Origin of the sequence: Bernardetia sp. Wsw4-3y2 (assembly GCF_037126295.1) — a bacterium.
GTDB lineage: Bacteria > Bacteroidota > Bacteroidia > Cytophagales > Bernardetiaceae > Bernardetia.
In genome coordinates this window covers 57,672-115,342 of sequence record NZ_CP147017.1, presented here as the reverse complement: position 1 = coordinate 115,342, position 57,671 = coordinate 57,672, and the positions used below count along the sequence as shown (strand labels likewise).

47 protein-coding genes (2 of these 47 cut by a window edge) are annotated in these 57,671 nt (G+C 31.1%); 23 read left to right on the top strand and 24 right to left on the bottom strand.

What is annotated here, in order from left to right:
* Positions 1–194, bottom strand: the 5' end (the start) of a protein-coding gene (locus V9L05_RS00470) for a cation diffusion facilitator family transporter (protein ID WP_338791376.1). It extends 781 nt beyond the left edge of the window; the window shows 194 of its 975 coding nt (coding positions 1–194); it begins with the start codon at positions 192–194; the stop codon falls past the left edge of the window.
* A gap of 224 nt (positions 195–418) precedes the next feature.
* Between V9L05_RS00470 and V9L05_RS00465 the strand changes: the two genes are divergently transcribed.
* Both V9L05_RS00465 and V9L05_RS00460 read left to right on the top strand, forming a co-directional pair.
* Positions 419–1,840, top strand: a complete 1,422-nt coding sequence (locus tag V9L05_RS00465) for a DUF1800 domain-containing protein (RefSeq protein ID WP_338813940.1) — start codon at positions 419–421, stop codon at positions 1,838–1,840.
* Between the two features lie 136 nt (positions 1,841–1,976).
* A complete protein-coding gene (locus V9L05_RS00460) occupies positions 1,977–3,218 on the top strand; it encodes a DUF1501 domain-containing protein (protein WP_338813939.1) in 1,242 nt (413 codons plus the stop codon).
* Between the two features lie 116 nt (positions 3,219–3,334).
* Here the strand turns inward: V9L05_RS00460 and V9L05_RS00455 are convergent, their stop codons facing one another.
* The gene (locus V9L05_RS00455; protein WP_338813938.1) at positions 3,335–4,054 is read right to left on the bottom strand and encodes an SDR family oxidoreductase; all 720 of its coding nucleotides are present in this window, start codon (positions 4,052–4,054) and stop codon (positions 3,335–3,337) included.
* Between the two features lie 111 nt (positions 4,055–4,165).
* Between V9L05_RS00455 and V9L05_RS00450 the strand changes: the two genes are divergently transcribed.
* The 5 genes from V9L05_RS00450 to V9L05_RS00430 all read left to right on the top strand — a co-directional run bounded on the left by V9L05_RS00450 (position 4,166) and on the right by V9L05_RS00430 (position 10,430).
* Positions 4,166–4,729 (top strand): hypothetical protein, encoded by a 564-nt coding sequence (locus V9L05_RS00450; protein WP_338813937.1) that lies wholly within the window; start codon positions 4,166–4,168, stop codon positions 4,727–4,729.
* A gap of 389 nt (positions 4,730–5,118) precedes the next feature.
* Positions 5,119–5,322: a DUF6132 family protein gene (locus V9L05_RS00445; RefSeq protein WP_338813936.1), complete on the top strand. Its 204-nt coding sequence runs from the start codon at positions 5,119–5,121 to the stop codon at positions 5,320–5,322.
* A gap of 228 nt (positions 5,323–5,550) precedes the next feature.
* Positions 5,551–6,078, top strand: coding sequence for a flavodoxin (locus tag V9L05_RS00440; RefSeq protein WP_338813935.1), 528 nt, complete (start codon positions 5,551–5,553; stop codon positions 6,076–6,078).
* A 400-nt stretch (positions 6,079–6,478) separates the two neighbouring features.
* Positions 6,479–9,760 carry a hypothetical protein gene (locus V9L05_RS00435; protein WP_338813934.1) on the top strand — a complete coding sequence of 1,094 codons (3,282 nt, stop codon included), beginning with the start codon at positions 6,479–6,481 and terminating at the stop codon, positions 9,758–9,760.
* Positions 9,761–9,935: 175 nt separating this feature from the next.
* Positions 9,936–10,430, top strand: coding sequence for a hypothetical protein (locus V9L05_RS00430; protein ID WP_338813933.1), 495 nt, complete (start codon positions 9,936–9,938; stop codon positions 10,428–10,430).
* Here the strand turns inward: V9L05_RS00430 and V9L05_RS00425 are convergent.
* A complete protein-coding gene (locus tag V9L05_RS00425) occupies positions 10,389–11,189 on the bottom strand; it encodes an IS5 family transposase (protein WP_338811837.1) in 801 nt (266 codons plus the stop codon). The genes V9L05_RS00430 and V9L05_RS00425 overlap by 42 nt on opposite strands.
* A gap of 502 nt (positions 11,190–11,691) precedes the next feature.
* On the opposite strand from V9L05_RS00425, the gene V9L05_RS00420 reads away from it, so the two are divergent.
* From V9L05_RS00420 to V9L05_RS00410, 3 genes are all read left to right on the top strand, one after another.
* A complete protein-coding gene (locus V9L05_RS00420; RefSeq protein ID WP_338813932.1) occupies positions 11,692–14,547 on the top strand; it encodes a 2-oxoglutarate dehydrogenase E1 component in 2,856 nt (951 codons plus the stop codon).
* A 177-nt stretch (positions 14,548–14,724) separates the two neighbouring features.
* Positions 14,725–15,210 carry a hypothetical protein gene (locus tag V9L05_RS00415; RefSeq protein ID WP_338813931.1) on the top strand — a complete coding sequence of 162 codons (486 nt, stop codon included), beginning with the start codon at positions 14,725–14,727 and terminating at the stop codon, positions 15,208–15,210.
* Between the two features lie 185 nt (positions 15,211–15,395).
* On the top strand, positions 15,396–16,673 hold the full coding sequence (locus tag V9L05_RS00410) for a TlpA disulfide reductase family protein (RefSeq protein ID WP_338813930.1): 1,278 nt from the start codon (positions 15,396–15,398) through the stop codon (positions 16,671–16,673).
* 169 nt (positions 16,674–16,842) lie between these two features.
* Here the strand turns inward: V9L05_RS00410 and V9L05_RS00405 are convergent, their stop codons facing one another.
* The gene (locus tag V9L05_RS00405; protein ID WP_338791388.1) at positions 16,843–17,304 is read right to left on the bottom strand and encodes a PA2169 family four-helix-bundle protein; all 462 of its coding nucleotides are present in this window, start codon (positions 17,302–17,304) and stop codon (positions 16,843–16,845) included.
* Positions 17,305–17,469: 165 nt separating this feature from the next.
* A complete protein-coding gene (locus V9L05_RS00400; RefSeq protein ID WP_338813929.1) occupies positions 17,470–18,234 on the bottom strand; it encodes a GDSL-type esterase/lipase family protein in 765 nt (254 codons plus the stop codon).
* A 218-nt stretch (positions 18,235–18,452) separates the two neighbouring features.
* Here V9L05_RS00400 and V9L05_RS00395 point away from each other — a divergent pair, with 218 nt between their 5' ends.
* The 4 genes from V9L05_RS00395 (at position 18,453) to V9L05_RS00380 (ending at position 25,131) form a co-directional block, all read left to right on the top strand.
* The gene (locus V9L05_RS00395) at positions 18,453–18,905 is read left to right on the top strand and encodes a hypothetical protein (RefSeq protein ID WP_338791390.1); all 453 of its coding nucleotides are present in this window, start codon (positions 18,453–18,455) and stop codon (positions 18,903–18,905) included.
* Between the two features lie 198 nt (positions 18,906–19,103).
* Positions 19,104–20,189 (top strand): efflux RND transporter periplasmic adaptor subunit, encoded by a 1,086-nt coding sequence (locus V9L05_RS00390; RefSeq protein WP_338813928.1) that lies wholly within the window; start codon positions 19,104–19,106, stop codon positions 20,187–20,189.
* 236 nt (positions 20,190–20,425) lie between these two features.
* Positions 20,426–23,602, top strand: coding sequence for an efflux RND transporter permease subunit (locus tag V9L05_RS00385; protein WP_338791392.1), 3,177 nt, complete (start codon positions 20,426–20,428; stop codon positions 23,600–23,602).
* Between the two features lie 86 nt (positions 23,603–23,688).
* Positions 23,689–25,131 carry a TolC family protein gene (locus V9L05_RS00380; protein WP_338813927.1) on the top strand — a complete coding sequence of 481 codons (1,443 nt, stop codon included), beginning with the start codon at positions 23,689–23,691 and terminating at the stop codon, positions 25,129–25,131.
* A 131-nt stretch (positions 25,132–25,262) separates the two neighbouring features.
* Here V9L05_RS00380 and recQ read toward each other — a convergent pair whose 3' ends face one another.
* The 9 genes from recQ to V9L05_RS00335 form a co-directional block, all read right to left on the bottom strand.
* A complete protein-coding gene (recQ, locus tag V9L05_RS00375) occupies positions 25,263–27,452 on the bottom strand; it encodes a DNA helicase RecQ (protein ID WP_338813926.1) in 2,190 nt (729 codons plus the stop codon).
* Positions 27,453–27,849: 397 nt separating this feature from the next.
* Entirely contained in the window at positions 27,850–28,788 is a 939-nt protein-coding gene (locus V9L05_RS00370; RefSeq protein WP_338813925.1) for a hypothetical protein, read from the bottom strand.
* A 15-nt stretch (positions 28,789–28,803) separates the two neighbouring features.
* Positions 28,804–29,436, bottom strand: coding sequence for a macro domain-containing protein (locus V9L05_RS00365; protein ID WP_338813924.1), 633 nt, complete (start codon positions 29,434–29,436; stop codon positions 28,804–28,806).
* A gap of 47 nt (positions 29,437–29,483) precedes the next feature.
* The gene (locus tag V9L05_RS00360) at positions 29,484–30,332 is read right to left on the bottom strand and encodes a Rossmann-like and DUF2520 domain-containing protein (RefSeq protein WP_338813923.1); all 849 of its coding nucleotides are present in this window, start codon (positions 30,330–30,332) and stop codon (positions 29,484–29,486) included.
* 200 nt (positions 30,333–30,532) lie between these two features.
* Positions 30,533–31,765, bottom strand: a complete 1,233-nt coding sequence (locus V9L05_RS00355; protein ID WP_338813922.1) for a ThiF family adenylyltransferase — start codon at positions 31,763–31,765, stop codon at positions 30,533–30,535.
* Between the two features lie 38 nt (positions 31,766–31,803).
* The gene (locus V9L05_RS00350; RefSeq protein ID WP_338791400.1) at positions 31,804–32,772 is read right to left on the bottom strand and encodes a site-specific DNA-methyltransferase; all 969 of its coding nucleotides are present in this window, start codon (positions 32,770–32,772) and stop codon (positions 31,804–31,806) included.
* 2 nt (positions 32,773–32,774) lie between these two features.
* Positions 32,775–33,626: a HindIII family type II restriction endonuclease gene (locus tag V9L05_RS00345; protein ID WP_338813921.1), complete on the bottom strand. Its 852-nt coding sequence runs from the start codon at positions 33,624–33,626 to the stop codon at positions 32,775–32,777.
* Between the two features lie 24 nt (positions 33,627–33,650).
* Positions 33,651–34,526, bottom strand: a complete 876-nt coding sequence (locus V9L05_RS00340) for a DUF3822 family protein (RefSeq protein WP_338813920.1) — start codon at positions 34,524–34,526, stop codon at positions 33,651–33,653.
* 401 nt (positions 34,527–34,927) lie between these two features.
* Positions 34,928–35,578, bottom strand: coding sequence for a histidine phosphatase family protein (locus V9L05_RS00335; RefSeq protein ID WP_338791403.1), 651 nt, complete (start codon positions 35,576–35,578; stop codon positions 34,928–34,930).
* A gap of 231 nt (positions 35,579–35,809) precedes the next feature.
* Here V9L05_RS00335 and V9L05_RS00330 point away from each other — a divergent pair, with 231 nt between their 5' ends.
* From V9L05_RS00330 to V9L05_RS00320, 3 genes are read left to right on the top strand one after another with little or no spacing between them, the layout of a single operon-like run.
* On the top strand, positions 35,810–36,865 hold the full coding sequence (locus tag V9L05_RS00330; protein WP_338813919.1) for a hypothetical protein: 1,056 nt from the start codon (positions 35,810–35,812) through the stop codon (positions 36,863–36,865).
* A 6-nt stretch (positions 36,866–36,871) separates the two neighbouring features.
* Positions 36,872–37,975, top strand: a complete 1,104-nt coding sequence (locus V9L05_RS00325) for a hypothetical protein (RefSeq protein WP_338813918.1) — start codon at positions 36,872–36,874, stop codon at positions 37,973–37,975.
* Positions 37,953–39,167 carry a hypothetical protein gene (locus V9L05_RS00320; protein WP_338813917.1) on the top strand — a complete coding sequence of 405 codons (1,215 nt, stop codon included), beginning with the start codon at positions 37,953–37,955 and terminating at the stop codon, positions 39,165–39,167. Before V9L05_RS00325 ends, V9L05_RS00320 begins: the two co-directional genes overlap by 23 nt.
* A gap of 13 nt (positions 39,168–39,180) precedes the next feature.
* Here the strand turns inward: V9L05_RS00320 and V9L05_RS00315 are convergent, their stop codons facing one another.
* From V9L05_RS00315 to proC, 3 genes are all read right to left on the bottom strand, one after another.
* A complete protein-coding gene (locus tag V9L05_RS00315; protein WP_338813916.1) occupies positions 39,181–42,477 on the bottom strand; it encodes a two-component regulator propeller domain-containing protein in 3,297 nt (1,098 codons plus the stop codon).
* A 249-nt stretch (positions 42,478–42,726) separates the two neighbouring features.
* Positions 42,727–43,650, bottom strand: coding sequence for a YihY/virulence factor BrkB family protein (locus V9L05_RS00310; protein ID WP_338791409.1), 924 nt, complete (start codon positions 43,648–43,650; stop codon positions 42,727–42,729).
* A gap of 130 nt (positions 43,651–43,780) precedes the next feature.
* Entirely contained in the window at positions 43,781–44,581 is an 801-nt protein-coding gene (gene proC / locus V9L05_RS00305; protein WP_338791410.1) for a pyrroline-5-carboxylate reductase, read from the bottom strand.
* Between the two features lie 314 nt (positions 44,582–44,895).
* Between proC and V9L05_RS00300 the strand changes: the two genes are divergently transcribed.
* The 6 genes from V9L05_RS00300 to V9L05_RS00275 all read left to right on the top strand — a co-directional run bounded on the left by V9L05_RS00300 (position 44,896) and on the right by V9L05_RS00275 (position 52,244).
* Positions 44,896–45,858: a hypothetical protein gene (locus V9L05_RS00300; protein WP_338791411.1), complete on the top strand. Its 963-nt coding sequence runs from the start codon at positions 44,896–44,898 to the stop codon at positions 45,856–45,858.
* Between the two features lie 116 nt (positions 45,859–45,974).
* Positions 45,975–47,096, top strand: a complete 1,122-nt coding sequence (locus tag V9L05_RS00295) for a hypothetical protein (protein WP_338813915.1) — start codon at positions 45,975–45,977, stop codon at positions 47,094–47,096.
* A 180-nt stretch (positions 47,097–47,276) separates the two neighbouring features.
* Positions 47,277–47,876 (top strand): ACP phosphodiesterase, encoded by a 600-nt coding sequence (locus V9L05_RS00290; protein ID WP_338791413.1) that lies wholly within the window; start codon positions 47,277–47,279, stop codon positions 47,874–47,876.
* Positions 47,877–48,102: 226 nt separating this feature from the next.
* A complete protein-coding gene (locus tag V9L05_RS00285) occupies positions 48,103–50,298 on the top strand; it encodes a tetratricopeptide repeat-containing sensor histidine kinase (RefSeq protein WP_338813914.1) in 2,196 nt (731 codons plus the stop codon).
* A gap of 6 nt (positions 50,299–50,304) precedes the next feature.
* Positions 50,305–51,162, top strand: a complete 858-nt coding sequence (locus tag V9L05_RS00280) for a hypothetical protein (protein WP_338791415.1) — start codon at positions 50,305–50,307, stop codon at positions 51,160–51,162.
* A gap of 206 nt (positions 51,163–51,368) precedes the next feature.
* Complete coding sequence (locus V9L05_RS00275) at positions 51,369–52,244, top strand: porin family protein (protein ID WP_338791416.1); 876 nt, start codon at positions 51,369–51,371, stop codon at positions 52,242–52,244.
* 84 nt (positions 52,245–52,328) lie between these two features.
* Here the strand turns inward: V9L05_RS00275 and V9L05_RS00270 are convergent, their stop codons facing one another.
* The 7 genes from V9L05_RS00270 to pseF form a co-directional block, all read right to left on the bottom strand.
* Positions 52,329–52,655 (bottom strand): iron-sulfur cluster assembly accessory protein, encoded by a 327-nt coding sequence (locus tag V9L05_RS00270; protein ID WP_338765439.1) that lies wholly within the window; start codon positions 52,653–52,655, stop codon positions 52,329–52,331.
* 191 nt (positions 52,656–52,846) lie between these two features.
* Positions 52,847–53,554: a PIG-L family deacetylase gene (locus V9L05_RS00265; RefSeq protein ID WP_338813913.1), complete on the bottom strand. Its 708-nt coding sequence runs from the start codon at positions 53,552–53,554 to the stop codon at positions 52,847–52,849.
* A gap of 35 nt (positions 53,555–53,589) precedes the next feature.
* The gene (locus V9L05_RS00260) at positions 53,590–54,573 is read right to left on the bottom strand and encodes a GNAT family N-acetyltransferase (protein ID WP_338813912.1); all 984 of its coding nucleotides are present in this window, start codon (positions 54,571–54,573) and stop codon (positions 53,590–53,592) included.
* A gap of 8 nt (positions 54,574–54,581) precedes the next feature.
* On the bottom strand, positions 54,582–55,631 hold the full coding sequence (gene pseI / locus V9L05_RS00255) for a pseudaminic acid synthase (protein WP_338813911.1): 1,050 nt from the start codon (positions 55,629–55,631) through the stop codon (positions 54,582–54,584).
* 3 nt (positions 55,632–55,634) lie between these two features.
* Complete coding sequence (locus tag V9L05_RS00250; protein ID WP_338791420.1) at positions 55,635–56,267, bottom strand: formyltransferase family protein; 633 nt, start codon at positions 56,265–56,267, stop codon at positions 55,635–55,637.
* Positions 56,264–57,304, bottom strand: a complete 1,041-nt coding sequence (pseG, locus tag V9L05_RS00245) for a UDP-2,4-diacetamido-2,4,6-trideoxy-beta-L-altropyranose hydrolase (RefSeq protein ID WP_338813910.1) — start codon at positions 57,302–57,304, stop codon at positions 56,264–56,266. The genes V9L05_RS00250 and pseG overlap by 4 nt, the downstream gene beginning before the upstream one ends.
* A protein-coding gene (gene pseF, locus V9L05_RS00240) for a pseudaminic acid cytidylyltransferase (protein ID WP_338791422.1) crosses the window boundary here: on the bottom strand, positions 57,283–57,671 show its 3' portion. The gene runs 307 nt beyond the window's last position; 389 of the gene's 696 nt are visible here — the last part of the coding sequence; the start codon falls outside the window, past its right edge; the stop codon is at positions 57,283–57,285. The genes pseG and pseF overlap by 22 nt, the downstream gene beginning before the upstream one ends.

The following is a 57,671-nucleotide window of genomic DNA, read 5'->3' as shown; positions in this document are numbered from 1 at the left end:
TCATCAGCTGGTTTCTGACTCCATTTCATTCCTAAGAGAATTAAAATTGCATTTCCAGAATCGACTACAGAATGAATTCCTTCTGAAATCATTGCCGAACTTGCTGTAAAATATGCAGCAATAAATTTTGTGATTGCAATTCCTAAATTAGCTGCTAAGGAAGCATAAACAGCCGTTTTTGATGATGAAGCCATAATTTTTGATAGAATAATAAAATGTATAACAGACTTCGTAGTCCGTTTGAAAAATAGACGTTTAATAAAAAATTCTTTCTAAGAATGTTCAAAGATAGACACAAACTCAAAAACATCAAAAGAGAAATTAAATTTTAAATTTTAATCAAATTAAACCATTCTCATAAAAAAATAGTCTAATAGTCAGAATTTTGTTTTATTCAGATAACAAAACGACTATTTTTATGAAATCAACTCCTCAAAAGATACAGCATTTATATTGGCGTGCCGAATTTGGTATTTTACCAAAAGATATAGAAATGCTAAATACTACAAAAAATATAGAATCTGCCGTCAAACAGATTTTTCAGCGTGCAAAATCTATTCATAAATTTTCTAATGATTTTGATATGCCTTCGCTTTCTGAAATGAAAGACATGGATAAAAAAGACAAAAAAGAACTTCGAAAAGCAGCAAGACAAGATGTAAGAGAACTTAATGTAGAATGGATAGAACAAATGGCAAATCCACAAAAAGGAACATTACGTGAAAAAATGACTTTCTTCTGGCACGGACATTTTGCTTGTGAACTCAAAAATCCACTTTTTGCTGTTCAGCAAATCAATACTATCAAAAAACATGCACTAGGAAACTTTAAAGACCTTGTTTTGGCAATCGCTAAAGATGCTGCTATGATTTTGTATTTGAATAATCAACAAAATAAAAAACAAAGCCCAAATGAAAATTTTGCTCGTGAACTTATGGAACTCTTTACCATTGGAAGAGGAAATTATACCGAAAATGATGTAAAAGAAGGTGCGAGAGCATTTACAGGTTGGTCTACAAATCGTCTGACAGGAGAATTCCAGTTTAGAGAGCGACAGCACGACGAAGGAAAGAAAACATTTATGGGAAAAACAGGGAATTTTGATGGAACTGATATTATCGATATTATTCTTTCCAAAAAAGAAACAGCTCATTTTATTGCAACCAAAATCTATCACTTTTTTGTCAATGAAAACAATATCAATTCTAAACAAGTAGATGAATTAACAGATGTTTTTTTCAATTCAGAATACGATATTGAAAAAACAATGAAGCATTTGTTTTCTCAAGATTGGTTTTATGATGATAAGCATATTGGCTCAAAAATAAAATCACCTGTTGAGTTTTTGGTAGGAATAATGAGAACTTTAGACCTTGATTTTAAGAATGAAGATGGAATTTTGTTTACTCAGAAAGCACTTGGACAAATTCTTTTCCGTCCTCCCAATGTAGCTGGTTGGCAAGGTGGAAAAGCATGGATTGACAATGCAACTTTGCTAGTTCGTCTCAACTATGCAGGTTACATTTTTAATCAAGCCGAAGTAGAAATTGATATAAAAGATGAACCTGAAACAAGAAAAATAAGGGTAGGAAGAAAAATTGATGTTTCGGCAAATCTAAATCCACTTATCAAATCATTTCAAAAAATAGATTCAAAAGATTTAGCAAAAGAACTCTCTGATTTTTTGATACAAATTCCTTCTGACTCCAAAAAGGAATTAGATAAAATATTACAAAAAACAGCTTTTGAAAAGTATGCGAATGCAGCAACTAATCAGAACGAAAAAATAAAAGCATGGACAGTTTCAATTCTTAGTTTACCAGAATATCAAATGTGTTAGAGTATTATCTAAACAGGGTTAAAACCCTATTCAATTGAAAAACTACTTTTCAATTTTTAGAAGAATATTTTTTCAAAATCCACTATGAATTATAAATTGGACAGGGTTTTAACCCTGTTTTTAATAGATTACAACAATGAAAACAACTAGAAGAAAATTTATCGGTCAAATGGGACTTGCTACGGCAGGAACTCTTTTTGTTCCTTTATTTTTAAAAGGATTTGATTCTGTGGCTGCAAATTCTATCAAAAATTCAAATAAAAAACTCATTATCATTCAATTTTCAGGAGGCAATGATGGACTCAATACAGTTGTTCCATTCAGGAATGATATTTATTACAAAAAACGTCCACAAATTGCCATTTCAAAAGATGAAGTTATTAAACTTTCTGATGAACAAGGACTCAATCCTGCCCTTTTGCCACTCAAAAAACTTTATGAAGAGGGAGAATTTACAATTATAAATAATGTAGGTTATCCAAACCCTGATCGTTCGCATTTTCGTTCTATGGATATTTGGCAGACAGGAAGTAGTTCGGATGAATATCTTTCAACAGGTTGGTTGGGGCGTTATTTGGATAAAATTTATACAGAAAATAAAAATGCTCATTTTGCTTTAGAAATGGATGACACACTTAGTTTAGCTCTTAAAGGAATCAAAAAGAGTGGTTTTGCTGCTCAAGATTTGAATAGACTCAAAAGAACTACAAGTACGCCTATTGTAAAAGCTCTTTTAGAAAATCAAAATAATATTCTAAAATCTAACCTCAAACCTCACCATGACCATTCTCATGACGAACAAGTAAGTTATTTATATCAAACACTTTCCAATACAGCAGCGAGTTCAGAGTATTTATTTGAGAAAAACAAAGTAGGAAAAGCTTCAGCTAATTATCCTAATGACCGTTTTGGAAAAGCTTTACAACAAGTTTCTAAACTCATTAGTGCAGGTTCAGATTCTCAAATTTATTATGTTTCTTTGAATGGTTTTGATACGCATGCCAATCAAAAAAATCAACAAGAAAGACTTTTTAAAAGTTATGCAGAAGGTATTGAAGCACTTCGTAAAGATTTAAAGAAAACTAATGATTGGAACGATACTTTAATTATGACTTTTTCAGAATTTGGAAGAAGAGTAGGTGAAAATGCAAGTCGTGGAACAGACCACGGAACAGCAAACGTAGTTTTTTTAGCAGGTGGAAACCTAAAAAAGAAACAATTTGTAGGACAAGCCCCAAATTTAACTGATTTGGATAATGGAGATTTGAAATTTAAAATAGATTTTCGCCAAATTTACAGTGATATTCTCAAAAATTGGCTCAAAACTGATTCTAGAAGTATCTTGAATGCAGATTTTGAAAATTTGGGGTTGGTTTAAATTGTAGAACGAGATTTTGTGCAAAATATTGTTGTTAGTCTTTTCTACTTTGATATGGGTAGAGGATAAAGTTTCCATAAAGGATGCTACACCTCTATTCCCAATTCATAACTTCATTAAACCAATTTTATTTTTCCCATTCCACCATCAACTCCTAGTATTTGTCCTGTTATCCAAGTGCTTTCATCGGATAATAAAAAAGCAGCAGCAGAAGCCAAATCTTCGGCTGTTCCTACTCTTCCTAATGGGTGGCGTTTGTTGGATGCTTCTTTTTTGTCTTCTGTAGATAATAAGGATTTTGCCAGTGGTGTATCCGTGAGCGAAGGAGCAAGCACGTTTACTCGTGTGTTTTGTGAAGCCAATTCGGCAGCTAATGACTGTGCCAAACCTTCGACAGCCGATTTTGCTGTGGCGATACTAGCGTGAAAATTCATTCCTACTTTCGAAGCAACGGTACTAAAAAGAACAATACTACTTGTATCAGCTTTCTTTAAAGCCTTTAAACTGTGCTGAATTACCTTTACTGCACCGAGTACATTTACCTGAAAATCATTTTCAAAATCCTTTATTTTCAGACGTGCAAAAGGCTTTAAATTTATACTTCCTGCACAATACACCAATCCATGAAGCTCATCAGGAATTTGTAAACTATCAATTTCTCCTGTTATGTCCAGTTCTGTATGTGTCGAATTTATTCCCTCTGGTTTGGTGCGTGAAGCTGTAAAAAGTGTAGCTCCTTGATTTTCAAGTTGTTTGGCAAGTGCATGTCCGATGCCAGAACTTGCTCCAATGATTAATATATTTTTGCCTTCAAAGTTAGAATTGCTTGTGTTCATTATCTATAAAAAAATAAGTTTGAAAAATGTATTTTTAATTTTCCTTTGTAATGAAATGTAGCAAGGAATTGTTTTTGAATTCGTATTTTTACAAAAAAAGAACATCAAAAAATGAAAATCAATCCTAATATACCACCTTTACTTTTTGTACTATTCTTTATTTCATCTTTTGTATTCTTAGTCAACACCTGTTCTAATAATTCTCGTAAAAAGAATTTAGAAGAGTATGCAAGAGTAGTAAGAGATGGAAAAAAAACTGTAGGAACAGTTATATCAGTATATAAAAACTGTACACTTTCATTCGAAGTAAACAGCATAAGATATACAACTTCACGACACAGTAAAAAATATATTAAAAGCCTAGAGCAATTTGAAGTTGTTTATGATTCTCTTGACCCCAATATTTCATATCCTTTATTCTATAGACCTATAACTTTATTTGAAAGTAATTTTGAAAAAACTAAAAGTATTGAAATAATAGATTTAAATCAATCATCTACTATTGAATTTTCTTACAAAGTAGAAGATGAAATTCTGTATCGTTATGCAGAAGTACCACCTGAATTGAGAAAACTAGATATATATGATAAAACAAAAAACTACTTAGTAAAATATTATAAAGATAGACCTAGTATAGCTTACATATATTTAGATAGTGTTGTTAATTCAAAATAATTTGTACAATATCTTGCCCTTGTCAGTATCCTCACCATAGCCGTAAAGGCATTAAGAAATTTTGTCTTCTACTCCTTTAGGAGTTGTATATTGGTCACATTTTGCTCTTTCTCTATTATTTTTTACTACCAATATAAAGTTCCTACGGAACAGAAAGACAAATAAATTTTTAACCTTACGTCTATGGTATCCTCATAGACGACTAATACATCAAAACCCTTTAATTTCTTAAAATAGAAACAATCAGAAAAGGAAAATAGTAATTTAGAAGGATTTTAAATAACTTTTCAATACCTTTGCAAAAACTCAAAAGAATAGAATTGTCAAGATATTTCAAGAAGTAGCACACAAATCAAAACTTTGAAAACAAATCAAATTAACATTCAATTATGAATATTCTAAAAAACCAAAAACTCATTATTATTGGTGCAACTCTAGGCGCAATTGTTGGCTTTTTCTATTGGAAAGAAGTCGGCTGCCTTACTGGAAGTTGTGCAATAAAATCAGTTTGGTATAACATGACAGCTTATGGACTCCTTTTAGGTGGACTTTTTGGCTCAATTATTCAAGGACAATTTCAAAAGAAAAAGTAAAATTTTTAATTGATTTAATCATTATATATAAAGAAGAAGAATTTTTAATTAAGAATGTAATTAGGGTGCATAACAAGTCTTTTTGACTTTGACAATGGTAATTTTTAGAAAGAAAAATAAGACCTTGGCTAAAAAGAAAATAGGCAATAGTTTATTATGTTCCCTATAATTAGAAATTGATTTATTCAATTCGTAATTCATAATTGATAATTCGTAATTAAATAAAGTATGGCAATTATAGGACTTTTTTACGGAACAGATACAGGAAATACCGAAACGGTATCGATGCAAATTAGAGAAATGCTAGGAGGGGAAGAAGTTGTCGATTTGTATAACTTCGGCGAACACGATGCACAAGCAGTTATTCCTTATGAATACTTAATTTTGGGCGCACCAACTTGGTATGATGGCGAACTTCAAAGCGACTGGGAAGAGATTTTGCCTGAATTTGAAAACATCGATTTTACAGGAAAAAAAGTAGCTATCTTTGGTCTTGGTGACCAATGGGGTTATGGCGAGTGGTTTTGTGATGCAATCGGAATGATTGGCGAAGTTATCGAAAGTAAAGGAGGCGAACTGGTGGGTTTTTGGTCTAAAGAAGGCTATGACTACGAAAACTCAAAAGGTGAAAGAGATGGAGTATTTATGGGACTTGCCATAGATGAAGATAATCAACCTGAAATGACTCAAGAACGTCTGAATACTTGGCTTCCACAAATTTTACAAGAATTTGGATTAGAAGTAGAAACAGAGTAAATAAAGTTAGAAGTATGATTTTAGAAGTTAGAACTGAAAGTCGGCGTAGCCAATTGAATTTCTATTAGCTCAATTTTTAAATTTACAGACTTTATGAAACGGTGTCAAAACTAAACCCACGAATTTATTCGTGGAAAAACTTGTTGGTGTTCCACCGATGACTTCCAAATTGTCAGATAACCATAAGCTACAACCATCTTTTAACAAAGATTTTTCTTCTAACGTTACTATTTTCATTATTTTTAGGCGAGAGTAATCTACTTTCGCCTATTTTTTTGCTATTTCGTATCAAGTTTTCACAACTTTTTGCAATGTTTAGCATTTATATAACGTAAAGACTTTTATACTAATTAAACCCTAAGGGTCTTCAAGACCCTTAGGGTTTGGAGAATAACATTTTATGAAAAAAAATATTTTTTTAGCTGCCTTATCATTTTTAGTAATTCTAACTTTAGAATTTTCTAATACAATTTTTGCACAACAGTTTCCAACCGAAGTAGATCAATTTGGTAAAAATCGTGTTCAATATCAAAACTTTGATTGGAAGTACGTCACCTCTGATAATTTTGAAATTTATTATTATGAAGGAGGATATGAAATGGCTCTTCTTACGGCTCGTTATGCTGAATCAGATTTTGGTAGAATGACGCAGTTTTTGGGTTTTGCTCCTTATAATAAGACTAAGATTTTTGTCTATCGCTCTATTGGCGAGCTTCAACAGAGTAATATTGGTATCAACGATCAAGATTTTAGTATTGGGGGACAAACCAATTTAGGAAAATCAGTGGTAGAGATTGCCTTTTCGGATTATAGAGAAGCCTATCGAAAAGAACTTTTAAGAGAAATTGCAGCTTCACTATTGTCTGAAATGATGTATGGAGGAAATTTGAAAGAAACATTACAAAGTTCATTTTTATTAAGTTTGCCAGACTGGTTGATGTCAGGTGCTGCTGCCTATACGGCTGAAGGTTGGAATACAGAAATGGATAACTTTGTAAGAAGTAATTTAATGGCAAAGAAGTTTCCTTATCCTGAGAGTTTTAGAGGTAAAAATGCACAACTTGTTGGGCAATCGCTATGGAACTTTATTGTAGAAGAGTACGGACAAACAACAGTTTCGAATATTTTAAATCTGACACGAATTGTGAGAAGTGAAAAACAAGGTATTCAAGGAACTTTAGGAATTGAATATGAAACTTTCTTAAAAAGATGGGAAGCCTTTTATCGCAATCAATACAAAGACATAAATAATTATTCCAATTTTGGAAAAACTAATTTGATAGCTACTTCAGCCGAATCGCAATATATTCATCACCCTCGTTTCAGCCCCGATGGAAATCTTTTGGTATATGCAGAAAATAATCAAGGAAAGTTCAGAATTTATGTGAAAGATATAAATGATAATTCTACAAACAAGAAAAATAAGAAATTTACTAAGGGAGGACTCTTTGTAATCAATCAGCGTTATGATGAGAATTCGCCTCTAATATCTTGGAAAAATAATAATGAATTAGGTATTTTATCGTATTCAAAAAATAAATATTTTCTCAAAATATATAATTTGAATGGAAAAGAAATAAAAAACTATCAAATCAAGACACTAGAAAACATACAAAGTTTTAGTTTTGATGAGAAAGGGCAAAAAATTGTTTTGAGTGGTACACAACGAGGTAAGTCAGATATTTTTACTTTTGATTTAGGTTCTGCTCGCCTTTCCAAAATTACAGATGATACAAATGATGATATTGATCCTTACTTTTTAAAAGGAAATAATAATCAAATTGTCTTTAGTTCTAATCGTACAAGTGATTCTCTAAAAACTTCTCCTTCTGTTGAACAGTCACCTTATTTCAATTTGTTTATTTATAATCCTATTGAAAAGGATATTTTAAAGCAACTAACTAATCAAAATAGTAGTGCCACAAAACCCATTTCTATTGATGAAAATCGCATTTTATACATAACAGAAGAATTAGGAATCCGTCATCTGTTTTTACATACTTTGTCAAAAGAAAAAATTGGAGTTAATGCTCAACTATCTACATTCTTTGTTGGAATAGAAAGTTATGATTATGATTTAAAATCAGAAAAAATAGCCTTTGTTGCTCGTCAGCAAGATCAATTAGAATTATTGACAACTACACTTATTCCAAAACACGAAATATTTACAGGCAAAACTTATAGAAGTCAGCTTTTAGATGCTCGTTTTTTGAAAGAATTAAGAAATCAAAGTGAGAGAGAAGAGAAAGAAGAAAAAAATAACTCAAATGAAAATATAGACTTGGGTAATGATAATTCTGAAACTTCTCCTGCTGATACAACAAAAATAAAAGAGAAAGATGATTATGAATTTGATACGTATGGAAATAATAAAGATGAACCTACACGCAAAAAACGTCTCTTAAAAGACTATGATTATTTTGCACAACGAGCAAAAGACAAACAAAATCAAAAGATTACTGTAAAAGGCCCTTTAGAATATCATAATAAATTTGCTTTCGAAAGAAGTGTAACAACAATTGCACTTGACCCACTTCGTAACTTTGGTGTTCTCTTAGAAGTTTCGATGAGTGATGCTCTTGAAAATCATAAACTAGAAGCAGGATTATTCAATCGTGGATTTTTTGATATTCAGAGTGGAATGCTCTTCGCTGAATATAAATACTTGAAAAATAGAATTGATTATGGTGCAAGATTCGACCGTCAGGGCTATGAGCTTTTGACAGACTTTTTTATTCATAGATATTATTTGAGCAAACTATCAGGGACAATTTCATATCCATTCAATGTAACAACACGAATTGTTTTATCGCCTTTTGTAGCACAAAAACAGTTTTTTGCTACAAGTGAAATTGACCCTGCGATACAGGCTTTTCCAGACAAAATTACTCGTTATGCTGGTTCAAGCCTAGAGTTTGTATTTGATAATAGTATTATTACAGGACCAAATACATTAGAAGGTTCAAAGTTTAGAGCAACCATTGACCATTATCAGGGTTTGAATTATGGTAACGAAACTTTTACTAATATTTCTATTGATGCTCGTCATTATATTCCACTAGGACGAAAAGTAACTTTAGCTGCTCGTGTTGCTTATGGAAAATCATTTGGAAATTCTCCTAAAAACTTTAGATTAGGAGGCGTTGATAATTGGATTTTTCAACGACAACCTAATCCAACCGAACTTTCTCAAGATGATCCTTTTTACCTGAATCCAGATGTATATGATTCATATAAAAATGACTATAGTGATTATTTGTTTTTGCGTTATGCTACCCCAATGCGTGGTTTTGATTATAACAAACTCTCTGGAAGCAATTTTGTCCTGACCAATATAGAGCTTCGTGTTCCTGTTGCTCAGCTTTTATATAGAGGAACAATACGTTCTACATTCTTCCAAAACCTACAACTTATAGCCTTTAATGATATTGGCTCAGCTTGGACAGGAATTAGCCCTTTCAATAGAGAAAACGCACTCAACACAGTAGAAGTGGGAGGGCAACCAGGAACACCATTTTATGCAAAAGTATCTAACTTCAAAGATCCTTTCTTGTGGGGATACGGAATTGGAGTACGTACCAAAATCTTTAATTACTTTACTCGTTTTGATACAGCATGGGGTGTAGAAGATGACGTAACAGGAGGAGCAAAATTCTATTTAAGTATTGGATATGATTTTTAAATAAGACGTTTCCAATTTTTATTAAAATATGATTGAAATTAAACGTTATCACGGTTATTTACAGGTCTAATAATCAATTAGTTAGAGAAAATAAAAACACTCTTGTTTTTCCATAGCGACAGGTTTGCAAACCTGTCGCTATGGAAAAATGAACATTACTAAATTAACCGTGATAATGTTTATTGATAAGAAAATATATTTTTCATTTTCTGTAGATAAATACTTTTACTTGGATTCTATTCAAGAGTCAATTCATGAGATTACAAAAGAAGAATATTGTGAGATTATATTTGGTATTTATAATTTCAATTTATTCAAACTACTAGGGTATAGCTATTGTGTCACGCCAAATAAAATAATTGCTGCATTCTATCAGCAAAATGATTTGAAAATATTCGATAGAAAAGGAGTTTTGATAGAAGTAAAAAAAGACTTTTTTGAAGGTTTTACGCCATATCAAATTCAATTAGATGACTCTTTGGAAAACTTATGGATAGCAACAGGAGCAGGACAGGTTGTTCTTTGTAAAAATATAAATACAGGTGATACTATATTTGAGCTGGGAATTCCTTATGAGGAATATAGTCCATTGAGTTTTCCAGAGGAAATTAAGAGCCTGTTCGAGTTTTTATTTTTTCTTTCTTCTAGCCCCTTTATTTATGAGGTTTAAAATCATAGCTAAATACACAAATGCTTTAGCAGAATCTACAGTTTTCTCATAATCTACTTTTAGTCTTCTGTTTTGATTAAGCCAAGCAAAAGTTCTTTCTACTACCCACCTTTTGGGTTGAGGTACAAATGCTTTATCCTCTTTTTTTTCTCTTCTTGGACTATTGACAATCTCAATTTGTACTCCTGTTTGACTAAATATTTCAGCAGCCAAACTAGCACTTCTATAGCCTGCATCAGCAAGAATTTTAAAGAATTTTCTTCCTCTAAATTGAGCTAAATAAGCTAGATAAGCAAGTTGATTCACGTCAGCTTCATTGGCTGGACTAATCTCTAATTCTAGTAAATTTCCTTGCGTATCTACCAGTATATGCCGTTTACGTCCTTTTTTGAGCTTGTAACCATCTACACCTATAGCTTCCCCTCCATATACACTTTGTACACTTTGAGAGTCTATAGAACCCAAAGAGGGTTTAGCATTTCTACCTTGAGCCAACCGTTCTCTTGTGACCAACTTGTCCAAAAGTTTTTTGTACCAACCCATCTTCTGCCATTTGCTAAAGTAGTCATACAAACTACTCCAAGGAATACCATAACTACTGGGAAGTAAACGCCAACTACTGCCAGAACGAGTGATGTAAAATAGTCCTGAAAAGATATTATACAAACTGTGTTTGCGTTTTCTTTCCAAGTACGAAAAAGGTATAAATTTTTTCATATATTGCCAAAGAGCATCAGATAAATATTCATTAGTAAACATAGTCATTGATATTTTAATTAGTAACTGAAAATCAATAACTTAACTAATAAAAAAATCTGATGTTCTTTTTTATGTATCTAAACTCGAACAGGCTCTAATAGAGTTGAAAACAAACTTTATATCGCTGAAATGGGTAATAGATGTGTTTCTGTTCTTAACTTAATTACTAAAAAACGAACTATTTACTCAAAATTTAATGAACCTGTTTGGGGTTTTTCTAAGTTTTCAACTCACGAAATAATACGGTTAGACTCTGGGGTTTATTATAGAAGAAGTAATTCAAAAATGGATTTTCATAAAATTGTAACCTAAAAAATTACAGGTTTTTTGTTCTTTTATGAGTATGGGTTTTCAATTCTTTGTAAAATAGAACACTTTATTGTAATTTCGTTCTAAATTTCATAATTTCTTATTCAATAAGAAATTCAAGAGTATAAGACTAGTAAAAAACTAGAAAAAGAGTGTCTAATAAATGCTTTTTTTATAAATATAACCCAAAAAAATGGACAAACTCTCATACCTTTCCAATGCCGAAAACTCGTATATCGAAGGATTGTATCAAGATTATCAAAAAGATGCAAATTCGGTAGATGCTAGTTGGCAACGATTTTTTGAAGGCTTTGAATTTTCAATGTCAGAGTATGACACTGAAACAGGAGAAGTTACCAAAACAAATAAAAATGGCTCAAACGGACATGTTGTTGGTACAGAAACCGTAAATCAAAAAAGTTTTGCCGACTCACTTCCTGCTGGTCTTGATGAAGACAAACTAAAACAAGAAATTTCTGTCAAAAAACTAATTGATGGTTATCGTTTGCGTGGACACTTGCAAGCCAAAACAAACCCAGTTCGTCCTCGTAGAGACCGACATGCACGTTTGAAATTAGAAGATTTTGGTTTTACAGAAGCAGATTTAAGCAAAAAATTTAGAGCAGGAAACGAAATTGGAATTGGGGAAGCAACCCTTCAAGAAATCATTGATCGTTTGAAAATGATTTATGAGAGTGGAATTGGTTTTGAGTTTATGTCTATCCGTGAACCTGATGTAAAATATTGGTTCAGAAAAAAAGTAGAAGTAGATTATCCAAAATTCAAATTAGACCATCAACAGAAAGAACGTATTTTACAGAAACTCAATGAAGCATCTGTATTCGAAAACTTTTTGCATACTAAATATTTAGGTCAAAAACGTTTCTCTTTAGAAGGTGGAGAATCAACTATTCCAGCTTTGGATGCTATTATCAATGAAGGAGCAAAACTAGGAGTAGAAGAAGTAGTAATTGGAATGGCTCACCGTGGTCGTCTCAATGTTTTGGTAAATATTATGGGCAAAACCTATGCTCAAGTATTTAACGAATTTGAAGGAAATGTTTCTGACGAACTTTTAGGTTTGGGAGATGGCGATGTGAAATATCACATGGGTTATTCTTCACAAGTAGAAACTCCAAATGGAGAAAAAGTGTATTTACGTCTTGCTCCAAATCCTTCTCACTTAGAAGCTGTTGCACCAGTAGTGCAGGGTTATACTCGTGCAAAATTAGATTATTTGCATGGAAGAGATAAAAAGAAAGCTCTACCAATTATTATTCATGGCGATGCAGCTCTTGCAGGACAAGGAATTGTCTATGAAGTAGCTCAAATGTCTGAATTAGAAGGCTATACAGTAGGTGGAACAATCCATTTTGTAATCAATAATCAAGTTGGTTTTACAACAGATTTTTATGATGGTCGTTCTTCAAACTATTGTACAGATATTTCACAACTTACAGAAACTCCTGAGATTCATGTAAATGGGGATGATCCTGAAGCTGTTGTTTTTGCTGTAAAATTAGCAACTGAATACCGTCAGAAATTCCATAAAGATGTGTATGTAGATATGGTTTGTTATCGTCGTTATGGTCATAATGAAGCAGATGAACCAAAATTTACACAACCTCATTTATATAATTTGATAGGAAAACATCCAAATCCTAGAAAATTATATATAGAAAAATTGACAAAAGAAGGAGATATTACTAGCAAACTTGCGAAAGACATGGAAAAATCTTTCAAAAAAATGCTGCAAGAACGCTTAGATGATGTTAGACAAAAACCACTTCCTTACGAATATCAAGAATTAGAACAAGTTTGGAAAAACATGCGTCGCTCTGAAGCAGAAGATTTTGATGTTTCTCCAAAAACTTCAATTACACAAGAACATATTGATAAAGTTGGTAAAGCACTTACAACTATTCCAGAAGGTTTTAATCCTTTAAAACAGATTGATAAATTACTTTCTGAAAGAAATAGAATGTTCTTTGAAGATAAAGTTTTAGATTGGGCAAGTGCCGAACTTTTGGCGTATGGTTCTGTTATTTTGGATGGTCATACTGTCCGTTTTACAGGACAAGATGTTCGTAGAGGTACGTTTTCACATCGTCATGCTGTTTTGAGCGATGCAGAAACAAACGAAACTTACAACAATCTTAATCACTTAGAAGGAAAAGATGGAGAAGATTTACCTCCTTTTGATATTTATAATTCTCTTCTCTCTGAATATGGCGTTTTAGGTTTTGAGTTTGGTTATGCTATGGCAAATCCGAATGCTCTCACAATTTGGGAAGCTCAGTTTGGAGATTTTGCCAACGGAGCGCAAATCATGATTGACCAATTCATTACGAGTAGTGAAACAAAATGGCAACGTACAACTGGTTTGGTTCTTTTGCTTCCTCACGGTTACGAAGGGCAAGGGCCTGAACACTCAAATGCTCGTCCTGAACGTTTCTTGCAACTTTCAGCAGAATACAATATTATTGTTGCTAATGTAACAAAACCTGCAAATTTCTTCCACTTGATGCGTCGTCAAATGGCTTGGGATTTCCGTAAACCTTGTGTTTTGATGTCTCCAAAATCTCTTTTAAGACATCCAAAAGTAGTTTCTCCAATTGAAGATTTTACAGATGGAAAATTTGAAGAAGTATATGGAGATGAGTATGCAGATAAGAAAAAAGTAAAACGAGTTCTTCTTTGTTCTGGTAAAGTATATTATGATTTATTAGACAGACAAGAAAAAGAAGAACGCAAAGATGTTGCAATTGTACGAGTAGAGCAGCTTCATCCTTTCCCTAAAAAGCGTATTTATGAAGAAATTAATAAATATGGTAAGAAAGTAGAAGTTGTTTGGGTACAAGAAGAACCTGAAAATATGGGAGCATGGCTTTTTGTTTTGCGTATGCTTTATAAAGAATGGATTGAAGAAAAACGTCCGACATTGAATGTTATTTCAAGAAAAGCAAGTGCTTCTCCAGCAACAGGTTATTCAAAAGTTCATGCCAAAACACAACAAGCTATCGTTGATGAGGCTTTTGATGTGAAGTAAGAATTTATTTGTAGGTCAAAAGACTTGCCTTTGACTAATATAAAATAACTACAAAGACCATTTTTCATTTTTTGAAAAATGGTCTTTTTTTTATGAAAATAATAAGGTTGTGCGACATTTTATATTAATTCTTCGTAAAGTGATAAACTATTTTTAATTTAACTATATTATTTTACTATGAAAAAATACAATTTTTTACTTACTTCTGTCAAAGTTAGTTTTCTTTTCCTTTTAGCACTCAATCTTTCTAGTTGTGATAACTGCACTGATACAGATTGTTTTACTCCAGCTGAGCCATTTTATTTTCAACTTATAGATAAAGAAACCAATCAAAATCTAATTGATAATGGAACATATTCTCTTTCTGATATTAAAATAAAATCTGTTTTAGAAAACAAATTTTATACACCACAACTAGATTCGGTGTTAATAGAAGGACAAAAACAAACTATTTTGGTAGACCAACAAATGGGCTGGAAAACCGAAAGTAAAGAATATATATTAATCGTAAATGACTCTATAGAATTTGATTTTATTTATCAAACAAGAGAAAAAAGTGAAGATTGCTGTACATTTTATGAAGTGGAAGAAGTCAGCTCTTCCGAAATAGAAATTACCAAAACTATCTTAAGTAATGGTTTTTTGTATAAACTTGCATTATAGGCAAATTATATCTCAAAATTTACGATATTTGTTGCTTGTACACTTTTACACTTGTGCAAAATTTTATACATTCTTTATCCTAAAAACTGAATGTGTAATAAGAAAATAAGTAGAACTGCTTTTTCATAAAGGGCAGTTCTCTGTTTTTATATTTTTATTTTGCTATTTTTTATTATAACCAAGCCATGAAAAAAATATTATCTCTATTTTCTATTATTCTATTTTTAACTTCTACTTTTATTTTCAGTAGTTGTAACTCTAAAAAAGAAAACGATATGAAACTTCCAAGTGGAATTTGGCGAGCTACCTTACAACAACAAGAAGGTGCAGTCCTTCCTTTCAATTTTGAAGTAAACTATTCAGAAAATGAAAACGATACCATTCCCACTTTTACACTTATTAATGGTGAGGAAAAAATCCTCTTAGATAATGTAGTAAAAAAGGGAAATGTATTTACAATTCCGATGCACATTTTTGAAGGCGAAATAGTAGCAGAATGGAATGCAGTCAATCAAAAATTAGTTGGAAAATGGAATCGTAGAAGTTTTACCAATGCTAGTTCATTAGATTTTTCGGCTACTCCAAACACAAAAACTCGTTTTGAAGCCAATCAAACAGCAAAATTTGATTTGAGTGGGAAATGGGAAACTTATTTTTTATCAGAAGGAGATTCTAGTGCAGCTTTAGGCGTGTTTGAAAAGATAGAAACAGCAGATGTAAAAGGAAATTTGAAAGGAACATTTTTGACAACAACAGGCGATTATCGCTATCTTTTTGGAAGCGTTTCGAATGATTCTTTGTATTTATCTTGTTTTGATGGTTCTCATGCATTTTTATTTGTAGCAAAAGCAGAAAACGAGAATACACTAAAAGGAAAGTTTTGGTCTGGAAAAGGACAACCTGTAGATTTTGTTGCTACTCGTAACCCTAATTTTACACTTCCAAAAGCTGACACACTTACTTATCTGAAAGAAGGATATGAAACAATTACTTTTGAGTTTCCAAACTTAGAAGGAACACTTATTTCTTTAGACAATCCAAAATACGATGGAAAAGTACGTATTGTACAACTTTTAGGTTCTTGGTGTCCGAATTGTATGGATGAGACCAATTTTTTAACAGAACTATATTCTACTTATAATCCAAAAGGATTAGAAATAATTGGACTTGCTTACGAACAAACAGAAGATTTTGAAGATGCAAAAAAACGTTTGGAAAGAATGAAAAAACGCTTGAATGTAGAGTATGAAATTCTTTTTGCTGGACGTGCAGATAAACAGTTTGCAGCACAAACATTGCCTATGTTAAATCATGTGATGTCTTTTCCAACAACTATCTTCATTGATAAAACAGGAAAAGTAAGAAAAATACATACAGGTTTTTCAGGAAAAGGAACAGGAGAATATTATGACAATTATGTAGAATCAACTACTAATTTTGTGGAGAAACTTTTGAGTGAATAATCAGAGAGTGTAATCTACTGAGTGGTTTGTTATCTTTGTTTTATTTCCTAGTTTTTACTTTTTCATTTTTTACAGATGATTACTACACTTACTTTTTAGTATACTCCTCAAAAAAAATACTCTTACAAATAAATGTAAGAGTATTTTTGAATTTTTTTTAAATAACAAATTAGTCATTTGCTTCTTCTGCATGTTCGATAGTTTCCATTCGTTTCCAAATAGTATAACGAGCATCTTGTAATACTTGAACAGATGAAATTGGCATTTCAGTTTTGTTTTTCAAAACATCATCCATTTCGTCCAAGATATATTTTTCACCACGTTTACATTCTTCTAAAATTGATTCTGTGTTGTCAGAAGATAAAGCTGCTTTAAAATCTAACCACGCTTTGTGAATAGAACCCAAAGCTGTTCCGTCAGTTCTACCTCGTGTTACAGCAGGCGCACCTAAAGTAGCTAATTCTTGATTTATGGCATTCAAAATACCTTCACGTTCTTTAGCAAATGTTGTAAATAATGATGTTAAATAAGGAGTATCAACTTTTTCGGCTGCGTCTTTATAACCTTGCACGCCATCGATACATAATTCTGCAATGTCTTTAAGATATTCTCTTGTTTTGTCGGTATTCATAATGAATTAAAAATTTAGATAAAAAAATAATATTATTTAAAATATTGTAATAAAAAATGTAATTTTCAGATTTATAAATTTATTTTTAGTAAATAGGGAGATTACATTATAAGAACACTCATAACAAAAAAATGTTTGATATAATTTGTATTTTATTTTTCAAACCTACTTTTTTAACATCTTCAAAACTTCATCTGCCATAAGATCTACCCATTCTTTATACATTTGAGCTGAAGGATGTAATCCATCATTTGCAATTAGATTTTTATCAGAAATTGCTTTTCTAGAAATAGGAGTAATATCAAAATAAGTAACTTTATATTTCAATGCTACTTGTTTATTTATCTTGTTATAATAATCAATTTCTTGTGCTATCTTTTGTTCGTCCATTTTTTTGCTTTTTGCATAATCAGTCATTCCATAATCAGGAATTGAAATTACAAAAACCTTAGAAGCATCTTTTTGAGCTAGACTAATTGCTTTTTGCAACAGTTTTTCAAAACGTGCTTCATATTTTAGACTGTCTTCTTTGTCATATTGGTCATTTACTCCAATTAGAAGAGAAACTATATCATATTTTTGTTTGAGTTCATTTTTTTGTTCTCCCAAACGAATAGCTGTCAGAAGTTGCTCACATGTCCAGCCTGTTTTAGCTATAATTTTAGGTTCTTCAAAATAAATTCTTTTATCATTTTCATTATTCTTTGATAGAAATTCTATTTTTTCAGCAAGTTGAACAGGATAGCGTTCTCTTATTTTTACACTTTCTCCTATTGTATAAGAATCACCTAAGGCTAAATAAGTGGTTTTTAAATCAGAATTATTTGAAGTATCAGTATTCTGATAGTTTGCTTGTGGTGATTTGCAAGAAATAAATGATAAAATAATGAGGAAAGCAAATCCAGTTATAATAGAGTTTTTTAGGAGCATTTCTTATTTTTTTTAAAGGGATTTTTTTTTATTTGAAGTCTAAAACTACTAAAAAAAAATGTTTTTCTGCTGTTTGAAAAATAGTATATTATTTTTCAAACAAAAAATTAGATTTTACGTTAATAGGCTGATTTTATTTGATAATAATCTCCTTTTTTGTAAAAAATAGTCTGAAATTTGTTTGTACAATTAATAATTCTACATACATTTGCGACACAATGAAACAGCTTTTCAAAATATCGTTTGTGCTACTCTACCTTTTCCTGTTAAACGGAAATGGTTTTTTGTATGCCCATACAAATCAAGCAAACGAAAAGACATCTTTAGAAAAGTTTTTTTCTACTATTGAAAATACCAGTGAATCGCTAGATGCTGATTTTGATAATCAGTATGTTATTCCTATACTAGAAGCAGATTCATTTCCTAGTGGTAAAAAGAAAAGTAAACGCTTTAAATTTCGTTTTTTTGAAAAAGAAGAGAAAGAAAAAGAAGACAAACTACATTCTTTAGAAATATCTTCACAAGGTAGTTTTACTTTTGCTTCTATTTTTAATACTCCTCTATTCGCTAGATTCTATAATTATAATAGAAACTATCTTTATGTAAGCGAAAACCTCAATTATTTCTTATTTCATAAATGTTATATTCTGTTCCAAGTGTTCAGGTTATGATGCCTTGTCTTTCCTCATTTTAGGTTTTTCAAATTTTTGAAATAACCTATCTCTGTATCTCAGCTTTATCTATACTTTTTGCACGTACTAGAATCAATATTTTTTATACAAATATTTGATTGTCAAGTAGTTGTTTATATGTTTTGCTGTTTATACTATTTTAAGGTATCTAAATTAATATTTATTAAAGAAATAATCATGAACAAGATATTACTTGGACTTATGAGCTTGTGCTTAATTTTGCTTTATACAAGCTGTGAGTCCCACCACGAAAAAGAAGAAGAAGAAGTAACTTTTTTGGTTACAAATCCTATCAAAATGGATACTTCAGTTATCAAAAATTATGTTTGTCAAATCCACGCTATACGACATATTGAGCTTAGAGCTTTAGAAAGAGGCTATCTACAAAATACGTATGTTGATGAGGGACAGAAAATAAATGAAGGACAAGCCATGTTCCAAATTATGCCAATGCTCTATGAAGCTGAAACTCAAAAAGCTCAAGCTGAAGTAGATTTTGTAGAAATTGAATATAAAAACACTAAAAAGTTGGCTGATAGTTCTATCGTTTCTCCCAATGAATTAGCACTTGCAAAAGCAAAACTAGACAAAGCAAAAGCTGAGTTATCGCTTACCAAAGTGCACTTGGGCTTTACAAAAATTAGTGCGCCTTTTAGTGGTATCATGGACAGGCTGCAAGTAAGACAAGGAAGTCTTTTAGAGGAAGGCGAATTACTGACTACACTTTCAGACAATAGCACTATGTGGGTATATTTTAATGTTCCTGAATACGAATATTTAGAATACAAAGCCAATGAGAAAAAGGATAGTTTGATGAAAGTAAATCTATTAATGGCAAACAATAAGCTATTTAGTGAAGTAGGTTATGTAAAGGCAATAGAAGCTGATTTTAATAATGAAACTGGAAATATTGCTTTTAGAGCTACTTTTCCAAATCCAAATGGTCTTTTAAGACATGGAGAAACAGGAAATGTTCAAATGACTGTTCCTTTCAAAAACGCTATTATTATTCCACAAAAAGCAACATTTGAGATTTTAGAGAAAAAATATGTCTTTGTAGTAGATAAAGAAAATGTAGTACATCAAAGAGAAATTGTAGTGGCTGGAGAACTTCCAGATTTATATGTCGTTCAGGCAGGTTTGAAAGAAGACGAAAAAATCCTACTTGAAGGAATTCGAAAAGTGAGGAATAATGATAAGATAGCATTTGAATACAAAGACCCTAAAGAAGTGCTAGACACTTTAGAGGTCTATGTAGAGTAAAATAAACAATTATAAATTACGAATTACGAATTACGAATGTAATCTTGTAATAAGTGATTTATAATTTAAACGATTTTACAAACTCTTATCAAAAAATATCGCATTAGGAATAGAATTAAATAAAGGAAGCAGTTTTAAATCCTAAACTGTTCATTATGAATATATCATGTTCGTAATTTTTAATTCGTAATTCGTAATTGCTTCTTAAATCATTCATTTTTCAAATTCCAATTACCATGTTCGAACAATTCTTAAAACGACCTGTACTAGCTATAGTATTGTCGTTAGTAATTATATTCTTGGGTGTAATGTCCATTTATACCCTCCCAACTTCTCAATTTCCATCTATTGCACCTCCAATGGTAATGGTTTCGGCTTCTTACCCTGGGGCAAGTGCCAAAACGCTAACCGAATCAGTTATCATTCCTTTAGAACAAGCCATTAATGGTGCTTGGGGAATGCGTTATATGAAATCTGATGCAACTAGCGCAGGGGAAGCAAATATTCAAATTGTTTTCGAACCAGGAAGCGATCCCAATCAAGCCTTAGTTCAAATTTCTAACCGTGTAGAGCAAGTCAGAAACCGACTTCCTGAGCTTGTTCAGCGTGAAGGTGTAATTATTACACCAATGATGCCGAGTATGTTGATGTACGTAAACCTTTACAGTACAGACAAAAATGCAAACATGAAATTTCTTTTCAACTTTGCAGGTGTAAATATGTTGCCTGAATTGCAACGTATTAACGGTATTGGTCAAGCAAGGATATTAGGTAGCCGTCAGTATGCAATGCGTATTTGGTTAAATCCTGAACGCATGAGAGCTTATAAAATTTCGCCAGATGAAGTAATGAAAGCTCTTGAAGAACAAAGTGTTATTGGTAAAGCTGGTCGTATTGGTCGTGGAGATGGTCAGCGTGCAGAAGCTCTTGAATATGTTTTGGCGTATTCAGATAGGCTCAATGATGAAAAAGAATATGGCGATGTGATAATAAAAGCCAATTCTGAGGGCGAAATTTTGCGATTAAAAGATATTGCTACAGTAGCCTTAGGAAGTGAATATTACGATATTTATTCTAATATTAATGGTTATCCTTCGGCTGCAATTGTGTTGAAGCAAACATACGGAAGTAACGCAAGTGCAGTTATTGAAGACGTGAAAATTCAATTAGAAGAACTCAAAAAAACATTTCCACCTGGAATGGAATACGAAATTAGTTATGACGTTTCTAGTTTCTTAGATGCTTCTACTGAAAACGTAGTTCATACGCTTAGAGATGCTTTTATTTTGGTGGCATTGGTAGTATTTATATTTTTGGGCGACTGGCGTTCGACGCTTATTCCTACTTTGGCTGTGCCTATTTCACTTATTGGTGCATTTATTTTTATGCAACTTTTTGGTCTGACCATCAACATGATTACCCTATTTGCACTTGTTTTGGCTATTGGTATTGTTGTCGATGATGCCATTGTCGTGGTGGAAGCCGTTCATGCCAAAATGGAAGAGGAAAATTGTTCCCCTTACGTAGCTGTACAAAAAGTGTTGAAAGAAATTAGTGGTGCAGTTATCGCCATTACGCTACTTATGACGGCTGTATTTGTTCCTATTGCATTCATGACGGGTCCTGTGGGAGTATTTTATAGACAGTTTTCTATTACCATGGCAAGTTCAATTGTACTTTCTGGACTTGTAGCCCTTACACTTACACCAGTTTTGTGTGCTATGATTTTGAAAAATAATCACGGCAAAAAACGCAAGAGAACATGGCTAAATAGAGGTTTGGATGGCTTTAACAGAGGTTTTGAAAAATTGACTAATGTATATGTAGGTCTATTGAAAAGAATTGCTCATAGAAGATTAGTTACGGCTATTTTGTGGATTGCTTTTGCTGGTGGTATTTACGGAATTGCAACAAACTTACCTTCTGGATTTATTCCTAGTGAAGACCAAGGAATGGTTTATGCCATTATCCAAACACCTCCAGGTTCTACTTTGGAGCGTACTAATGATATTGCACGTCAGTTACAAGAACTCATGAAAGAAGTAGATGCAATTCAATCTGTTTCTACAATTGCAGGGTATGAAGTTTTGACAGAAGGACGTGGCTCAAATGCTGCAACTTGTCTAATTAACTTAAAACCGTGGTCGGAAAGACACCATACTGTTACTGAAGTTATTCACGAATTAGAAGAACTATCGACAGCCATACCAGGGGCAACGATTGAATTTTTTGACCCTCCAGCCGTTCCAGGGTATGGTGCAGCAGGTGGTTTTGCACTTCAACTTTTGGATAAAGCAAATACAGGAGATTATGAATTACTTGAAAAAGTAACAAATGATTTTATGGAAAGACTAGAAAAACGCAAAGAACTATCAGGTGTGTTTACATTTTACAGTGCCAATTATCCACAATACGAAATCGAAATTGATAATCAATTAGCTATGCAAAAAGGCGTTTCTATTGGAAATGCTATGAATACACTTTCTGTTTTTGTAGGTAGTACGTATGAACAAGGTTTTATCAAATACCAACGTTTCTTTAAAGTATTTGTACAGGCTTCGCCAGAATTTAGAAAACTACCAGAAGATGTTTTGAATTTGTGGGTAAAAAATGATGTAGGTGAAATGGTTCCGATGTCTGCTTTTATGAAAATTCATAAAACACAGGGAGCAAACGAAATCAACCGTTATAATATGTACACTTCATCAGGTTTTAGTGGTGTGCCAGCAAAAGGATATAGTAGTGGAGAGGCTATTGATGCCATACGAGAAGAAGCCAAATCATTACCAAATGGTTTTGATATTGACTGGGCAGCTCTTTCTTATGATGAAGCAAGACGTGGAAACGAAGCTATTTATGTTTTTATCGTTGTTTTGGTTTTTGTTTATTTTGTTTTAGCAGCACAATATGAGAGTTTCATTATTCCATTAGCTGTTATTTTCTCACTTCCTGCTGGAGTCTTTGGGTCGTTTTTACTTGTAAAATCAATGGGACTAGCCAATGATATTTATGCACAAGTAGGATTGGTTATGCTAGTCGGACTCTTGGGTAAGAATGCCGTTTTGATTGTGGAATTTGCCGTACAAAAGCAACAGCAAGGGTTTACTGTATTGGAAGCTGCCATTGAAGGAGCAAAAGTACGTTTCAGACCTATTTTGATGACTTCTTTTGCCTTTATTGCAGGTCTTATTCCTCTTATTTTAGCTCATGGTGCTGGTGCAATTGGTAACAAAACCATTGGTGCTTCTGCACTTGGGGGTATGCTTTTCGGTACTGTCTTCGGAGTAATTATCGTTCCAGGATTATATTATATTTTTGGAACAATAGCAGAAGGCAAACACCTTATTAAAGGAGAAGATGAAACGCCTTTGACAGAAGATAAACATGCCATGGATAATCCTCATGTTTTATAATTTATTCTTTTTTTGGTTCAAGCGTCGACGCTTGAACCAAAAAAATATAACATATTTTATCCAAAAAATAAAAACATAAAAAAATCATGTTCAAAATAAAAAAATACAAACTCTATAATTATTTGGTCTTTCTATTTATTTCTTCGTTTGTTACGGCTTGTTCTGTTCCTACGTTGGTAAATAAAAATGCAAATCCACAAACGCCTACTAATTATACAAATCAAACTGACTCTACTAATTCGGCTAAAATGAATTGGAAGCAGTATTTTAATGATGAAAATTTAGTTGCTCTAATTGATACAGCACTCAAAAATAATCAAGAATTAAATATTACACTTCAAGAAATTCAGATTGCAAATAATGAAGTAAGAATTAGAAAAGGAGAATATCTACCTTTTGTAGATATTGCTACAGGTGCAGGAGTTGAAAAACCTAGTCGTTATACCAGTAAAGGAGCAAGCGATGCGATGAGTGAAATTGAAGATGGCAGAAAGACACCTGACCCTTTACAAGATTATATGATAGGAGCATATGCAAGTTGGGAAGTCGATATTTGGAAGAAACTTAGAAATGCTAAAAAATCAGCTTATCTCAATTATTTATCTTCTATTGAAGGTAGAAATTTCTTAGTAACTAATATTATTGCAGAAATTGCTAATTCGTATTACGAACTTTTAGCTTTGGATAATCAGTTAGATATCATCAATAAAAATATTGAAATTCAAACGAACGCATTACGAATTGTTCGCCTTCAAAAACAAGCTGGTAAGGTTACCGAGCTGGCAGTCAAGCGTTTTGAAGCTCAGCTTTTAAATACAAAAAGTTTGCAGTTTGATATTCTTCAAGATATTACGGTTACAGAAAATAAAATTAATTTTTTATTAGGTCGTTATCCTCAACCAATTGAAAGAAATTCTACTGATTTTATGGCTTCTGTTCCAAATACAATTTCGGCAGGAATTCCTTCACAACTTTTGAGCAATCGTCCAGATATTAAACAGGCAGAATTGAAATTGGCAGCTACAAAACTAGATATTGCTGTAGCAAAAGCTAATTTTTATCCTTCTTTGCGTCTTACGGCTGGTTTGGGACTGCGTGCTTTCAATCCTACATTCTTAGTAAAAGCTCCTGAATCTATTTTATATTCATTGGCTGGAGATTTGGCTGCGCCTCTTATCAATAGAAATGCCATTAAAGCAAATTATTTGACTGCCAATTCAAAGCAAATTCAAGCTATTTATGATTATGAAAGAACGATTTTGAACGGTTATTTAGAAGTTACAAATCAGTTATCTTATATCGATAATTTACAACAAAAATATGATTTGGAAACTCAACAAGTAGAAGCTCTTAATCAGGCAACTACAATTTCAAATGATCTTTTTCAAGCTACAAGAGCCGATTATATGGAAGTTTTACTGACTCAACGTGATGTTTTGGAAGCAAAAGTAGAACTTATAAATACTAAAATGCAACAAATGAATGCCATTGTAAATGTATATCGTGCCTTAGGTGGTGGTTGGAATTAGAAATTAGACAAGAACAAGGTCTTAACTAGCTTAATTTAAACATAAAAAAAAGCTATCCATATTTTTTGGATAGCTTTTTTCAGTTGTATTTTTGATATATAATCAATTTTTATAAAATTTCAGATGTTATTTTACATCGCATATTCTGATAAAAACTTAATACGCATCAGTCGTAATTCATCTTCTCCATATTCATCTTCTTCAAATTCATCTAAAGCATCTTGAATACTATCTGTTTCAGCATTCATAAAATAATCATAGATTTCATCCTGACGATCATAATCCATTATTTTATCAATATAATAGTCAAGGTTAAGTTTTGTTCCTGAATAACAAATATGTTCTATTTCAGAAATCAAATCACTTACTTTTATTCCTTTTGCATCAGCAATTTCTTCTAAGTCAATCATTCTATCAATCTGTTGAATGATAAAAATTTTGACTTTTGATTTATTAGCCGTTTGTTTTACTAATACTTCTGCATCGGTTTCAATATCATTCTCCTCCACATATTTGTTGATGGCATCTAAAAATACTTTACCAAACTTATCTACCTTTGCCATCCCAACACCATTTATTTGTGCTAGTTCGTCATTGGTGGTAGGATAAACAGTTGCCATTTCTTCCAAAGAAGGATCTTGAAAGATTACATAAGGAGGAAACCCTTTTTCTTTTGCTAATTTTTTACGTAATTTTTTAAGTAAATCAAATAAAACAGGGTCATGTCCTCTGTCTACTGTTGTTCCTCCAATATCTTTTTCTTCGTCTTCTGCTGTGATTTTACTAAAGTCGTGATCTTCTGTCAGCATTACTTTATGCGCCTTTGGATTTTCCAAAAATTTTCTTCCTTTATCATTTAATTTTACAACACCATGATTGTCAAAATCTTTGTTGAGATAATTAAATAATAAAACTTGACGAATTACAGAACGCCAATATTGAACAGTTTGATCTTTTCCATTACCAAAAACACTTACTTTATTATGACTATAACTTTTGACATAGTCAGTTTCTTTTCCTATCAATACATCAGCGATATGACTAATCGTAAAACGTTCTTCTGTTTCTTTGACAGCTTTCAAAACCCACTCTGTGTGTTCATTAGCTTCAAATTTTGGTTTTGGTTTGTCTGTATTGTCATTAAAACCTCCATCTTTATCTACATTTTCTCCAAAATAATGAAGTAATTGTCTTCTTCTACAAACTCCAGAAGTAGCATAATCCATCATTTCTTGTAACAAGTGACGTGCATTGTCTCGTTCTGTAACTGGTTTGTCTTTATTGAATTTTTCTAATTTATGAATATCTTCTGGACTATAAAACATAATACAGTCAGCATTTAATCCATCTCTTCCTGCTCTTCCTGTTTCTTGATAATAGCCTTCTAAAGACTTTGGTGCATCATAATGAATTACACAACGAACATCTGGCTTGTCAATTCCCATTCCGAAGGCAATAGTAGCAACAATTATGTCTACTTCTTCATTTAGGAAAGCATCTTGATTTTGCATTCGGATACTAGAATCCAACCCTGCATGATAAGGACGTGATTTTATATCATTGACTTTCAAAAATTCGTGAATTTCTTCTACCTTTTTTCTACTCAAACAATAAATGATACCTGATTGTCCTTTTTTTCCTTTTAAATATTTTATTAGCTGTTTTTTTACATTTTTCTTTGGACGAACTTCATAATATAAATTCTGACGATTAAATGAAGTTTTGAAGACATTTGCATCTTCCATGTGAAGATTCTTTTGAATGTCTTGTTGTACCTTTGGTGTTGCTGTTGCTGTAAGCGCAATAATAGGCAAATTTCCAAGTGAATCTACAATGAAACGGATACGACGATATTCTGGACGAAAATCGTGTCCCCATTCCGAAATACAGTGAGCTTCATCAATAGCAATAAAAGAAAGATTTGCTTTAGATAAAAAATCTAAATTTTCTGGCTTGGTAAGAGATTCAGGAGCAACATAAAGCAGTTTTGTATTTCCTGCCAGTACTGATTTTTTGACTTTATTACTTTCTGATTTTGAGAGCGTGGAGTTGAGAAAAGAAGCATTGATTCCGACAGCATTGAGCTGATCAACTTGATTTTTCATAAGAGCTATCAAAGGCGAAATTACGATTGCTGTTCCCTCCCTTACAATAGCAGGAAGTTGGTAACAAAGTGATTTTCCTGCTCCTGTGGGCATAATTACAAATGTATTTTTGCCATCAAGAAGGTTTTGAATAATTGTTTCTTGATTTCCTCTAAATTGATTATATCCAAAAACTTCTTTTAGTGTTTTTTTGAGATTTATTTTTTGCTCTACCATTTTAAAACCTTTTGTAAGATAGGGTACGACTTGTGAAATAGTATTAATACGAAGTTGTTTAGAGAGTTTATAATTCTGCTTGAATTACATTCATCTAATCTTTTGTTTTCTACTATATTTGATTATTTCGTGCTAGTTAAAACTTTAATTTTCTAATTCTATATAATAAAGTTAGCACAAAACTTTTAGAAAACAAGCCTATTTTTTTGTTTTATAGAAAAATAATTTACAATAAAGTACCTTTCTATTCACAATTTAGTTACAGATTCTTCATGAAACATTTATAAATCTGTTTTTGATAAGCATTTTTATTTACGTATTTATCTATTACCAATATACTCAATTACTGTAAAAAAACAACTATCTTTAAGGGTGATTTTTTCAATTTATAAAATTATTAGAGGGTATGTTTGAAGATTTTACCATTTTCAAAATGATCTATTGTTTTGATAGGACTAAAATCTTGTAATGAAATTTGTGTTCCTTTTTTATCCAAAATTCGTAAAGGTGTTTTTCCATAAAAAGAAGCCCACATAGAATACGAACTCGGCACACCTAAAATATAATCACAGGCAGCTAAACAATACATATCTTCTAAGAAATGATTGGTAGAAAAACAAATATCTAAATTTTGTTCTTTAAAAGGCTTTGTTTCAATTTTATCATTCGAACAAAGTAAAAAACGAACTTTTTGATTTAGATTTCTAACATCATTCTCTACCTCTGCTTTAATCTGAACTAAAAAATTAGCATATTCTTCCCATTCAAAATAATATTTCCCTCCAAAAAAATCTTTATAATCGCCTCTTCGTATATGTACACCTACCAAAATATCAGTGTCCTGTCTTCTTTTTTCTATTAATTTATTGACATTATCTATATGTTCTTGTTGAGGTGTAAAAATGGTTCGAAGTTTATTCGCATGTTTTTCAAAGTTTTGATAATCTCTAAAATTCCACCCCTGCACGAAAAGAATTTTCTTTGTTTTTTCTAAAAACTCTTGACTATTCAAATCATATTTCCGTTCGTCTTTATCATAATCTGAAATATTTAGTGTTTCTATCCATCTTTTATTTTTATCAATTTTGGGCAAACGATAACGTAAACGTTCTAAATTTTGTCGCAAAAATTTATCGATAGATTCATTTTCTGAAAGACGAGTTTTGATAGAATAATTTAGAAATTTATTTTGAGCTACAGCAGGAAAATACTCTTCATATTCATCAAAATTGGGATTATAAAGTGTGTATCTATATTCGATTACATTGGCTATAAAAAAAGCAAAAGAAAAAATTCGATTGGCAAGTTGTCCAGATTTTCCGTCTATAATGACCATTTTTATAAAATAAAATTAAGGAATATTGTAAGTTATATCTCTGTCGTGGTGTGTAAAAAAGTACGCATAATTTGAGCGTAATTCTTCCCATCCTTTTTCAGTTTTGAATTTTTCATTCATTACATCCTCCCAAGCTATTCGCATACTTCTAGCACAAAGCAATGCTGGGACTTGTCCAACACCAGTTCCCAAGCCTGAAAGAGCAACCGTTTTGATTCTATCTTTTATAAGCTCTCCATTTTCAAATTTTCCATACTTAAGAAGTGTCAAAATTGCCTTCATACTTAAATATACGTTCGGACTTCTATGAATTGTCATGGGAGTTCGCATAGTTGGAGCAGAAATCAAATAAGGAAAATCGGTATGGTCTGTGGGAATAATTTCAGCTTGACCAACTAATAGTTCTCCAAAATATTTTTCTCTAATTATTTTTTGAAGTCTTTTTTCAATATGCCAACCCAAATTCTTAGAAATAGCAAAATCAATTCCTCCATTCATAAATCCAAAACTATTCGCTGGACTCACAATAACATCAGAGGGATAATTAAAAATCGAATCGTTCTTAACTATTACATTTTCTACATCTTGGAACACTTTTTCCCAAGCAGCAGTAACTTTCTCGTTTGTATCTACAAAATAAAATTTCATTTTGTAAAGATAAAAAAGAATTTTTATAAAACAGACTGGGAAGTCTGTCATACATTTTTTTCTTGAATACTCTCTGTCATGAGTTTATAAATTTGAGTAAAATTATCATCCAAATTCATTTCCTTATTCATTGTTTTGAGCATTTCTAAATGCTTTTCAATTACCTTTTCGTCCTTTCTAACAGCAGGACCTGTTTGAGCATTGGAAGGATTTATTTCTAATGCTTTTTGAAGTGTTTCCTCCAAGAGAGGTTTTAACATATCAAAGGGAAGATTTTTTTCTTTCAAAATCTGCTCGCTGATTGTCCACAAATAATTAGAAAAATTACATGCAAAGACAGCAGCAACATGCAAAATACTTCTATCTTTTGAAGAAACTTGAAATACTTTTGTTGAAAACTGTTTGGCTAAATTTGTAAGTTTTTCTTCAATTTCTTTCTCATTTGCTTCTATACAAAATGGAATAGAACTAAAATCAACTTCTTTTGCCTTGCTAAAAGTCTGTAAAGGATAAAAAACGCCAATTTTTTCTATTTTTTCTCCTAACACATTTTGATTAGCTAGTTTTAGCATTTCCATCGGTTGCGCTCCCGAAGTATGCACCAAAATACAGTTCTTTGGAAGAATAAGTTTTGATAAAACACTTTCAAAAGCTCCATCTGCAATAGACAAAATAGCTAAATCTGCATCTATTTTAGAAAAGTCTAATTGTTGAACAGAATGACTAATTTCTATATCTTTATTCAGATTATCTATTTCTGTCAGTTTTTGCTTTAATGATTCTGCATTTTCTTTGTTTCTACTCCAAATATGAGTGATTTTTATGTCTTGTTTTTTAGAAAATAACGAAGCTAAATGCCAAGCTACATTTCCAGCACCTATGAAGATAGTTTTCAAATTTCTTTTAGGGAATGGGAATTAGATAATAGGAATTGAAAAATACTTTTTTTAACCCAGACTTTACAGAGAAACATAGAGAATGAGAATACAAATACTTTTGAAATACATTTTAACCACAGAGAATAAAGAGAATGAAAATACATTTAGTTTTATTAATTCTAATTTCTGAAATCTGAATTCTCAATTTGTTTTTATTACTAACTAAATAACTTCTTTTTATCTCCAGTCAGCTCATAATATTTATGTTTTCCTTCTGTATCTTGAACTGCCACGACATGCAAAATAGGAACACCTAGTTCTGTTAGTGAAAAATTAAGTAGTCTTTCTTCTGTTGTTTCTAAATTGAACTGTCCAATAGTTTGTTTTGGTGCAGGAGTTTGTTTGTCTTCTTCATTTTTTCCTTCACTTCTACACTCTTCGCAATGACTTTCGTAATCAAAAATACGGAAAGAAGGACGGTAAAATTCAATTTGTTTTTGGCAAGTTCGGCACGACATATTCTTTACAAATGTTCTATCTCCTCTAAAATCTAATGTTGCTCCTTCGCCTGAATTTTCTGGTTTAGAAATTTCTTTTAAGAAATCTTTAAGTAAAATATCTGTATTCAAATCTAAAGAAATAATTTCATCATAACTCGCTTGATGCGCCCAACAATCTGGATTATCTGGCATATCAAAAACATCAAAATCATTTGTTTTTCCTTGATAATAGATTTGTTTTCCGACAGGAACTTCTTGTCCACAAAGGAATTTTATCGCTTCCTGCACTTGCAACGCACCCACCAAAGCAGAGGCAATCTGAACTGTAGGGATTTTTCCTTCACTAACTACTTGTTTTTTAAAATCATCACACGAATAACGCTCTCTAGCAGCCTGCCATTGATTGGGTGACAAACTACACTGATAACAAGGCGCATGAGGAGGTTTATAAAAATTAATTCTCAAACCTAATTCATAAATTCCTGCATCAATCCAAGGCGTGCCTGCCAAATAACATTGTTTGTTTACAGCAATTCTGGTTTCGATATTATCCAAACAACCCAAAACTATATCTACGTGTCTATAAACGCCAGTTCCAAGTTCCCAAACAACATCACCCTCAAAATAATTTACTTTAAAATCATCTGAAAGAGCCATGTCTTTAATTCTTTCAGCTGCTGTTTGTGCTTTTCGTTTTCCTTGGTCTCCTTTTCTGAATAAAACTGTTCGACTTAAATTAGACTTTGAAATATCATCAAAATCGGTAATCAGAATATTTCCAACTCCTAAAAGAGCCAAATTTTTGAGTGTTTCGTTACCGATTGCACCAGCACCCACTACCAAAACAGTAGCATTTTTTAGTTTATCTTGTTCCCACCAATCTATTCTTTCTTGACGGTCAAAAAAGCTGTCTTCTGTTGATGAGATGTTGGTTACTTCAAATTTTGCCATAATTTCTGGTATATTTCTTTTTTGATTTATCTTTTTAATTATGATTTATAAAATAAATTCAGATTTCCGTTTTCTATTTTTTTGGTCGAATAGGCTTTTGTATCATTTTTCTGAATTACATTTTCTATTCTTTGATTTGCTAATAAAGTATAATTTTTATCGATTTCAAAACCAATAAAGTTTCTATTTAATTTTTTGGCTGCTACTGCTGTTGTTCCACTTCCCATAAAAGGGTCAAGAACAATTTGATTTTCTGTCGTTGTAAGTGTTATCAAAAACTCTAGTAAAGCAACAGGTTTTTGTGCTTCATGAAATTTATTTTCATCGTAAACAGACTCAAAGCCAAATTCTAACAAATTTGTCGGACTTGTTCCATTTATTTTGCATTCTGCAATATTTAAAGCTCCGACGTCATTTTTTAGAATATTATCTGTAATTGTAATTTTATAAGGCTTAAAAAACCACGCAATAGGTTCATAAATAGGCGCAAGATTTCCCAAACGCCACCCTTTCCATTTTTCTGCATCTTCTTTTAAACCACGTTTCTCCAAAATTCCTGAAAGACGTTGCGCTCTATGATGAGCTGAAGGCTTTTTCCAAGCCAAAACATCTTTCAATAAAAAACCACTATCTTCAAAGGCATTTATAGCTCGGTGTAATGTTCTTCTTGCACCAAAAACAAAAACTGATGCCCCTTCTTTCATAATGGGGAAAATAAGTGATGACCAGCTTTCACACCATTCTTGATATTCTTTTCCACTATTTCTGTCTGCTGAACTCCAACCGTTTATTGGTTTTCCTCTACGTTTAAATCCTGTTTTTCCTTTTTGTGCTGGCGACTCTCCTAAAAGTGCCGAATTTGTATTTTTATGTAAAACGTCCCATTCATCTAAATTTATTCCATACGGAATATCCGAAAGAAACAAATCTATACTTTCAGTTTCTAAATGCTTTAAATGTTCTATACAATCCCCATTTGTAATTGTATTTAGATAATCTTTATTCATAATTAAATACCTTCTATATTAATAGTTTTTTGTATTGTTTTAATTTTATTCTCTATTTTTTCAGACTTGATTAATAATTTTATCGCATCTTCTTTTGATAAATTTTGAAAAGATTTTATTTTCTCATTCCAATAATTAATTCCTTCTAATCCAATTTGTTTAGTTTTTTGGATTTCTAAATTTCTATACTGTTTTATTTTTTCAATAGGTTGATTTACTGAATTAGCGATAGTTCTATCAATAAATTCCCAGTACTGAATAGCATCTTGAAGTTTCAAATCAGAATTTTCAGAAAGTCTTTTTCCTGTTTCTAAGACAGACTTTAAAGATTTTTGATTAGAAAAATCAAGTAAAAAATGTAAATGAGTATATGAAAGTAAGGTTACATTTTTAGAAACAGCTTGAGAATATATTTGGCTTTTTCGGCTTGGATATTGAGCCAAAGGAGCAACTAATAAAGCATAGTTATTTGTTTGTCGCCAAGTATCTAAAGCATTCACTTTAAAATCTTTTTGATTTTTGGCAGTTCTACTTAATCTAAATGTTTTTGCATCTGCTACTAATGTATACTCTTTAGTTCTTCCTAAAACATCAGCCGAATTTCCTCTTGCACCCAAAACTTCAGATTTTACTCCTAAATAATTGAGTGATTGAGCCAAGAAAATATCTGAAAGTTTAGCCCAAATTTTCTCTTCTGAACTATCATGGTCAAACATTTCTGGTAATATTCCAACATCAATAATATTTTCAATTAGTTTTTTCTTGCTAATAGTAGCTACATAATTTTCTAACTGCTCAAAAGCATTCTTTTCTTTAGCAACTTTGAAAACTAACTCTATTAATTCTTTACGCATGTTTTTTATTTAAAAGTAAACTGTCTAAACCGTTTTGACATAATACAAACTAAACAAATCAAAATCTTCGTGACTTTCTAGTTGATCAAATTGATACCCAAAACTAAGATGTGCAGGACGCTCAGCAAACTTTACATAGGCGTATCTATCTAAAAGCTGAAAAATCTTTCCTTCTTTATTACTTTGTCCATAAAGAACAACTTCTAGTTTTTGAGAGTTTATTTTTATATCATCACTTACAGCTAAAATAAAATAAGCAACTTCTTCAGCATTTTTAAACTCAAAACGATTTAAGAAAAGTAAACTTTGTTCCTCTAAAACAGCTACAAAAAGTTGATTTCCTTCTATAAGTGCATGAACTTGATTCGCTTTATTTTCTTGTAATAAAAGTCCTTCCAAAAAAGCAGCCGTTTGATGCACATACGTAATTCCTGTTTTTTGATGAGGATATTTTTCTTCTATCCAATCTGAAACTGTTTTGGGCATCGAAAAAAGACAATTTGTAGAGGCAAGCTGATGCTCACTAAACTGTACATACGTTTTTGAGGTATCCAAAGTAGTATTGAAACGCAAATAAGAAAGGGCATATTCTGTTCTGAAATATTCATCTGGAACAAAGGTAAATTCTTGTCCTCCCATCATAAGTGTAATTTTCTGCCAGTATCCAGCCGAAGCAAAACTATGTGTATCTACCAAACTGCTAAAGGCTTCTAAAAACTGCTCATCGGTTTCTAAATAAAAATCAGATGTATATCGTTCGTAACACAGGCAACGATCTGATTTTGTATCAAAAACCACTAAACGACATTGTGTAGGCGTAAGGGCAAAACAAAGTTTGTATCTACCTATTTGATCGACTTCAAACTTTTCATCTCTTATAATTAAATCTTCTTGGAACACGCTATATTTTTGTGTTAATGTGATGCGATTAATTTTTTATTCTAACCAATCGAATAGCTAAGAAAGTAAAAAAAGTGCATTCTTACAAATCAATTATTAATTATGAATCGAAAAGGGAATAAAGTCAATTAAAATTACCTTCTTTTAAGGTAGGGAAGCTAATTAAATTTATGACTAACTATTTCTTGGGAATAAATTATTGTCAGTGGAGATACCAATAGTAGTAAAAAAATAGGTATTATTGGTGTCTCCATCAAGGACAAAAACGTAACATGCTTTTTACAACATCTCAAAAAAAAATATAGCACAAATTAAAATTGGTTTCTTTTCTCTTTTTGAGAAAATATAAATTACAAATAAATCAGTAAGTAAAAAACGTAAAAAAATACTTTCTAAAACAATTATTTAGAAACATTCATTTCTTCCAAGTGGCTTTTATCATTAGCTAGTTGTAGTTCAAAACTATGCGTATCATAATGATAATGCAAAATGTACAAACCTAGGTTGGAGTGTTCGAAGTCATCCATATTCGAAATAGGTTGTCGCATAAGTTGGCAGAGTAATATTCTCATTGCTCTTCCGTGCATACAAACCAAAACTTGTTTTTCGTGTGGACGGGAAAGAATTACCTCTAGGGCTTCTCTTTGTCTTTCTGCTACTTCAAGAGGACTTTCTCCTTTTGGTACTTTTAGATGTAGCTCTCCATTACGCCAGCCTTTCAGCATTTCAAAATAGGCATCATTTTCTTCTTTTGTAACAGGTCTTCCTTCTTTATCGCCCCAACTCACCTCATTGAGACCGATAAGTTTTTCCCAAGCTATTTCTAAATTTAAAAAATCTTGTACACTTTGATGTGTTCGTTTGAGCATTGAAGTATAGACTTTATCAAATTTTGTATGTCCATGTTTTTGAAAAAATAGTTCAGCTTGTTGTCTTCCGACATCATTCAAATCTGAATCTATGCCACAACCTTGTACTAAACCTAATCGGTTGTATTCAGTTTGTCCGTGCCTAATGATATAAATAATTTTATCTGGAGTAGAGGTTTTCATAATGAATTGTGTTTTAGTGAATTGAGTATTGATTTTTATAAATCTTTGTTAGATAATTTAGTTTTGTAGGAGTTTTTTTTTTGTTTATAAGTCAAATATAGATACAATTTACCCAAACAAAACTAAATAGATAACGTCTGTATTAAATAAAATAGTTTCAAGAATTGTACTAATTTTATGTTACAGATTGATAAATAAGTAGAATTACAGACTAAATATAAAGTATAGAAAATGAATGTTCATAAAATAGACCCTCATTTACATCAATCTTTTTTAGAAGAAAAACGAAAAGATGCCATTACAGGAGACTTAATTCAAGCAAATGATGAGGTTGTTTTTTGTGGAGTTTGTAAATCTGCTTTTTTGAAAGATTCTTGGGAGTATATTGGTGGAAAACATTGTAATGAGTCTAAAACGCTTGATTCTGTTCCTATTTCTCAGCCTTTATCGCTTAGTGTTTTCAAAATTATTCCTACATTTATTACGCTCATAAATTCAGATATTTCTTTTAAAGAGTGTCAAAATTTTCTTTCTACTTTCAAGCCAAGTGATAAAAAAACAGTTATTTATTTGAAAGAAAACTTTAAGAAAGGAACGTCAAAATATAATGAGTTATCAGACCAATATAAAAGAATAGAAAGTAAGCGCATAGGAGATGAGATGAGAGAAAATTACAAGCCTATTGAAATAATAGATGAAAATCTATTTAACACTTGGGTTGGCACTTTAGGAATATTGCTTGTTGCTCTACCACTGATATTACTTAAACTAAATAATTTTATAAAACTAGATTGGACAAAAGGAATAATTTTTTCTTTAATAATCATACTAATAACTTATTTTTCTGTTAGGAAACTCTTGAAAAATAGTCTGTTTAAAGAAGACCAAAATGAAGACGAGCAAAATAAAAAACAGACAGAAATAAACAATAAAATAGAGTATAAATTTCCATCAAAAAGCATGCATTCTTCAGACAATCATGATACTGTTACTTTTGGAATCTTCGATAATAGTTTATTTTTTTATTTTGAAGAAGCACAACAAGCTATTTTTGTAAAATTTACACGAATTGATCAAATTAGAATTAATTATCAATCTGATACCTATTGGTACATTACACTAATAAAACACAAAAAAAAAGATGTTGAGGTAATTATTCCGTTAGTCTTTTTGAATATAGAAGACGTGAATTTATTTTTATCAGAATTGATAAAATTGCAAAAAGAGTTTTATAAAACAGGAAATATCACATTAATAGATTTTCCTTCTTATCGTAAGACATTATAAAGAAAGATGAATATTCATAAAATAGATCCTCATTTACACCACTCTTTTTTAGAAGAAGAACGAAAAGATGCTATTACAGGAGATTTGATTCAAGCAAATGACGAGGTTGTTTTTTGTGGAGTTTGTAAGTCTGCTTTTCAAAAGGATTCTTGGGAGTATATGGACAGAAAGCATTGTGGACAGACCAAAACACTTAAAAATGTTCCTATTTCTATGCCTTTGTTATTGAATGTTAGAACTATAAATCCTCACTTTATTACGCTTACAAATTCTTCTACTTCCTTTAAAAAGTGTTTGAAACTACTTTCATCTTTTAAAGCAAAAGATAAAAAAGTAGATATTGCATTAAATTCTATTTTAAAGAGAGGAACAGAAGAATACGAAAAGCTGACAAAAAGAGCAATAAAGAAAATTGACAGAAAAATAGGACAAGAGAGAAAAATAAAAGAAAGTAGAAATTGTTTATACCCTAATAAAGAGGAAGAGGAAAATATTGGAGATTTAATTAGAACCCGTACCATTCTAATTTCGTCTCTTGTATCAACTATTTTTATATTTTTGATTCCTGATGCATATGCTTTTGCTAGATTTCCATTTCTTATTTCTATATTTATTCTTATACTTTTGTCTTTTGAAAAAATTAAAAGTTTAATAAAGAAAGAGATTAAGAAAAGAAAAGAAATAACAAGAAAAAAGCAAATATCTTTGGGAAACTTTGAAAGCATGTTTGAGTTCAAATACTCAATTACTTTCGGCATTTTTAATCACAACCTATTCCTTTATTTCGAAGAATTAAAACAAGCAATCTTTGTAGAATTGACAAGAGTATCTAAAATAGAAATTAGATATAAATCCCATTGTTATATACTTTTGACCTTGAAAAGCTACAAAAGAGCTAAAAAGGAAATAGAAATACCTTTAGTTTTCTCAAAAAATTCAGAAGTAACAGAGTTTCTAGTAAAATTAGCTTCATCTAACAAAGAAATTGCGAACCCTTCAAATATAATGATTACTAGTTTTCCTGCTAATCAAAAAAAAACGTTACAAAGTAGCCTAAAATTCTATCCAAATATTACTTTTATAGAAAATGAATATTCACAAAATAAATAGCCATTTACATCACTCTTTTTTAGAAGAAGAACGCAAAGATGGCATTACAGGAGATTTGATTCAAGCAAATGACGAGGTTGTTTTTTGTGGAGTTTGTAAGTCTTCTTTTCAGAAGGATTCATGGGAATACATGGACAGGAAACATTGTGGGCAGACCAAAACGCTTAATTCTGTTCCTGTTTCTAAACCATTATTGTTGAATGTTTCGATTATACAACCTTATTTTATTACGCTGACAAATTCTTTGGTTTCGTTTGAAAACTGTTTGGAAATGCTTTCTGACTTTAATCCAATAGATAAAAAAATAGAAATTCGATTAGACCCAGTTTTCAAAAAAGGAACAGAACAATATATTGATTTATTAGAAAAAATAAAAGAGCCTACTGAAGGAGAATTACAAGTTCAAGAAACAGAAACAGAACAAGGTTGGTTATCGAATGTCATGATATTTATCATAATAACTATAATAATTTCAGTCATTGTAGGGCTTTTTGCTATTCCTTTTTTAGATACAGTTTCGTCAAAACTTATCTTCTTTTCTTGTACTGCTTTGATGGCTTATATTTTTGTTTTCAGTAATACTAAATATTCACTTAAAAAGCCTGTCAAAAAGGAAAAATATCAATTTCCGATAAGAAATGTAGATGTTTTAGAAAGCGAAGAATCTGTTACTTTTGGTATTTTCAATCACAATTTATTTCTTTATTTTGAAAGTATTCAACAAGGGGTTTTTATCGAACTTGCACGAGTAAGCGAAATCGAAATTCATTATCAATCTAGTTGTTATGTTCATTTGGTTTTGAAAAAGCAAGACAAAACACATAAGGAAGTTAGTATTCCTTTACTTTTTTCAAAAAAAGAACGAATCACTGCTTTTTTATTGCGTTTAGCCAAAACAAAAAAAGATATTTCAAATCAAGCCAAAATCAAACTTGTTGATTTTCCTGAAAGAAGAGTTCGTTTACTCAAGAAAAAGCTACGATTTTATACAGATTTTATTTTTCCTGTAAAAATTGAAAAAAAGCAGGGCACTAAAACAGAAAAATATATTTTAAGACAAGTAGATGGACAAAAAAGGGCAAAAACTGCTAGAGTAAAAGAGTTTTTAGAAGATACTACTCGTTATAAAAACAGAAATCAACATCATCAAAATAGACATCAGACACAGTACAAAAACTACAAACGAAGATAAAAGATAGGCTATTTTAACTCCACTTAAACCCTAAAATAAGTTGGTCATCAATTTGTTCTTCATTTCCTTCTTCTTGCCATTTTTCCATAAAATCAGCAAAATATTCTTTCTGTTTGTCTAAAGGTTGAGAAGCTACTTCTTTAATCATTTCATAAAAATCGTGTCTTCCTATTTTTTTATTCTCTTTTCCTCCAAATTGGTCTTGATAGCCATCAGAAGTAAGATAAAAAGTTGTATCCGAATTTGAAAGCAAAGTATGCAATGTAAACTCTATGTCTTCTTCTTTTCCTCCAATAGAATGACGGTCGCCTTTTACAGAATACAGTTTTTTATCTTGAACATAAATAAAAGGACGTTTTGCACCTGCAAAATAAACTTGTTTGTTTTCAACTTCATCACTATCAAAAGCACACAAAATAATATCCATTCCATCTTTGATATTACTTTCAGATTGTGATAAATTCTGACGAATAAGGGTATGTAATCTACTCAAAACTTTGTGAGGTTGCCATTCTCCCTCTGCTTCAATGATTTGAGTGAGTGCAGAGTTGGCTGCCATTGCCATAATTGCCCCTGGAACGCCGTGTCCTGTACAGTCAATCCCTGCAATAAGTATCTTGTCTTTTGTTTTTCCTATCCAATACGAATCACCACTCACAACATCTTTTGGCTGATAATACACAAAATGATTGGGTAAAAGACGCAACAAAGTTTTTTCAGAAGGCAACATTGCTTGTTGGATTCGCTTTGCATAACGAATACTCTGACTAATTTTTTTATTCTGTTTATCAGCTTCTAAATAAATGAATGAAAGCTGTTCAGCTTGTAAACTAATATCATCTCGTTGCGCCAAAATTTCTTCTTTTTGCTGCATAATTTCAGCATTTCTTTCTACTAAAGAATCATTATAAGATACAATTTCTTCTTTTTGAGCATTGATTTCTTCGGTACGAATTTCTACAATTTTTTCTAAATGCAGTTTGTCATTCTGAATTTTTCGCATACGCAAATTATGACCTCCCCAAACTAAAAAACAAATACAAACTCCAGCTAAAATCTGAAACCACAGGCGATTCCAAAAAGCAGGACTGATTACAAATGAAGTAGTTGCCAGCTCTTTAGAAACTACACCATCAGCATTGATGGCACGAACTTCAAAGTTATATTTTCCATAGGGAAGGCTTGTATAAGTAGCCAAATTTGCGTTTGTTGGAGGCGACCATTCTGTATCTAATCCAGTCAAACGATATTGATAACGCAAATCAGTTGGATTCTTGTAGCTAATTCCTATAAAATTAAAAGTCAGATAATTTTTATCATGAGGTAATTCTTGATTACTAATTTGAATGGTATCTCTCAAAAATAACTGTGTGTTTTCTAAAAAAATAGGTGGAGGAGTTTCATTTTTTTCAAATAAAGTAGGATTACATTTCATAAGTCCATTGATTGTTCCAAACCAAAGATTATCATTTTTATCTCTAAAAACTGAATTCTGATTCGTTTCCATTCCTGTAAAACCTTCCTTAAAGCTATATTTTTTTACTTCATTTGTTTTTGGGTTCAAGCGATTTAAGCCATCATTTGTTCCTATCCAAATATTTCCCAAAGCATCTCCTTGAATTAAATAAGGATTATCTGAACCAATACCTTCTTTAGTTGTATAAACTTTAAAATCTTTTCCATCGTACTTGAAAATTCCACCTCCAATACTTCCAAACCACAAATTACCATCTGCATCTTCAGTAATGGCAGCAGGACGATTGTGTGGTAAACCTTCTTTTTTGGTAAGGGAATGAAATTTTGTCCCATCATAGCGAGAAAGTCCATTATCATTACTTCCAAACCATAAATTACCTTTTTTATCTTTATACAAAGTCCAAATTACATTACTGACAAGTCCTTCATTGATTGTAAAATCTTGAGTAGAAACAGCTTTTTGTCCTTGCATAGTTAAACGAACACATTTTTGTCTAAAAACTGAAATCCAAATCTGATTCGTTTTGTCTTCATTGATTGAAATAATAGGCGCATTTGGATTGCCATTTATCAATTTTGAATAATCTGAAATTTGTTTGGTTTGAGGATTGTAACTCGCCAATTTTCCTCTTGCACCTATCCAAACCAAACCTCTTGAATCGGTATAAAGTGATGTAATTGAAGTGTTGGGGAAAATATTTATCTGTTCTATAGTAGCAATATTACTTTGAGCTTCATTTGTAAATGTATAGCGATATAAACCTGAAAGTGTTCCTGTCCAAACTCCTCCTTGATTATCTGTTGTGGTTGCAAAAACGATTTCGTCTTCAGCTTGCTTGATTTGTTCGAAGTAACGTCCTAGAAAAAGTGAAAGTCCTTTTCCCATGTGTGTGCCTATCCAAATTTGTCCCTCGTGGTCTTGTTCGATAGTGGTTACTTGCGACCCTGCAATTCCATTTTGAGTAGTAAAAGTTTCTATTTTTTTGTCTTTTATATGAATAGCACCTCCATTTGTAGCTACCCAAATACTTTTATCATTTGAGATTTTAAGTAAATTTATTCCATTCAAAAGAGGAATTTCATTGACAGTATATTTTTCTAAAACAGTAGCTTTCTGCGCTTTTTCTAATGAAATTTTGAACAATTCATTCCCTGTGGCTACCCAAAACGTATTTTTATCTATAAATTTGACATCTGAAAAACCTGCTGCTTGTGAGTTGAGATTGAAGGGAGAAAGAAGATAATCAAGTGTTGGTATTTGGTTAGTGGTATTTAATTTATGTAATCCATTTGTTCCCACAACAAAAATTTCATCATTTTCTATAAAAATTTGACTAATAAAATTAGCTTTGAAATGATGAGAAAGTAGTTTTCCAGTAATTGCATCTACCAAAAAAAGACCTGTATTTGTGGCTACCCAAAGTTTTTTATTTTGCGTTTGTAGGATAGAATTTACAGCTTTTATAGTATCGGCTGCAAAATTGATAAATGTATTACCCTTTTTGAGAGAAATTCCTGTGTAGCGATGTCCTACCCAAATCTGATTTTGATTATCTTGATAAATTGTGGTTACATGATTGTCTCCTAAACCTTCTTTTTGTGTGTAGGTAGTAAAATTTTGTCCATTGAAAGAAGCAACGCCTCCTTGTGTTCCTACCCAAAGTTTAGACTGATTATCTAAAAGAAGAGAATAAACAGAGCTTTGTGGTAATCCTTCTTGTATAGTATAAGTACGAAAATGAGGACTTTGAGCCTGTGAGAAAGAAATACAGGGTAAATAAATAAAAATAAAACTACTGAAAAATAGCAGTGTTTTTGATAAAAAAGAATTCATAAATGCAATTATTAGGTAAAGTTTGGTACTCTAATTTACAAACTATTTCAAAACAATTGCATTTCTTTTCGATAAATTACCTAATTTTTCAATCTATTAAGTTCACACTACCTTATTTTTTTACAAAAATGAGTGTATTGATAAAGCCATGACTAGAAATACGTTTGCCATTGTTGGTGTCTCACCGACAAGATTCAACTAACAAAAAAAAAGGAACTTGACATTAATCAAGTTCCTTTTCTGAATATCTTATAAAGAGGTAGGTCGTCGATCTAGAAGTTTTTCTTTACTTTTTGCATGTTTGGAAACCTTTGTACGATGTCCATAAAAACGAGCATATACTTTTGTAAATTCTGCTCCAAAAAACAGAATTAAACAAGCGTAAGAAACCCAAAGCAAAATTAAGACAACTGAACCAGCTACGCCATATGTAGAAGCAGGCTCTGCAATTCCAAAATAAAGACTTAATCCTTCTTTACCCAATGTAAATAAAACTGCTGTAACAATTCCACCAATGCCGACAGTTTTCCACTGAATTTCTCTATCAGGAAGTGTTTTGAACATAAAAGCAAATAAAATTCCTATTATAATAAGTGAGATTACTATTTCAATAGCACTCATGGCATAAATCATAAAATCAGGTAGGTAATTCATCATCCAATCTGAAAGTGTAGAAATAAGCGTAGAGACGATAAGTGAAATCAATAATAAAAAAGCAATTACCATAATAAGTCCAAAAGAAGTAGCCCGATCTGTAACCAGTTTCATTATTCCACTGCCACTTGTATCAGGTTCTACTTCCCAAATATTATTAAATGACTTTTGCAGTTGAACAAAAACTCCTGTTGCACCAAAAAGGAGTGAACCAATTCCCACTACTAAAGCAAAAGTAGAATCTTGATTACTAAGTGCATTTTTTATCATTTCTTGTACAGCTTCGGCTGCTTCTTGTCCTATCATTCCAGAAATTTGTCCTGTAATTTCTCCTCTGACAGCTTCTTCTCCAAAAAGTGCACCTGCTGATTTTATTACCATAATCAGAAGACCAGGTAAAGAAAAAACCGTATAATACGCAATTACAGCACTTTCACGAAAAGGGTCAAGGGCATTCCATTCTTTAAAGGTTTCTTTGAGAAGTTTTCCTAAATCTTTGAATTTGAATTTGTGAGCCATAAAATAAGTAGGTATATAAAAATAAAAAAATCAAGTTAAAAAAATGAAAAGCAATGAAAAATGGCTTTTGTATGAAATAAACTAAAATTATAACATAGAAAAAATAAATTTGTTATTGAGTTTCCAAAATTTATTCTCCCAATTCTTTTGCTCTTTTCTGTGCTGCTTGCAATCCTTGTCCTATCTTATAGGATACTTCTTGTTTAGAAAAAATGTTTAGTGCAGCTTCTGTTGTTCCTCCTTTTGAAGAAACTCGTTTTATCCATTCTTCACACGAATAATTACTTCGGTTTTCTAGATGAACAGCTCCCATAAATGTTTGTGTAACCAATAGTTCGGCTTCGGAATGTGAAAAACCCATTTTTTGAGCTTCTTTTATCATGGCTTCCATAAAAAAATAAACATACGCAGGACCACTTCCTGAGATTGCTGTTACAGCATCTATTTTTTCTTCTTCTGAAAAATAAAGCGATTTTCCTGTTGTATTAAGAAGGTTTTGAACAAAAAATAATTCATCTCTAGTTACCGATTCGTCAGCTGTAAAACCTGTCATTCCCATTCCAATTTGAGAAGGAAGGTTTGGCATAGCACGAATAACTTTTGTAGTTCCCAAACTCTTTTTTAAAGTTTCAATCTTAACCCCTGCCATTATAGAAAGAACAGTTTGAGAAGGCAAAATATAGCTATTGAGCGTTTCAAATAATACTTTTGTGTCTTGGGGTTTTACAGCTAAAATAATTAATTGAACTTTTGAAACTCGTTCATCAGGAGCAGAAATAACATAAGAGTAGCCTTTTTCTCTCAAAAAGTCAGCTTTTTCAGGTGTTTTTTCTAAAATCAATAAATCATCTTTTGTAATGGAATGAGAAAGCAAAAAGCTCTCTGCATACGTTGTTCCCATATTTCCAGCACCCACAATTAGAATTTTCATTTTTGAATTATGTTGAATTATTCGAATAAGAAAAAGTATTTTAGAAAAAAATAAAGAAATTTTGAAGTTTTTTTTACTCCTCATATAGGTTACGTTCTGCACCCCTAAATTTGTAGTATAAACCAAAGAGAAAAAGGGTTTATATTATTGATAACAGGGTTAAAACCCTGTCCAATTCAATAAATATAAATTACATTTTGTATATCATATTAAAAATGTTTAAAGTAGTTTTAATATAGAACAGAATCTAATTTTCAATCAATTGAACAGGGTTGTAACCCTAATTTTTCACCAAATTTACCTATTTATTTATTATGGACAAGAATCAAATTAAAAATGACTTTTCTTCACTTCTCAAAAACTATTATCATCAGCGTCATGAAGTGATTACCAAAGAAGAATCAGTTGCCAAAGTAAAAGAAATTACACTTTTGCAAACTGCTCGCACCTATACACCTGATAATATTATTAAAGGACTTGGAACGCTTCAACTTACCTTTGCTGATACGCTTACTCAATGGTCTAAAAAACTACAAGATGAGTCTGAAAAACGTTCGCAGATTGAGGAGGCTATCGAAATAGAAAAGAAAAGACTCAAAAACTTACACCAAGTAAAATTAGCTGCTGATGCGTTGTATTTATTAAAACAAGAACACGAATCAAAGTTGGCTGAACTTACTGAAGCACATCAAAAAAGAATGGAATTGATGGCAAATTCTCGCAAGGAAGATGAGGCATTTTGGAAAAAGGAAACAGAGCTTTTTGAAAAAGAAGTAAAAGAATCAGAAGAGCGCACAAAGAAAACTCGTTTGCAAGAAGAAGAACGATTTGCATATGATTTAGAACGTAACACACAATTGGCAACAGATGCGTTTGAAGCTCAGAAAAAACAATCACATCGTAAACTAGAGCAACAAAAAGCTGAAAAAGAAAAAGCATGGACGTTGCGTGAAGAAGTTTTGGCAGAGAAAGATGAAAAACACCAAAAAAATCTTGTTTTGATTGCCGAATTTGATGAAAAACTTAAAGAAGAAGTCAAAAAAGCAAGAGAAAAAGGAGCTAATGAAGCTACAAAAGAAGGAAAAGCAGTTGCTGAATTAATGGAAAAAGAAGAAGCTGCCAACGAACAAATCTTTGCCGAACAGATAGAAGATTTGAAATTGAATGTAGAGACTGGAAAAGTAGAAGTTGATAATCTGACAATTCAACTCAAACATGCTTTAGAGCAAGTACAATCACTTTCTTTGAGAGCATTTGATAACCCAACTTCTAAATAAATTTATTCATCTAACCTTTTTGATAAATAAAAAATCTGCTCAAAATCCGTAGGAATCTACTTTATCAAATTTTTTATTTAAAAATCCTTTCAAAACCTTCTAAAAAAAATAGCATTATGGCAGTTTCAATGAAAAGCACTAAAAAAGAGATTCTTGATGCATATCAAGACCTTATAAGAGAAAATAAATCACTTCAAGCAGAAGTAACCAAACTAAAAGTAGAAAATAAAACGCTGCAAAGCAATTTGGAGAATAATATAACTTCTCAAAAATCTGCACCAAAAACTCAAAGTTTTGCTAAAGCAGAACCAAAACAAATTTCAACTACTAATTTGGGTGGTGGTTATCAGTCTGTAGAAAGTGTTGTTACAGCATTTGAGCATATTAAAGGAAATGTAGGTATTGCAATTAGTGGGCTTTCAGATAATCTGACAAAAGAGGCTGCAAACTTAGCCGTTTTGCAAGATGAAAGCAACCAAATCGAAACGCAACTTTTAGAGCTTCATCAGATTGAGGAAGCAGAAGAAAACACGCTTTCAAAACTTATTCAAGAATATATTGAAAAGTCAGAATCTTTCGAAAAAATCATCACTCAAACGGGAAAAGAACAGTTACAAGCTGAAGAAGAAGCTAAAAAAGCTTATGAAGAAGCTGAAGATTTGCACAACTCAACACTTAGTGAGCGTAAAAAAGAATGGCAAACTAAGCTGGATAGAGAAGAAGAAACCTATCATTATGAAAAGAATTTGGCTCGTCAGCAAATAAAAGATGAAGCTATGCAGCTTGCTAAATCTCGTACTGAAGAATTGGAAAATCTTAAAGAAGAACAAGAAAAAGAGTGGACATTGCGTGAAAAACTTTTAGCCGAAAAAGAAGAGAGTTACGAAAAGGCAACTGAAAAAGCTGAAGAACTTCCTAAGAAGTTGGATAGCGAAACTAAGCGAGCTTATGAAAGTACAAAAGCAGCTATTCAGAGAGATAATAAAGCAAAATCTGATTTGTTGGCAAAAGAAAACGAAGGCAAAAAGCGTATTGCAGAACGTCAAATCAATGCTCTTTCTAGCAAAATTACGCAGCAAAATGAGCAAATCAAGTCATTAAATACTCAATTGACAGGTGCATTGAAAGAAGCAAAAGAATTAGCTATCAAAGCTATAGATGGAGCTTCGGGTGCAAAATCATTGGCTGCTTTGCGTGAAGTTGCTTTTGAGCAATCCAAACAAAATGGTAAAAAGTAAGAAGTAAGTTTTTTATCTACTAAACAGAAAAGCCTATCTAATTCTTCACTCAATAGAAAAATTAGGTAGGTTTTTTTGAATTTGTAATTATCTATCAAAACTATTATGAGTTATTTTGTTTATATTAGAAGATAATATTTTTTTTTATTGTTGCTGATTTGTAATTTATAAAACTTTTATATGAATTTTTTAGCTCACTTTTTTCTATCTAATAGAATAGAAAACATAATCATAGGTAATTTTTTGGGTGATTTTGTGAGAGGAAATAAATATAAAGAATATCCTAATGAAATAGCAAAAGGAATTATGTTGCATCGCAACATTGATACTTTTACAGATAAGCATCCTATTATTTTACAAACCAATAAACGTTTGCATGCTGACTTTGGAAAATACGCACCTGTGATTACAGACATTTATTACGACCATTTTCTAGGATTACATTTCAATAAATATAAATTTGAAAATCAAAGTGAAATCTATAATTTAACGGATTTTTCAACGTTTATATATCAGGTTTTAGAGAAAAATTATGATATTTTACCATCTTTAGCACAGCAAGTGTTTTTGAAAATGAAAGAGCAAGATTGGCTCACACATTATGCAACTTTATATGGAATGGAGCAATCGCTCAATGGACTTTCCCACAGAGCAAAATATGCCACCAATTTATATGAGTCGTATAATTTTTTGAAACAGAATTATTCTGATATTGAAAAAGATTTTTTATTGTTTTTTCCAGATATTATGCAATTTGTTCATGAAAAATTAAATGAATAAATTTGCAAATGAATGAGTTTTTGTATTTTTACTTTTAGAATTTTTGTTATTTTATCAAATAGCTTATCTTTTTCTATATGAGCTTTTAGTTGTTTGTTATTTTATTTATATGAATCGTCTTAATCCATATTATTTTTTTTACTCTAGTAAGATGAAAAATTATTTTTCTTTTTTGAAAAATGGATTAAATTGTATTTCTTTTTTTGAAAAAAATAGGTATAGCTGTTTGAAATTAACTTTATTCTTTATTCTTTTCTCTTTTTTTCCTTTTATAGCTCATTCTTATAATCAAAATATCAAAGAGTTAGATAGTTTGATTCAAGCATTAGAATTACGCCAAAAAGAAGATACAGTCAAACTTTTTCTTTACAATTCTATTGTTAGTAGGGCAATAAAAAATGATAATGAAACAGCCTATAAATATGCTCAAAAGGGATATGACTTAGGACAAAAAATTCATCCTACTCGTTTAGTTGCCATTTCTTCTTATCAATATGCTAAAGTTTTGCAAATCAATGGAGAACACTTAAAAGCAGTACAGATAATAGAAGATCAAATTTCTACCTTTCAAAATTTTAAGGAAACTCCTCCTCCTTTTTTGTATCATCAGCTAGGAAAAATATATGATGAAACTGGAAATAAAGTAGAGGCCTTAAATAGTTATTTGAGAGCTTTTGAGCTTTGGAGAAGCTATAAAAATCCATTATTGACAAAAGAAGATTTTTATCAAAGTATTGCCACTCTTTATCTTGAAAGTGAGCAGTATAAAGAGGCTCAATATTACTATGAAGAATTATTAAAATGGACTATTAAAGAAAGCAGCAATAAGAACGAAGATATAAATGAAAACAAAAAAATACAAGCGATTGCTTCTCAAGGGCTTGTGCGAGTGTTTATAGCCAAGAAAGAATATGATGATGCTTTATTTTATCTACAAAAATCAGAAGAGTTTTGTATAGGAAAATCTAAAAGAAAATGTTTATTAGCTACTTACGATTTGTATTCAGAGTTATACTTTACAAGGTTTGATTATAATTTAGCTAAAAAATATGCTTTTGATGCTCTACAAATTGCTGAACAGTTAGGAGAACAACAACAAGCAATTTTGCTTTCTATTCGTTTGGGAGATATTTATAGAGCGGAAGGTTCTTACGATAAAGCAGAATTATTTTTGAGACGAGCTGAAAAAACAGCTTTATCTTTAGATAATAATTTGTTGTACAAGCAGCTTTATTTTTCATTTGCTAGTTTGTATGAAAAAAGCCAAAAAGATAAAATGGCACTAAATTATTACAGAAAGTATTTGGTATATAAGGACTCTGTAAATAATGAGGTTTCTATTCGTAAAATAAATAGTCTTCAAATGCAGTTTGAGCAAGAACGACACCGACAAGAGATAGACGTTTTGCAACTCAATCAACGTGAAAAACAACTTCAACAAGAGGCAGAAGTAGAAATAGCACAAATGTTTAATATTATCGCATTAATTGTTGTTATTGCGTTGGGTATATTTATATTTCTGATTTATAATCGCTATCGTTTTGGGGAACGAACACAGAAAATGCTCAAAAATCAAAGTCATTCTATTCAAAAACAAAATCAGGAGTTACAGTCTATGAACGAACAACTTGTAGAGTCAAAGAAAGAACTAAATGCTATCAATAAAACCAAAGATCGTTTTTTCTCTATTGTTGCCCATGACCTCAAAGGACCTCTAAATTCTCTAAAAGGATATTCTCACCTTATTTCTACGTTTGGCGATAAACTTCCAAAAGAAGAAATAATTAGCATGGCAGCCGACCAAGAACGAACACTAGATAATTTGTATAAATTTTTAGAAGATTTACTTTCTTGGTCAAGAATTCAGATGAAAGCAGTAGCCTCAGAACCTCAAAATATAGAATTAAAGAATGTCGTTGATAAAATGTGTGAAATATTAATGCCTTTAATAGAAGAGAAAGAAATTGATGCAAAGTGTATTGATGTAGAGGGAAAACAGGTTTTTGCAGATGAAAATGCTGTATTTACGGTTATGAGAAATTTAGTTTCTAATGCTGTTAAGTTTACACCTAGAAAAGGAATAATACGAGTAAAAGCAGAAATAGAAAAAAATAAGGAAGGAAAGGATACAGGTTTTACCAAAATATCAATAATAGATACAGGTGTTGGAATGCCAAAATCAGTTTCTCAGAAACTCTTCAAATTAGATAATAAATATTCTACAAAAGGAACAGAAGGAGAAAAAGGAACAGGTTTAGGACTAATAATTTGTAAAGAATTTGTAGAACAAAATGGAGGGGAAATAGGTGTAGAAAGCATAGAAGGAGAAGGAACAACATTTTGGTTTACGCTTCCAAGTTTTGATTCATCACAAGAAAAAGTAATTATAAAAAAAGAGATTCCAATTGAAACAATAGATTAAAATTAGATGAAATACCCATTTTTATTTATCTTATCATTATTCCATTTTTACTCTATTCTAGCTCAAAATGATACCTTGCTTTTGCAAAAAGAAGTAGTATTTGAAAGTGAAATTATTTTGAGTAATATTGATACGTATGGACGTATTTATATTTGTGATAAGAAAGGAGTGATTAAACGTTTGGATACATTGGGAAATACAGAATTAGTTTTCTCACCCTCTTCTTCTATTGCTCCAACTCATTTTAATGTAAAAAATCCAAATCAAATTTTTGTTTTTTATCAAGAACTACAAGAGTGGGTAATCTTAAATCGTTTTCTTACAGAAATAGAGCGTTACAAAATTTCTGAAAAAATAGAAAGTAATCAGTATGGTGAAATTGGTTTTGTAAGGCTACTATCTCCTTCACCAAATAATACGCTTTGGTTTTTTGATGAGTCAGATTTTAGCTTGAAAAACTATGATATTTTGAATAAACAAATTTTATCTCAAACACCTTTAGGATTACTATTGAAAAATGAAGATTATCCTATTTCACATTTAGAATTTTATCAAGGACAAATTTTTTTGGGTGTAAAAGAACAAGGTATATTAGTTTTTGATAGCTTTGGAAACTATAAAACAGTATTAGATTTTCCAAAATGGAATACTATTACTTTTGCAAAAGAGTTTATTCTAATTACAGAAAAAGAAAAAGTTATCAAAAAGGGACTTTATGATGAAAGTATAGAAGAAATAGCTATTTTAAATATAAATAAAGATAGCAAAACAGAGAACCCAATAAATTACTTTTTTGAGTGTAATCTAAAACACTATCAAATTACTAATGACAGAATGTATATCTCTACTATTTCTATAAAATGATAACAAAATAAGATGTTCATTCAATTTTTTTAAGATTTTCTCGTTAAATTAAGTAGTATTGTTTATTTTTGAACTTATATTAGTATAACTAGATTTTTACATTAAGTAAATTTCAAATGTTTTTTATAAAAAATATCAATTACAGACTCAAAAAAGAAATCTTCAAATCCTATACATTAATAAGTATTTTAGTTATGACCACTATTATGAAAAAAACATTTTTTCTATCTCTGCTTTTCTGCTTAGCTATTACCTATCAATTACAAGCACAAAACTTCTCTTACTCAGGCTTTAAGACAGGCTTATCAGTTGGACGTGCGCCTATTTCCTTTGAGAAAGTAAAGATACCAGAAGTTATGGATATTATAGATATAGATACTATACCAATTGTACCTGTTTTAAATTTGTTAGAAGTAGAGAATGAAAAAAGCAATGGCAAATTCAATGTGGGTTTGCAGTTTGGTGTTTTTGCAGGAAAAGAATTTACCAAAACTATCGGAATGCGTATGGAGCTAAACTATGTTCAGATGGGACGAGTTGATACAATTAATTATAATCAACGTCAGAAATATAGCCTAAGTTATTTTTCATTTGACCCTATGTTACAACTTCGTATAGCTCCAAAAAGTCGTAATCATTTCTATATTTTGGCAGGTCCTTCAGCTCGTCTTTTGGTAGGAAATAAGGCATCAGGAATAGAAGGAGTAGCACCTTTAGATGTTCGTCAGACTGATTTGGGAGCTAATCTAGGGTTTAGTTATTTAGTAGGACTTACTCCTTATCTCTATTTAACTCTTGAGGCTCGTGCTTATTATGGACTTATGAATATCGCACAAAAACCGAAAGAAAATTCAGTTCCTATATCTAAATATGTAAATGCTCAAAATTCTGTGTTGACAGCATTGTTCTCAGATCCTCCAGGAGAAATAAGTCCAGAAACAGCTCAAACACTTGTAGATGTTCAAGAACACGGATTAAATAATAATTATAAAATATCAAATCAAGGAGCTACTTTCAGTATTGGTTTCTGTGTTCCTTTGCGTCCAAAAGCAGACAAATTGATTAAAATGAAGAAACAATAATTCTTTTTAGAAAAAGTATAAAAAGTAAAAGCCAGACAATTCTTAAAAATTGTCTGGCTTTTTTTGTTGAAATCAGAGTAAGTTTTAAACTGAAAAACTTTCTCCACATCCACACGTACGTGAAGCATTTGGATTTACAAATTGAAATCCTTTTCCGTTTAATCCATCTGTAAAATCAAGTGAAGTACCTAAAAGATACAACAAACTCTTTTTATCGACTAATATTTTGATGCCTTTATCTTCAAATACTTGATCTGAATCTTGAATAGAAGCATCAAAAGCTAGGTCATACATAAGTCCTGAACACCCTCCTCCTTGTACGGACACACGGATATTACTATCAGGAGCATGATTTTCTTGTTGTTTGAGCTGACCAATTTGAGTCGCTGCTTTGTCTGTAATTGTAATCATAACGTTTCGTTTACTAGCGTATATATTTTATTCTAGCCAGAATTGAAAGTTCTGTGAACTCTTTATTGATGAAAAATAAATAATTGTCTTTTAAAAATTAACTGATTTTCTGTAAAATCAACTTATATTTTAAAACGTCTTTTGAAGGAATAAAGTTTTAAATTCTAAATTTTGTTTAGAATCATTCAAAATTACACAATTCCTCTGACATACATAAATGCTTCTGCAAAATGTTTTCCAACAGCTACTCCATGGCGTTGTGCCTGTATGCGTAATGCTTCTGGAGAGCGAGGGTGAGGATAAGCACGTTTTTCAAATTCATAACTTTCCATTCCTTTTATTTTTGCATTTACACTTTCTTCTTTTATACTAACAAAAAAGTTAGGGTGAAAAGGATTAGGATAATTAAAGGCTTGCCATTCAGTAGAGGACGGAGTTTCGAAAGTAAAAATATGCTGAACATTTTCATGTTCCATTGGACGTATAGCCGTCATGACAGCTTCAAAAGTACAGCGATGGTCAATATTCAAATCTCCTCCATGATGTGTGAAAATAATAGTAGGCTCAAATTCTTTTTTTTCTTTCTCTATTACTTTTACTAAGTCTAATAAAGCTACAGAATCAAAACGATTATCAGCAAAATCATAAATTCCTACACTTTGATAACCAATACATTTTTGAGCAGAATAAATATTATTTCTGTGGGTTTGAAGCTCTTGTTCCCATTTTTCTCTATCTCTATTATCCGAACGAGAAGTAATTCCTTCTCCCAAAATAATAGCTCTTACCTGACAATTATAGTTTTTGATAAGGTGGTGCATGGTTGCACCAACTCCTAAAAGCTCATCGTCTGGGTGAGCTACTACTACTAATATTTTTTTATTTTGAAAGTTTATCATTTTTTTATTTTGATAGAGTAAGATACATGACTCAATTAATATACATCATTATCTCCTAATGTAATATGCCAATTATGAATATTATCATAATTAATTTGGTCTGAGTAATTAATAAAGTAATTGAAATTTTCTGTTTTACGAAAACCTATACTTACTATGCAATTGTATTCTGTACTTTCTTCTGTTAAATGCCACATATTTAATAAATGACTTTTTTCTTGTTTAGAGTAATATATTGAAGTATTCAAAAGTTTTTTTAGATGATGTATTTGATTATAGCCAAAATCTACAATATGAGTTTTGAGAATAGATTGTTCTTCATCAAGAAATTTTTTTAATACAATATATCCTTCTACTTTTTCATATTCTTCTAAAATAAATATTTTATATGACTTATTAGGGCGTTCAAGAAATCTCCATTTTATAAACTCTTTATTCCTAACTATACTATAGTTATATTTTTCAAAAAAAGAACTAATATTTTCTAATTGTTTGTAATTTGTAAGCTCTTTTATTCCTGATTCTAATGGCTTATCTTCACACAAAAATGGGTTTATATTTAAAAAGTATAAGTTATCTAATTGATTCCATCCTACTTTCAAATGTCCACGAATTGCATTTTCATTAGGAATACCAATTACTATTTTATTACCTTTTTTAGAGCTATCTTTTAAAGCAAACAAACCTGTTTCCACAAACAAACCATATCCTCTATAATCAGGATGTACCATAACATTTGTACATAAAGCAGCAGGATATAATTTTTGATTGTAATTGACTTGATAGGGTAATAATCCATAAGCACTAACTAATTGATTACTTTCCAAATCTTTTACTAAAAAAATATCATTTTTGCCAAATGGAGAAGCCAAATTAAACCAATTGTACCATTCTCTATTTAGACCTTCTCTTTTTCCAAAACAACTTTCGAACAATTCAAAGTAAGAGATTATAAATTCTTCATTTTCTACTTGAGCTTTGAAAAACTCGAACTCTCTATTCTTTATTTTTTTTATCATAATTTTAATTAAAGGTTATTCCAAGAAAGTGCTGTGCCTTTGGAAATGTCTTGTTTTGATGTTTTTCCTATTATATTATTGTAAAACTTAGGCAAAAGTCCTTTACCTGGACGTATTACTCTTATATTTGTTGAAGTAAATACTTCTCCTTCTTTTATATCTTCCACAACATAAATAGAACGTCTAAAAGTGATTGACTTTTGTTCTGCAGTAGTAATACCATAAGTTACTTTTCCTAAGGCATCAAATGCCTTTTCAGTTTCTTCTACTAAACTTTTAAACTCATGAGGCTCTAATGAAAAAGAAGCATCTAGCCCTCCATCTTTTCTATTTAAAGTAAAATGCTTTTCAATTACTCTAGCTCCTAATGCTGTTGCAGCGACAGCTACTCCTATTCCTAAAGTATGATCAGACAATCCTATTATACAATCAAACATACTTTCCATATGTGGAATAGTTAGGAGGTTAGAATCTACAGCTGAAGCAGGATAGGTACTCGTACATTTTAGTAAGATAAGATTAGGATTATTCACTCTTGCAAATAAATCAATAATATCTTGTAGAGTTTCTAAATTAGCCATACCTGTTGATATTATTACAGGTTTTCCTGTTAGAGCTACTTTCTCTATTAATTGGATAAAATTATTTTCAAAAGAAGCTATTTTGTACATTGGACAATCTAATGTTTCTAAAAAATCTACTGCTTCTAACCCAAAAGGAGAACTAAAGGCAATTATATTCTTTTCCTTTGCTCGTTTAAATATTGCTTCATGCCATTCGAAGGGTGTATATACTTCTTGATAGAGATTATACAATGTTTTAGCTTCCCAGTCTGGGTTTGAACCTCTAACAATAAAGTCTTCGTTTGAGGAGTCTATTGTAAGCATATCTGGTGAACTTGTTTGTATTTTTATAGCATGTCCTCCTGCTGCTGCTGCTGCATCAATAATTTCTAAAGCTCTTTCAAGCGATTGATTATGATTACCAGACATTTCAGCAATGATAAAAGGCTTATTTTCCGAACTAATTGTAAAGTCTTGTACTTGTATTTTTTTCATGATTTAATTTGCTTTATTTATTTTGATATAATATTTTACTCCATTTTTATAAAAAAAAGCAGGATATTTTTCATTATCACAGACTCTCAATAAATTAAATTGTTCATCAATAGTCTTATAAATATTCAACTCACTATCCTTAGGACTTCTTTTAGGATAAAATGACTCTAAACCCTCTTGTTTTTTCTTTGAGTTATTTGGATAATTAGTAATAAATTTTATCACTAATTCAATCGTTTTTTCTCCTTGAAAAACACGTAATTCTTCTACTAGCTCTGTTCCATTTAAGGAAATACTATCTTGCTCATAAATTAGACCTGCATCTACTTTTTGAGTAGCTTCAAATAATGTGATAGGTATTTGGCTTTTTCCTTCTAAAACTTGCCAAGTCAGTGGCGACCAACCTTTTCCTTGTGGTAAGGCACTTTCATGAATGACCAAATTGTGCGTGTTCAAATTTAAGTTTTTTAAAATTTGTTCACAAGATAATAAAACTAACACATCACCTTTTTGTATATCCTCATGAGAATGAATTAATTCAACATTATGATTTAATTCTAGAAGCAAACTTTGTAACTTTTTAGCATAAGGAATAATCCAAGAGCCAATATTATCGACTAATAATTGTATTTTCATAAATTTTTAAATAATTCTAAAAGTCGTTTAGATGAATACCCATCAATAGCTTTAGCAGTTGCGAAAGAAGAAAGTAAAAATAATTTATCAAATCCATTTATGATTTTGTTTTCCAAGTCTATTTTTAAATCTTGTAAATCAATGGTTAGATTATTTTCAAAACCTCTGTAAATAGATAGTTGATTATCTACATAATAACCCCCCAACCAAATTAAGCCAGTTGAAAGAATTTCATAAGAAATACTACTAGCAGGTGCAATGGCTATATCAGATTGTTTCATTAATTTACACATCTGTTGAGCAGAAAGGTTTTGATGAAGAATTATTTTATCATTTTGTTTGCACAGCTCTAGAATTTCTTGATAAAATAATGAGGCACTGCCTAAAACTACATTAATTTGTTTTAATTTATCTACATTTAGACAACTGTCTATCGCTGTCTTTGTAAGATTGTAAATATCTGAACCTCCAAAACAAATGAAAGCATTCTCTATTTTATTTATTTCTCTTTTTTGTTTGGCAGTTTCTAAAAATGGTTTTCGAAGTAAAGCATATTCTGCTCCTAGACATAATTTTGTATAGGGTTCACAAGAATAATCAGTTTTCTTCAGCCCTCCTGCATGATTAATCACTACATCAGCCACAAAATGCCAATCATGCATATCATCAATACAAACTATTTTTGAATTGCTATTTTGTTTAATAATTCTTTGATAATCTGTCTGTATTTGATAATGGTCTAATACGATAATAGAATTATCTTGTAAATAAGATTTGGTAATAAAATGAGCTTCTTCTAAAAAATTAGTAGATTCTTGCAAAATAATTAATTCAAATTTTTCTTTGATTTGATTTTGAAGAACTAAAGAAGGATTCTGAACCAAAAAAACGCATTCAAACACAGAGTTTTTATCTTCTATTAGCATATCAGCTAAAGCCATACTGCGTACAATATGTCCCCAACCAATTTGAGAGTTGGCATCTGCTCTGAAAAACACCTTAGTTTTCGAGATATTTAGCTTTGTTGTTTGATCCATTGGTATTTGAATTCTGCCATTTTCCAATCTTCTATGTTATCAATATCTTGAACTTGTAAAGTAGATAAGGTAATTACCCCTGTATTATCTGTCCAAAGCCGTTTTTTTTCTAGTAATGTATCTGTCTTACACATATAAAACTGACCTGCATCAAAATAAGCTTTTTCCAAATCTTGTGAGCGTTTCATTAGATTACTAGGCTCAAACATGCTTACCTTATTTTCAATATTTTTTTTTAAAGCTCTTTGAATAGGCGAAGAAAATTCGCCCACTGGAAAGACAACATCAAGTTTCTTTAAAGTTAATAATTCCAATGCTTTTTCTAGTATTTCAATAGTAATAAAAGGAGCTGTAGGATAAATACCAC

What these genes read in the sequence shown, in the direction of transcription:
- V9L05_RS00410 (WP_338813930.1), top strand. Translation starts at nt 15,396, where the DNA reads ATGAAAAAAATATTATCTCTATTTTCTATTATTCTATTTTTAACTTCT.
- V9L05_RS00400 (WP_338813929.1), bottom strand. Translation starts at nt 18,234, where the DNA reads ATGCTCCTAAAAAACTCTATTATAACTGGATTTGCTTTCCTCATTATT.
- V9L05_RS00290 (WP_338791413.1), top strand. Translation starts at nt 47,277, where the DNA reads ATGAATTTTTTAGCTCACTTTTTTCTATCTAATAGAATAGAAAACATA.
- V9L05_RS00440 (WP_338813935.1), top strand. Translation starts at nt 5,551, where the DNA reads ATGGCAATTATAGGACTTTTTTACGGAACAGATACAGGAAATACCGAA.
- V9L05_RS00260 (WP_338813912.1), bottom strand. Translation starts at nt 54,573, where the DNA reads ATGATAAAAAAAATAAAGAATAGAGAGTTCGAGTTTTTCAAAGCTCAA.
- V9L05_RS00345 (WP_338813921.1), bottom strand. Translation starts at nt 33,626, where the DNA reads ATGCGTAAAGAATTAATAGAGTTAGTTTTCAAAGTTGCTAAAGAAAAG.
- V9L05_RS00455 (WP_338813938.1), bottom strand. Translation starts at nt 4,054, where the DNA reads ATGAACACAAGCAATTCTAACTTTGAAGGCAAAAATATATTAATCATT.
- V9L05_RS00450 (WP_338813937.1), top strand. Translation starts at nt 4,166, where the DNA reads ATGAAAATCAATCCTAATATACCACCTTTACTTTTTGTACTATTCTTT.
- V9L05_RS00250 (WP_338791420.1), bottom strand. Translation starts at nt 56,267, where the DNA reads ATGAAAATACAATTATTAGTCGATAATATTGGCTCTTGGATTATTCCT.
- V9L05_RS00370 (WP_338813925.1), bottom strand. Translation starts at nt 28,788, where the DNA reads ATGGTCATTATAGACGGAAAATCTGGACAACTTGCCAATCGAATTTTT.
- V9L05_RS00420 (WP_338813932.1), top strand. Translation starts at nt 11,692, where the DNA reads ATGGACAAACTCTCATACCTTTCCAATGCCGAAAACTCGTATATCGAA.
- V9L05_RS00390 (WP_338813928.1), top strand. Translation starts at nt 19,104, where the DNA reads ATGAACAAGATATTACTTGGACTTATGAGCTTGTGCTTAATTTTGCTT.
- V9L05_RS00435 (WP_338813934.1), top strand. Translation starts at nt 6,479, where the DNA reads ATGAAAAAAAATATTTTTTTAGCTGCCTTATCATTTTTAGTAATTCTA.
- V9L05_RS00295 (WP_338813915.1), top strand. Translation starts at nt 45,975, where the DNA reads ATGGCAGTTTCAATGAAAAGCACTAAAAAAGAGATTCTTGATGCATAT.
- V9L05_RS00460 (WP_338813939.1), top strand. Translation starts at nt 1,977, where the DNA reads ATGAAAACAACTAGAAGAAAATTTATCGGTCAAATGGGACTTGCTACG.
- V9L05_RS00445 (WP_338813936.1), top strand. Translation starts at nt 5,119, where the DNA reads ATGAATATTCTAAAAAACCAAAAACTCATTATTATTGGTGCAACTCTA.
- V9L05_RS00325 (WP_338813918.1), top strand. Translation starts at nt 36,872, where the DNA reads ATGAATATTCATAAAATAGATCCTCATTTACACCACTCTTTTTTAGAA.
- V9L05_RS00300 (WP_338791411.1), top strand. Translation starts at nt 44,896, where the DNA reads ATGGACAAGAATCAAATTAAAAATGACTTTTCTTCACTTCTCAAAAAC.
- V9L05_RS00350 (WP_338791400.1), bottom strand. Translation starts at nt 32,772, where the DNA reads ATGAATAAAGATTATCTAAATACAATTACAAATGGGGATTGTATAGAA.
- V9L05_RS00310 (WP_338791409.1), bottom strand. Translation starts at nt 43,650, where the DNA reads ATGGCTCACAAATTCAAATTCAAAGATTTAGGAAAACTTCTCAAAGAA.
- V9L05_RS00320 (WP_338813917.1), top strand. Translation starts at nt 37,953, where the DNA reads ATGAATATTCACAAAATAAATAGCCATTTACATCACTCTTTTTTAGAA.
- V9L05_RS00315 (WP_338813916.1), bottom strand. Translation starts at nt 42,477, where the DNA reads ATGAATTCTTTTTTATCAAAAACACTGCTATTTTTCAGTAGTTTTATT.
- V9L05_RS00270 (WP_338765439.1), bottom strand. Translation starts at nt 52,655, where the DNA reads ATGATTACAATTACAGACAAAGCAGCGACTCAAATTGGTCAGCTCAAA.
- V9L05_RS00365 (WP_338813924.1), bottom strand. Translation starts at nt 29,436, where the DNA reads ATGAAATTTTATTTTGTAGATACAAACGAGAAAGTTACTGCTGCTTGG.
- V9L05_RS00355 (WP_338813922.1), bottom strand. Translation starts at nt 31,765, where the DNA reads ATGGCAAAATTTGAAGTAACCAACATCTCATCAACAGAAGACAGCTTT.
- pseG (WP_338813910.1), bottom strand. Translation starts at nt 57,304, where the DNA reads ATGGATCAAACAACAAAGCTAAATATCTCGAAAACTAAGGTGTTTTTC.
- proC (WP_338791410.1), bottom strand. Translation starts at nt 44,581, where the DNA reads ATGAAAATTCTAATTGTGGGTGCTGGAAATATGGGAACAACGTATGCA.
- V9L05_RS00280 (WP_338791415.1), top strand. Translation starts at nt 50,305, where the DNA reads ATGAAATACCCATTTTTATTTATCTTATCATTATTCCATTTTTACTCT.
- V9L05_RS00465 (WP_338813940.1), top strand. Translation starts at nt 419, where the DNA reads ATGAAATCAACTCCTCAAAAGATACAGCATTTATATTGGCGTGCCGAA.
- V9L05_RS00385 (WP_338791392.1), top strand. Translation starts at nt 20,426, where the DNA reads ATGTTCGAACAATTCTTAAAACGACCTGTACTAGCTATAGTATTGTCG.
- V9L05_RS00275 (WP_338791416.1), top strand. Translation starts at nt 51,369, where the DNA reads ATGAAAAAAACATTTTTTCTATCTCTGCTTTTCTGCTTAGCTATTACC.
- pseI (WP_338813911.1), bottom strand. Translation starts at nt 55,631, where the DNA reads ATGAAAAAAATACAAGTACAAGACTTTACAATTAGTTCGGAAAATAAG.
- V9L05_RS00405 (WP_338791388.1), bottom strand. Translation starts at nt 17,304, where the DNA reads ATGAATACCGACAAAACAAGAGAATATCTTAAAGACATTGCAGAATTA.
- V9L05_RS00415 (WP_338813931.1), top strand. Translation starts at nt 14,725, where the DNA reads ATGAAAAAATACAATTTTTTACTTACTTCTGTCAAAGTTAGTTTTCTT.
- V9L05_RS00335 (WP_338791403.1), bottom strand. Translation starts at nt 35,578, where the DNA reads ATGAAAACCTCTACTCCAGATAAAATTATTTATATCATTAGGCACGGA.
- V9L05_RS00380 (WP_338813927.1), top strand. Translation starts at nt 23,689, where the DNA reads ATGTTCAAAATAAAAAAATACAAACTCTATAATTATTTGGTCTTTCTA.
- recQ (WP_338813926.1), bottom strand. Translation starts at nt 27,452, where the DNA reads ATGGTAGAGCAAAAAATAAATCTCAAAAAAACACTAAAAGAAGTTTTT.
- V9L05_RS00265 (WP_338813913.1), bottom strand. Translation starts at nt 53,554, where the DNA reads ATGATAAACTTTCAAAATAAAAAAATATTAGTAGTAGTAGCTCACCCA.
- V9L05_RS00395 (WP_338791390.1), top strand. Translation starts at nt 18,453, where the DNA reads ATGAAACAGCTTTTCAAAATATCGTTTGTGCTACTCTACCTTTTCCTG.
- V9L05_RS00430 (WP_338813933.1), top strand. Translation starts at nt 9,936, where the DNA reads ATGTTTATTGATAAGAAAATATATTTTTCATTTTCTGTAGATAAATAC.
- V9L05_RS00425 (WP_338811837.1), bottom strand. Translation starts at nt 11,189, where the DNA reads ATGTTTACTAATGAATATTTATCTGATGCTCTTTGGCAATATATGAAA.
- V9L05_RS00330 (WP_338813919.1), top strand. Translation starts at nt 35,810, where the DNA reads ATGAATGTTCATAAAATAGACCCTCATTTACATCAATCTTTTTTAGAA.